Source organism: Collinsella aerofaciens (assembly GCF_015546965.1).
GTDB classification, from domain to species: Bacteria; Actinomycetota; Coriobacteriia; order Coriobacteriales; family Coriobacteriaceae; genus Collinsella; species Collinsella aerofaciens_X.
In genome coordinates this window covers 17,328-73,161 of record NZ_JADMUF010000010.1, presented here as the reverse complement: position 1 = coordinate 73,161, position 55,834 = coordinate 17,328, and the positions used below count along the sequence as shown (strand labels likewise).

The 55,834-nt window shown below is 64.8% G+C and carries 57 protein-coding genes, 1 tRNA gene and 1 pseudogene (1 of these 59 running past the window's edge); 19 read left to right on the top strand and 40 right to left on the bottom strand.

Translation table 11 applies throughout. The annotated features are described in order from the left end of the window. From I1M21_RS07970 to I1M21_RS07815, 32 genes are all read right to left on the bottom strand, one after another. On the bottom strand, positions 1-188 hold the 5' end (the start) of the coding sequence (locus I1M21_RS07970; protein WP_195193157.1) for a fibronectin type III domain-containing protein. It extends 2,227 nt beyond the left edge of the window; only the first 188 of its 2,415 coding nucleotides appear in the window; its start codon is at positions 186-188; its stop codon lies off the left edge, out of view. A 3-nt stretch (positions 189-191) separates the two neighbouring features. Continuing rightward, the gene (locus I1M21_RS07965) at positions 192-2,606 is read right to left on the bottom strand and encodes a phage tail tape measure protein (protein WP_195193156.1); all 2,415 of its coding nucleotides are present in this window, start codon (positions 2,604-2,606) and stop codon (positions 192-194) included. After that, on the bottom strand, positions 2,599-3,276 hold the full coding sequence (locus I1M21_RS07960) for a Gp15 family bacteriophage protein (RefSeq protein WP_229025694.1): 678 nt from the start codon (positions 3,274-3,276) through the stop codon (positions 2,599-2,601). Before I1M21_RS07960 ends, I1M21_RS07965 begins: the two co-directional genes overlap by 8 nt. After that, positions 3,239-3,700 carry a hypothetical protein gene (locus I1M21_RS07955; protein ID WP_195193154.1) on the bottom strand — a complete coding sequence of 154 codons (462 nt, stop codon included), beginning with the start codon at positions 3,698-3,700 and terminating at the stop codon, positions 3,239-3,241. The genes I1M21_RS07960 and I1M21_RS07955 overlap by 38 nt, the downstream gene beginning before the upstream one ends. Before the next feature lie 110 nt (positions 3,701-3,810). Next, a complete protein-coding gene (locus I1M21_RS07950; protein WP_195193153.1) occupies positions 3,811-4,521 on the bottom strand; it encodes a phage tail tube protein in 711 nt (236 codons plus the stop codon). Continuing rightward, a complete protein-coding gene (locus tag I1M21_RS07945) occupies positions 4,522-4,926 on the bottom strand; it encodes a phage tail terminator protein (RefSeq protein WP_195193152.1) in 405 nt (134 codons plus the stop codon). It abuts the gene before it with no gap. Positions 4,927-4,937: 11 nt separating this feature from the next. After that, entirely contained in the window at positions 4,938-5,273 is a 336-nt protein-coding gene (locus I1M21_RS07940; protein ID WP_195193151.1) for a minor capsid protein, read from the bottom strand. Then, the gene (locus I1M21_RS07935; RefSeq protein ID WP_229025693.1) at positions 5,270-5,599 is read right to left on the bottom strand and encodes a putative minor capsid protein; all 330 of its coding nucleotides are present in this window, start codon (positions 5,597-5,599) and stop codon (positions 5,270-5,272) included. The genes I1M21_RS07940 and I1M21_RS07935 overlap by 4 nt, the downstream gene beginning before the upstream one ends. A 5-nt stretch (positions 5,600-5,604) precedes the next feature. Next, a complete protein-coding gene (locus tag I1M21_RS07930; protein ID WP_195193149.1) occupies positions 5,605-5,943 on the bottom strand; it encodes a hypothetical protein in 339 nt (112 codons plus the stop codon). A gap of 2 nt (positions 5,944-5,945) precedes the next feature. Next, positions 5,946-6,107: a hypothetical protein gene (locus tag I1M21_RS07925; RefSeq protein WP_195193148.1), complete on the bottom strand. Its 162-nt coding sequence runs from the start codon at positions 6,105-6,107 to the stop codon at positions 5,946-5,948. After that, the gene (locus tag I1M21_RS07920) at positions 6,107-7,012 is read right to left on the bottom strand and encodes a hypothetical protein (RefSeq protein WP_195193147.1); all 906 of its coding nucleotides are present in this window, start codon (positions 7,010-7,012) and stop codon (positions 6,107-6,109) included. The genes I1M21_RS07925 and I1M21_RS07920 overlap by 1 nt, the downstream gene beginning before the upstream one ends. Positions 7,013-7,025: 13 nt before the next feature. Next, positions 7,026-7,556: a hypothetical protein gene (locus tag I1M21_RS07915; protein ID WP_195193146.1), complete on the bottom strand. Its 531-nt coding sequence runs from the start codon at positions 7,554-7,556 to the stop codon at positions 7,026-7,028. Positions 7,557-7,764: 208 nt separating this feature from the next. Continuing rightward, entirely contained in the window at positions 7,765-8,046 is a 282-nt protein-coding gene (locus I1M21_RS07910; RefSeq protein ID WP_195193145.1) for a hypothetical protein, read from the bottom strand. Next, positions 8,043-9,677 carry a phage minor capsid protein gene (locus I1M21_RS07905; RefSeq protein ID WP_195193144.1) on the bottom strand — a complete coding sequence of 545 codons (1,635 nt, stop codon included), beginning with the start codon at positions 9,675-9,677 and terminating at the stop codon, positions 8,043-8,045. The genes I1M21_RS07910 and I1M21_RS07905 overlap by 4 nt, the downstream gene beginning before the upstream one ends. Then, the gene (locus I1M21_RS07900; protein ID WP_195193143.1) at positions 9,677-11,083 is read right to left on the bottom strand and encodes a phage portal protein; all 1,407 of its coding nucleotides are present in this window, start codon (positions 11,081-11,083) and stop codon (positions 9,677-9,679) included. Before I1M21_RS07900 ends, I1M21_RS07905 begins: the two co-directional genes overlap by 1 nt. 3 nt (positions 11,084-11,086) lie before the next feature. Continuing rightward, the gene (locus I1M21_RS07895) at positions 11,087-12,634 is read right to left on the bottom strand and encodes a PBSX family phage terminase large subunit (protein WP_195193142.1); all 1,548 of its coding nucleotides are present in this window, start codon (positions 12,632-12,634) and stop codon (positions 11,087-11,089) included. A gap of 532 nt (positions 12,635-13,166) precedes the next feature. Continuing rightward, complete coding sequence (locus I1M21_RS07890) at positions 13,167-13,352, bottom strand: hypothetical protein (protein WP_195193141.1); 186 nt, start codon at positions 13,350-13,352, stop codon at positions 13,167-13,169. A gap of 44 nt (positions 13,353-13,396) precedes the next feature. After that, on the bottom strand, positions 13,397-13,819 hold the full coding sequence (locus I1M21_RS07885) for a hypothetical protein (protein WP_195193140.1): 423 nt from the start codon (positions 13,817-13,819) through the stop codon (positions 13,397-13,399). After that, positions 13,816-14,016 (bottom strand): hypothetical protein, encoded by a 201-nt coding sequence (locus I1M21_RS07880; RefSeq protein WP_195193139.1) that lies wholly within the window; start codon positions 14,014-14,016, stop codon positions 13,816-13,818. The genes I1M21_RS07885 and I1M21_RS07880 overlap by 4 nt, the downstream gene beginning before the upstream one ends. A 181-nt stretch (positions 14,017-14,197) precedes the next feature. Continuing rightward, positions 14,198-16,627, bottom strand: coding sequence for an AAA family ATPase (locus tag I1M21_RS07875; RefSeq protein ID WP_195193138.1), 2,430 nt, complete (start codon positions 16,625-16,627; stop codon positions 14,198-14,200). Positions 16,628-16,630: 3 nt separating this feature from the next. Beyond that, a complete protein-coding gene (locus I1M21_RS07870) occupies positions 16,631-18,235 on the bottom strand; it encodes a DEAD/DEAH box helicase (RefSeq protein ID WP_195193137.1) in 1,605 nt (534 codons plus the stop codon). 13 nt (positions 18,236-18,248) lie between these two features. Continuing rightward, the gene (locus tag I1M21_RS07865) at positions 18,249-18,956 is read right to left on the bottom strand and encodes a hypothetical protein (RefSeq protein ID WP_195193136.1); all 708 of its coding nucleotides are present in this window, start codon (positions 18,954-18,956) and stop codon (positions 18,249-18,251) included. A gap of 41 nt (positions 18,957-18,997) precedes the next feature. After that, positions 18,998-19,516 carry a hypothetical protein gene (locus I1M21_RS07860; RefSeq protein WP_195193135.1) on the bottom strand — a complete coding sequence of 173 codons (519 nt, stop codon included), beginning with the start codon at positions 19,514-19,516 and terminating at the stop codon, positions 18,998-19,000. A 42-nt stretch (positions 19,517-19,558) separates the two neighbouring features. Next, positions 19,559-20,113, bottom strand: a complete 555-nt coding sequence (locus I1M21_RS07855; RefSeq protein WP_195193134.1) for an ATP-binding protein — start codon at positions 20,111-20,113, stop codon at positions 19,559-19,561. Continuing rightward, on the bottom strand, positions 20,064-20,327 hold the full coding sequence (locus I1M21_RS09855) for a hypothetical protein (RefSeq protein ID WP_229025692.1): 264 nt from the start codon (positions 20,325-20,327) through the stop codon (positions 20,064-20,066). Before I1M21_RS09855 ends, I1M21_RS07855 begins: the two co-directional genes overlap by 50 nt. Before the next feature lie 257 nt (positions 20,328-20,584). Then, complete coding sequence (locus I1M21_RS07845; protein WP_195193132.1) at positions 20,585-21,913, bottom strand: AAA family ATPase; 1,329 nt, start codon at positions 21,911-21,913, stop codon at positions 20,585-20,587. A gap of 2 nt (positions 21,914-21,915) precedes the next feature. Then, positions 21,916-23,226 carry a ParB/RepB/Spo0J family partition protein gene (locus I1M21_RS07840; protein WP_195193131.1) on the bottom strand — a complete coding sequence of 437 codons (1,311 nt, stop codon included), beginning with the start codon at positions 23,224-23,226 and terminating at the stop codon, positions 21,916-21,918. A 37-nt stretch (positions 23,227-23,263) separates the two neighbouring features. Then, a complete protein-coding gene (locus I1M21_RS07835) occupies positions 23,264-23,800 on the bottom strand; it encodes a hypothetical protein (RefSeq protein ID WP_195193130.1) in 537 nt (178 codons plus the stop codon). After that, on the bottom strand, positions 23,787-24,317 hold the full coding sequence (locus I1M21_RS07830; protein ID WP_195193129.1) for a hypothetical protein: 531 nt from the start codon (positions 24,315-24,317) through the stop codon (positions 23,787-23,789). The genes I1M21_RS07835 and I1M21_RS07830 overlap by 14 nt, the downstream gene beginning before the upstream one ends. After that, the gene (locus I1M21_RS07825; protein ID WP_229025691.1) at positions 24,302-24,478 is read right to left on the bottom strand and encodes a hypothetical protein; all 177 of its coding nucleotides are present in this window, start codon (positions 24,476-24,478) and stop codon (positions 24,302-24,304) included. The genes I1M21_RS07830 and I1M21_RS07825 overlap by 16 nt, the downstream gene beginning before the upstream one ends. A gap of 242 nt (positions 24,479-24,720) precedes the next feature. After that, positions 24,721-24,927 carry a helix-turn-helix domain-containing protein gene (locus tag I1M21_RS07820; protein WP_195193127.1) on the bottom strand — a complete coding sequence of 69 codons (207 nt, stop codon included), beginning with the start codon at positions 24,925-24,927 and terminating at the stop codon, positions 24,721-24,723. After that, positions 24,928-25,239: a hypothetical protein gene (locus I1M21_RS07815; protein WP_195193126.1), complete on the bottom strand. Its 312-nt coding sequence runs from the start codon at positions 25,237-25,239 to the stop codon at positions 24,928-24,930. Positions 25,240-25,390: 151 nt separating this feature from the next. Between I1M21_RS07815 and I1M21_RS07810 the strand changes: the two genes are divergently transcribed. Together I1M21_RS07810 and I1M21_RS10020 are read left to right on the top strand one after the other, a co-directional pair. Beyond that, entirely contained in the window at positions 25,391-25,777 is a 387-nt protein-coding gene (locus I1M21_RS07810; RefSeq protein WP_195193125.1) for a helix-turn-helix transcriptional regulator, read from the top strand. 40 nt (positions 25,778-25,817) lie between these two features. Beyond that, a pseudogene (locus I1M21_RS10020) lies at positions 25,818-26,564 on the top strand (recombinase family protein); the annotation flags it as partial. Between the two features lie 667 nt (positions 26,565-27,231). Here the strand turns inward: I1M21_RS10020 and I1M21_RS07795 are convergent. The 4 genes from I1M21_RS07795 to I1M21_RS07780 all read right to left on the bottom strand — a co-directional run bounded on the left by I1M21_RS07795 (position 27,232) and on the right by I1M21_RS07780 (position 31,975). Further along, positions 27,232-27,303, bottom strand: a tRNA-Gln gene (locus I1M21_RS07795). A gap of 38 nt (positions 27,304-27,341) precedes the next feature. Further along, positions 27,342-28,247: a peptidoglycan-binding domain-containing protein gene (locus I1M21_RS07790; protein WP_172678006.1), complete on the bottom strand. Its 906-nt coding sequence runs from the start codon at positions 28,245-28,247 to the stop codon at positions 27,342-27,344. Between the two features lie 138 nt (positions 28,248-28,385). Then, on the bottom strand, positions 28,386-29,399 hold the full coding sequence (locus tag I1M21_RS07785) for a polyprenyl synthetase family protein (protein WP_271763221.1): 1,014 nt from the start codon (positions 29,397-29,399) through the stop codon (positions 28,386-28,388). 125 nt (positions 29,400-29,524) lie between these two features. Then, positions 29,525-31,975: a PTS transporter subunit EIIC gene (locus tag I1M21_RS07780; protein WP_195193122.1), complete on the bottom strand. Its 2,451-nt coding sequence runs from the start codon at positions 31,973-31,975 to the stop codon at positions 29,525-29,527. Positions 31,976-32,159: 184 nt separating this feature from the next. Between I1M21_RS07780 and I1M21_RS07775 the strand changes: the two genes are divergently transcribed. The 5 genes from I1M21_RS07775 (at position 32,160) to I1M21_RS07755 (ending at position 37,596) form a co-directional block, all read left to right on the top strand. Beyond that, a complete protein-coding gene (locus I1M21_RS07775; protein ID WP_324248733.1) occupies positions 32,160-32,924 on the top strand; it encodes a GntR family transcriptional regulator in 765 nt (254 codons plus the stop codon). A 306-nt stretch (positions 32,925-33,230) separates the two neighbouring features. Continuing rightward, on the top strand, positions 33,231-34,547 hold the full coding sequence (locus tag I1M21_RS07770; RefSeq protein ID WP_195193120.1) for an ABC transporter substrate-binding protein: 1,317 nt from the start codon (positions 33,231-33,233) through the stop codon (positions 34,545-34,547). A gap of 87 nt (positions 34,548-34,634) precedes the next feature. Beyond that, positions 34,635-35,489, top strand: a complete 855-nt coding sequence (locus I1M21_RS07765) for a carbohydrate ABC transporter permease (protein WP_195193119.1) — start codon at positions 34,635-34,637, stop codon at positions 35,487-35,489. Then, positions 35,489-36,328, top strand: coding sequence for a carbohydrate ABC transporter permease (locus I1M21_RS07760; protein ID WP_195193118.1), 840 nt, complete (start codon positions 35,489-35,491; stop codon positions 36,326-36,328). The genes I1M21_RS07765 and I1M21_RS07760 overlap by 1 nt, the downstream gene beginning before the upstream one ends. A gap of 68 nt (positions 36,329-36,396) precedes the next feature. Further along, positions 36,397-37,596: an ABC transporter ATP-binding protein gene (locus I1M21_RS07755; protein ID WP_195193117.1), complete on the top strand. Its 1,200-nt coding sequence runs from the start codon at positions 36,397-36,399 to the stop codon at positions 37,594-37,596. A gap of 456 nt (positions 37,597-38,052) precedes the next feature. On the opposite strand, the gene glgP is transcribed toward I1M21_RS07755, so the two are convergent. The 3 genes from glgP to galE form a co-directional block, all read right to left on the bottom strand. Next, positions 38,053-40,320, bottom strand: a complete 2,268-nt coding sequence (gene glgP, locus I1M21_RS07750; protein ID WP_229025690.1) for a glycogen/starch/alpha-glucan family phosphorylase — start codon at positions 40,318-40,320, stop codon at positions 38,053-38,055. Between the two features lie 128 nt (positions 40,321-40,448). Further along, positions 40,449-41,966, bottom strand: a complete 1,518-nt coding sequence (gene malQ / locus I1M21_RS07745; protein ID WP_271763215.1) for a 4-alpha-glucanotransferase — start codon at positions 41,964-41,966, stop codon at positions 40,449-40,451. A 210-nt stretch (positions 41,967-42,176) separates the two neighbouring features. Then, positions 42,177-43,238, bottom strand: coding sequence for a UDP-glucose 4-epimerase GalE (gene galE, locus I1M21_RS07740; RefSeq protein WP_006235870.1), 1,062 nt, complete (start codon positions 43,236-43,238; stop codon positions 42,177-42,179). Between the two features lie 267 nt (positions 43,239-43,505). Here galE and I1M21_RS07735 point away from each other — a divergent pair, with 267 nt between their 5' ends. Next, positions 43,506-44,711 (top strand): coiled-coil domain-containing protein, encoded by a 1,206-nt coding sequence (locus tag I1M21_RS07735; RefSeq protein ID WP_195193114.1) that lies wholly within the window; start codon positions 43,506-43,508, stop codon positions 44,709-44,711. A 218-nt stretch (positions 44,712-44,929) separates the two neighbouring features. On the opposite strand, the gene murB is transcribed toward I1M21_RS07735, so the two are convergent. Further along, positions 44,930-45,892, bottom strand: coding sequence for a UDP-N-acetylmuramate dehydrogenase (gene murB / locus I1M21_RS07730; protein WP_195193113.1), 963 nt, complete (start codon positions 45,890-45,892; stop codon positions 44,930-44,932). A 183-nt stretch (positions 45,893-46,075) separates the two neighbouring features. Between murB and I1M21_RS07725 the strand changes: the two genes are divergently transcribed. The 11 genes from I1M21_RS07725 to I1M21_RS07675 all read left to right on the top strand — a co-directional run bounded on the left by I1M21_RS07725 (position 46,076) and on the right by I1M21_RS07675 (position 55,833). After that, entirely contained in the window at positions 46,076-47,104 is a 1,029-nt protein-coding gene (locus I1M21_RS07725) for a LacI family DNA-binding transcriptional regulator (RefSeq protein ID WP_006235873.1), read from the top strand. Between the two features lie 248 nt (positions 47,105-47,352). After that, complete coding sequence (locus tag I1M21_RS07720; protein ID WP_195193112.1) at positions 47,353-47,844, top strand: hypothetical protein; 492 nt, start codon at positions 47,353-47,355, stop codon at positions 47,842-47,844. 35 nt (positions 47,845-47,879) lie between these two features. Further along, positions 47,880-48,647, top strand: coding sequence for a GntR family transcriptional regulator (locus I1M21_RS07715; RefSeq protein WP_148332853.1), 768 nt, complete (start codon positions 47,880-47,882; stop codon positions 48,645-48,647). After that, positions 48,632-49,345, top strand: coding sequence for a GntR family transcriptional regulator (locus I1M21_RS07710; protein WP_195193111.1), 714 nt, complete (start codon positions 48,632-48,634; stop codon positions 49,343-49,345). Before I1M21_RS07715 ends, I1M21_RS07710 begins: the two co-directional genes overlap by 16 nt. Before the next feature lie 276 nt (positions 49,346-49,621). Continuing rightward, positions 49,622-50,683, top strand: a complete 1,062-nt coding sequence (locus tag I1M21_RS07705; RefSeq protein WP_195193108.1) for an SIS domain-containing protein — start codon at positions 49,622-49,624, stop codon at positions 50,681-50,683. Positions 50,684-50,704: 21 nt separating this feature from the next. Next, positions 50,705-51,124, top strand: coding sequence for a PTS sugar transporter subunit IIA (locus tag I1M21_RS07700; RefSeq protein WP_006235880.1), 420 nt, complete (start codon positions 50,705-50,707; stop codon positions 51,122-51,124). A 57-nt stretch (positions 51,125-51,181) separates the two neighbouring features. After that, positions 51,182-51,664 carry a PTS sugar transporter subunit IIB gene (locus tag I1M21_RS07695; RefSeq protein ID WP_055252644.1) on the top strand — a complete coding sequence of 161 codons (483 nt, stop codon included), beginning with the start codon at positions 51,182-51,184 and terminating at the stop codon, positions 51,662-51,664. Positions 51,665-51,958: 294 nt separating this feature from the next. After that, positions 51,959-52,732 carry a PTS mannose/fructose/sorbose/N-acetylgalactosamine transporter subunit IIC gene (locus I1M21_RS07690; RefSeq protein ID WP_148332919.1) on the top strand — a complete coding sequence of 258 codons (774 nt, stop codon included), beginning with the start codon at positions 51,959-51,961 and terminating at the stop codon, positions 52,730-52,732. Beyond that, positions 52,713-53,546 (top strand): PTS system mannose/fructose/sorbose family transporter subunit IID, encoded by an 834-nt coding sequence (locus I1M21_RS07685; protein WP_195193110.1) that lies wholly within the window; start codon positions 52,713-52,715, stop codon positions 53,544-53,546. The genes I1M21_RS07690 and I1M21_RS07685 overlap by 20 nt, the downstream gene beginning before the upstream one ends. A gap of 112 nt (positions 53,547-53,658) precedes the next feature. After that, the gene (locus tag I1M21_RS07680) at positions 53,659-54,504 is read left to right on the top strand and encodes a sugar phosphate isomerase/epimerase family protein (RefSeq protein ID WP_195193109.1); all 846 of its coding nucleotides are present in this window, start codon (positions 53,659-53,661) and stop codon (positions 54,502-54,504) included. Positions 54,505-54,771: 267 nt separating this feature from the next. Continuing rightward, positions 54,772-55,833 carry an SIS domain-containing protein gene (locus tag I1M21_RS07675; protein WP_195193108.1) on the top strand — a complete coding sequence of 354 codons (1,062 nt, stop codon included), beginning with the start codon at positions 54,772-54,774 and terminating at the stop codon, positions 55,831-55,833. The last annotated feature ends 1 nt before the right edge of the window (position 55,834 follow it).

The window sequence follows — 55,834 nt, the reverse complement described above, 5'->3', positions numbered from 1 at the left end:
TACAGCTGCACCTGGCCGCCCCAGTTGCGGTCGACGATGGTGCCGCCGAAGTTGCCGTCGTCCACGCGGATGCTGCGCTTGTACTGGACGTAGGCGCACCCCTCCTTCTGCGCCGTGGTCCTGCACTCCACGTACGCCCGCATGTGCGCGCCGGGGCCGGCCTTCTCTCCGAAGTATCCCTTCGCCATGCTCTATCCTCTCGCTCTCGTCGGGTTCGCGCGCTTGGCGTCCAGCACGAGGTCCACGAAGTCCTCCAGCGTCGCCAGGTCGCGCAGTTGGTCCATGTTCAGCGTGACGTCGCCTATGTTGTAGACGGTCGTGCCGCCGGCCCCGGCATCCGCCCCGCGTGCCGCCAGGCGGCGGGCCACGGCGTCCGCGTACGGGTCCATCTCACGGCCGGACAGCGGCACGACGGCCTCGGGGCCGGCCTCGCCGATGCCGACGACGCTGGCGCCCATGGCGATGGCGCCGGTGCGGTACCAGCTCACCGAGATGGACGGCACGCTGGGCGGCACGAGGCTGAAGTCTCCGCTGATGCTGAAGTGCGGCAGGTTGATGTGCGGGAACTGCAGGTGGAGTCCTGCGAAGAAGCCGCTGATGGCGCTGAGCGCGCCGGACACGGTGCTCTTGGCGCCGTTCATCGTGCTGTCGATCACGGACTTGATGCCGTTGAACGCGCCGGAGACGGCGCCGGTGACGGCGTTGCACACGCCGGTCACCACGGCCCTGATGGCGTTCCACTGGCCGGAGAAAACGCTGGCGATGCCCTGCAGGATGCCGCTCACGATGCCGGCCAGGCCGTTGAGGATGTTCGACACGCCCTGCTGCAGCATCGTGAAGTCGCCGGTGGTCACGGCGAGAATCACGCCCAGCACGGTCTGGAAGATGCCCTGGATAAGCGTCCAGGCGCCCTGTATGACGGTGCTCACGGCGGCCATCACGTTGGTCACGGTGGCCAGTATCACGGCCAGCACCTGCGCCACGGTGTCCATGATGGAGGTCAGGATGGGCACGACGGTCGAGACGATGACGGTCAGCACGGCGCCGATGATCGGCCCCAGCGTGTCCATGGCCACCTGCACGGTCGAGACGATCTGGTCGAGGAACGCCTGCACGTACGGCGCGAGGAACGCGCATATCTCCTGCACCTTGGAGCTGATGGCGTCTACGCCGGCCATCACGGCGGCGCGGAACGTCTCGGACGTGGTCCACGCGGCGTAGATGGCCGCGGCTACGGCGGCTATGGCGGCCACCACGGCGGCGGCCGGCGCCAGCGGGATGGCCAGCGCGCCGCCCAGCACGGCGAAGCCCTCGGAGATGGCCGGCAGCGCCGCCACGACGGAGCCGACCACCATCAGCAGCGGGCCCAGCGCGGCCACGAGCGCGAGCACCACGGCGATGGCGGTCTGCACGCCGGCGGGCAGCGATGCGAACGCCTCGGCGACGTTGCCTATCACGCCGGCCACGGCGGTGATGGCCGGCGCCAGCGCGGTGCCGAACGCGATGGACGCGGACTCGACGGCGCCGCCCATGTTCTCCAGCGCCCAGGACAGCTCGCCCTTCTGGGCGTTGGCCATGGTCTCGGCGGCGGTGGCGTCGTTGGTGGCGGCGATGTACTTGGCCAGCCCCTCGCTGCCGGACTGCATCAGGATGGCGGCGGCGCGCGAGGCGTCGGAGCCGAAGATGGTCTGCAGCGCGGCATCGCGCTCGGCGTCGCTCAGGCCGCCCAGCTTGCCGGTCAGCTCGTCGGCGATGCCGGAAATGTCCTTCATCTTGCCGTTGGAGTCTCGGATGTTCAGGCCGTAGGCGGCGATGGCCTCGGCGGCCTGGTCGGTGGGCGCGGCGAGGCGCTGCAGCATCGTCTTCAGGCTGGTGCCGGCGTCGGAGCCCTTCACGCCGTGGTCGGCGAACAGCGCCAGCGCGGCGGCCGTGTCCTCCAGGCTCCAGCCGGCCAGCGACGCCTGGGCGCTGCACTGGCTCATGGCCTGCGTGAGGTCCGAGACGTCGGCGGAGGAGGCGTTGGCGGCGCCGGCGAGCGCGTTGGCGATGCGGGTGGCGTCGCCGGCGCCCAGGCCGAAGCTGCCCATCATCTGCACCGTGGTGGCCGCGGCGGCGGCGAGGTTGAGCTGGCCGGCGGCGGCGAGGTCCATGGACGCCGCGAGCGCGCCGCCCTTGATCTGGGCCTCGGTCAGGCCGCCCTTGGCCAGCTCCACCATTGCCTGCGCGGACTCGGTGGCGCTGAACACGGTGTCGGCGCCGAGCTGCAGCGCGAGGGCGCGCAGACCGTCCATGTCGACGGATGCGCCGCCGAGCGCGCCCTGCACCTGGCTCATGGCGTCGTCGAAGCTGGCCGCCACGGAGGTGGCCGCGCCGCCCGCCGCCACGATGGGCACGGTGAGCCCCAGCGTCATGGAGCGCCCCAGGTCGGTGATGCCCTCGCCGAGCGCCTTGGTTGCGGAGCCGCCCTTCTTCAGGCCCTCCCAGTTGAGCTTGCCGTCCTTGCCCTTGATCTCCTCCATGGAGACCTTGATCTTCTTCAGGCCGGAGACCACGCCCTGGTCGTCCAGGCGCGCGAGGACGGAGACGGCGTTGGATGCGCTACCCATCGGCCCTCACCGCCCGCTCCGCTGCGGCGAACTCGGCGGCGAAGGCGGACGCCATGGCGCCGTTGGCCGCGTCCATGCGGTCGGCCTCGGTGCGGTCGGCGTGCAGCGCGAAGTGCGCCGCGCGGGCGCGGAACGCCTCCACGTATTCCCTGTTGTTCTTGGTCTCCCTCGGGCACTTGGCCGTGCGGTAGTAGATCGCCTGCTGCAGCGGAGTCTCGCCGGACTCCATCAGGCCGGCCACGAGGTCGAGGAACGCGCCGTAGCTCATGCTGCCGGCCACGGCGTCCCAGTCGAGGCCGTACGCCTGCAGCAGCGAGGCGCGGATGCGCCCGGCGTCCTCGTCCCAGTCGAACACGGGCTCCTCGCACCCGGCGGCGCCCCTCGTGCCGTACAGGTCCACGCCCATGGCGTCCCACAGCACGGCGTCCACCATGTCCCAGAAGCCGTCGCGCCCTGCCGTCTCGATGGCGGCGGGCAGGTCGGCGAACAGCATGGCGCTGAGCAGCTGCTGCTTGTCCTCCTCGCTCAGCTCGGTGTCGGCGAACAGCTCGTTCACCAGCATGGCGTTGAGGGCGGAGTCGCACACGTCGTACTCCGCCCCCTCGTATTCGTAAGTTGTGCAGAACCGTCCGTTAACGGTCCCGCTTCTCGTCGTCAGGCTTCTGCGCATCTGCCACCACGTCCTGTAGGTAGTGCGCTGCCTTGCTCTGCTTCACGTCGTTCAGGCGGTCGAAGATCGCCTGGCACACGGTGGCGAATACCTGGACCATGACGAGGTTGCACTGCGCCGGCTTCAGCTTCACGCCGTCGCCGCACGCCGTGAGGATGGCGTCGTAGGACTCCTCGCCGATGCCCTCGACGATGATGGGGCCGATGATGGCGGCCATGTCCTCGGACAGCTTGTTCAGCTTCTTGCGGTCGAACGTCTTCTCCTTCAGCGTGTCGAGCGCGAGCGCCTGCTGGCGCGCCTTGATGCACTTGGCCGCCAAAGCGTTGACGGTGCCGTCGGTGCAGTCGATGGTGCACTCCACCGTCTCGTCGCCGACCTCGACCTCGAAGCGCTCGAACGACTTCTTTACCTTCAGTGTCTTCATGGTTGCGCTGCCTTCCCATCGTGCGCTGCGTTCAAAGAGAAAGGAGGCCGGGGCTGCAGCGCGTAGCCCCGGCCTCCTCGGCAGATGTTCCCCCGGCTGTCGCCCCGCGCCTAGGACGGGGAGACGGTCACGTCCACGACGGCGGAGACGGACGGCTTGGCCGCGCACTTGACGGCCAGGCGGGTCTTGCCGGCCTTGATGCCGGTCACGGTGCCGTCGGCGGCCACGCGGGCGATGCCGGTGTCCTCGATGGCGAACAGGCAGCGCGTGGACGCGCCCTCGGGCAGCACGGACGGCTTGACGGCGGCCGCGGTCTTGTTGACGGCCACGGTCACCTCCTGCGCCACGCTGACGGACTCGGGCAGCAGGGTGCCGGCGGCGGGGGTCACGACGGTGGCCACGCCGGAGCGGGACAGCGAGCACTTGAAGCTCGTCTTCTCGTTGGCGGCGCCGTTGGGGCCGTTGGCGGCGATGTCGAGGACGGTGCAGGGCGCCTCGATGCACTTGCCGGTCGGGTCGGTGACGCGGTAGGTCGTCTCTCGCTCGGCGCCGATGCCGTCCTCGATGGAGGCCACGTAGTCCTGGAACGGGTCGCCGATCAGGCGGTGGCCCTCGACGCTGTACTTGGCGCTCACGCCGGTGACGTCGGTCTTGGTGTTGCCGCCGCCGTTGTAGTAGGCGTCCTCGCTCGTGCTCTCGCTGTTGTCCTTGCCGATGTTGGAGATGCCGGGGCCGACCCATGCCCAGTGGCGCTTGTCGCCGTCCGGGGTGGTGTCGACCTCGACCACGTGCTGGTAGTTCAGCGCGAAACCGATATCCATCTAAAACTCCTTGATCTCGATGTGCGCGGTGGCCTCGACCACCCACACGTTGCGGCCGCTCTCGTCCCACTGGACCGGGCGCGGCTTCACTGTCTCGATGCGTATCATGCGGTAGCTGCCGTTGGCGCTGTCGAGCGGCACGGTGCGCAGCGTGCGCTCCGCCAGCAGCGCGTCGGCCATGGCGTCCAGCTCGACGCGGCGCGCGAAGAACAGGCTCAGGCGCACGGCCGTGTCGAAGGCGAGGTCGAAGTACCCGTCCTCGCCGCCGGGCACGCCGGTGCGGATGGCGCAGAACTCGGCGTGGCGCCGGGTGTCGGGCAGGTAGGTGAACACGTCGCGGACGCCGGCCGCCTCCAGGCGGTCCCTTACCACGTCCACGAGGTCCAGCGTGCCGTTCTCTTCCATGTGCGTGCCTCCTAGTAGTCCATGTACAGCCGGCGCGCGAACTCGCGCAGGTCGTCGCCGTCCTCCCGCTGGCACTTCTCGTCCCAGTGGTCGGTCGTCGCCGGGTCGGTGTGGTTCATCGGCTCGTAGTACTGCCGCGCCGCGTAGGGCGTGTTCCACGTGAGCACGCCCGCGCCGTAGTCGGAGTTGACCGGCTCGCTGGAGCGCAGGATGGTCTCCAGCACCGGCACGTACTTGCGCATGGTGAACGCGCAGCGGCGCGCGTACAGCACCTGGCGCCTCTTGCACTCGGCCGGCGCGGTCGCCAGGTCGATGCCGGCGGTGACGACGTCCACGGCGATGCTCACTTCAGCTCGACCTCCCAGTGGTGCACGTGGCCGCGTTCGTCGACGTAGCGTGTGCACGACGCGACGCAGCACTCGGTGGCGCCGTCGACGGAGACGAGGCTGCCGGCCGGCAGCTCCATGGCCCCCGCCGTGTTCACGGCGTCGATGAACAGCAGGCCGGTCGTGGCGTCCTGCAGCTGGTAGCCCGTGGCGCGCACGGACGCCCTCTGCTCGTAGCGCACGCCCAGCAGGAGCCTCTTGTCGGAGAAGCCCTGGCGGCCGCCCTTCTCCTCTGGCACGCGCACCTCGGCGCGGCTGGGCAGCAGGCGCTTGGGTATGGGCACCATGCCGATCACCCCAGCCCCTGGTACAGGAGGCCGGAGCCGGACAGCGCTCGGCGCACCGCCCGGTCCATCGCGGCGTCGTAGCCGCCGCCCTGCCCCTGCTCGATGGTGAGCGAGCCCAGGCGGACGGAGCCGGACGCCTCGATGCCGCCGGAGAAGCCGTACGCCGCGTCGACGTCCAGCGCCGCGCAGACGGCCGCCTTGTACGCGGCTACCTGCTCCTCGCCCTCGGGGACGTTGAAGCCGATCACCTCGCGCACGGCGGCCACGGCGGCGCCCAGGTGCGGGCGCACGTCGTCCCACGTGTTCGCGCCGTGGTAGTCGGCGCTCTCGACCTCCGGCAGCATGGCTACTCCGCCTCCGCTGCCTTGGCCGCGGCCCTCTTGCGCGGCTTGCGGGCCGGCTTCTCTGCCGGCTCCTCGGGCTCCGGCTCGGGAGCTTGCTCCTGGCTGGCCTCCGCCGGCTTCTCGGCCGGCTCTTCGGGGAAGGTCAGCCCCACGATGGTGCCCATTAGGCGGTCACCGCGACGTGGGCGTAGATGAGGCCCTTCTTCTTCAGGTACACGATCAGGTCGTGGTACAGGCGGTACTGCCACTTGTGGGCGTCGTCGTCCTGGTTCACGTCCGGGGAGAAGTAGCGCAGCTTCTCGTGCTTGGAGATGGCCGCGGCGGCCTCGGGGGCCATGACGATGAAGTTCAGCGCCTTGCCGTCCTCGGCCTTCTCGTAGCCGCCCTTCTCCTCGCCGGAGGTGGTGCCGTCCAGCAGCTTGATGGCGGAGTAGAAGCGGTCGCCGGCCACGCCGATCATCTTCATCTCGTCGTAGGTGCCAAAGTTGCTGTTCGGGGACTCGCCGGCGGACAGCTGGTACTTGTTGGACAGGCGCAGCAGCTTCTTGGTGGCGGCGGAGTGGTAGAACAGGCACTGGGACAGCTTCACGCCGTGGTCCTCCATGCACTGCTCGGCCTCCAGCACGGCGGCCACGGTCTCGTCGGCGCCGGACAGGTCCTTCTTGACGGTGGTGCCGGCGTTCTGGGTGAGCTTGGCGAAGCGGATGGCGTCCACCTCGGGCACCACCTTGGTGCGGGTGAACTCGCCCATGGCGTTGGCGGAGACGAGCTTGGCGCGCTCGTCGTCGTCGAGCACGTCGATGTTGAACTCGCGGTCGCGCTCGTACTGCAGCTGGTAGGGCTGCCAGGTGACGGAGATGCCGCCCTTGGTGAAGCCCTGGCCGCGCTTGTGGGTGGCCAGGCCGTCCATGTCGATGCTGGCGATCTCGATCTTGCCGTTGCCGCTCATCTCGCCCAGCAGGTCCTGGTTCATGTTCAGGTCGCCGGTGACGGTCTCCTGCGCGATGACCTTGTCCAGTCGGTTGGTGAACTTGTCGATGCAGTTGGACAGGTTGTTGGTTGCAGCCATGTGCTGCTCCTCTCTACTTCTTCAGGCCGAAGGCGCGGTCGAGCGCCGCGTCGTCGTCCTTGGCCGCGCCCACGGGCTTCAGCCCCGTGGAGCCGGTCTTCTTGACTTCCTCGAACAGGTACGGGCAGGCTTCCTTCAGCTTGTCCACGTCGCCCTCGTAGTCGTCCAGCAGCGCCTTGGCCGCCTTGACGTTCTTGCATCCGGCGATCTCCAGGCGGTAGGCCGCCTTCTCGCTCGCCATGGACGCCTTCATCTCGTCGAGCTTCTTCTGCAGCTCCTCGCGCCCCTCCTTGGTCTTGGCCGCCTCGTCGAGCTGCGCGCGCAGCTTCTCGATCTCGTCGTCCTTGGCCTTCAGGTCGCGCTCGTACTTGTGGCGGTTGACGGTCGCGCCGCCATCGCCGCCCTGCGGCTCCGTGGTGCCGCCTGCCGGCTCGTTAGCCGGCTTCTGGGGCTGCTGTGCCTGGGTGCCGCCGTCGGCGCCACCCGTGGGCTCCTGGCCCTCCTGCGGGTCGGTCTGCTGCCCCTGCGTCTGCTGTGCTCCCATGTCCGTACCAGTCCTTTCCGGTGTTTGGTTGCCGCGCTTCTCTGCGCGCTTCGGTACTTGCAGCTGTTGCCGCCGCTGCCGCGCCGCACCCCGTTGCCGCCGGGTGCCCGCGCAGCTTGGATGGTCGGGCACGTGTCGCCCGCCAAAAGGAAGGGCCGCCCCTGCGGACGGCCCTCGCCTCGTTCTGTTCGGTTGTCTGTGTTGTCCGCTAGTGGCTCAGCGCGTAGTTCACGAACTCGGGCTCTAGCTCCAGGTCGTACTTCTCGACGTGGTAGGCGTCACGGTCGCTCCACTGCCAGCCGCCGCGCCTGTACCAGCCCCACGCGCTGTCGTATACCGTCTTGCCCGTGACTGCGTCCTGGAAGCGCCCGGCAGTCGCGCAGAACGGCGCCTGCTTTCGCATGAACGCCAGCACCTTGTCCTTCTCCGCCAGCGCCTTGGTCGGGAAGTCCGTGCCCTTGGCGTAATCGGTCGTCGCTATGCCTCTCACTTCTTCCCCTCCCTCGGCTGGAACGTTATGAACTCGCCTGTATTATCCCCCGGACTGTCCCCGACCTCAAGCCTGCCGTCGCTGTAAACCTGCAGCGTACCGTCGGGTGCGGTGACGGGCGCGCCCAGCTCGTCCGCCAGGCGCTGCGCGAAGCACGGGCTGCCGTTTTTTGGCGCCTTGCCGGTCGAGCACGCCATGAGCTGCACGGGCGTACCGTCCTCGTAGTCGTCGCGCGCCCTGATCACGTCTGCTAGCACCTTGTGGTCGGAGCGCTGGCCCAGGAGGTCGACGAACGAAGGGGCGCCATGGCACACGACGATATAGCCCTTCTCCTTGCCCATCTTGCCGTACGCCGTTCTCGCCACGTGCCCCAGCGCGCCGTTGTCGTAGATGGGGCGGCGCTTCTTCGCGCACGCCTCCATCAGCTTGAAGGTCTCACGCGCCCGCTGCTTGGTCCTCGCGCTCACGGACAGCGTTACCCTCGGCATGTCCCCGGCCCACTCGCGCGCGGGGTGGCGGTGGAGCACCGGGTGCCCGGTCAGGCTCTTGGCGTTTGACTCCTTCACCAGCCTGCGCATGGCCTCCTGCCGGCGGGTCAGCAGGTCCTGCGCCCTCACCACCTCCACGAGCGACTCGTTGGTGGGGGAGGCGTCGTAGCACTTGCGGGCGCCGGCCAGCTCGCGCTTGGCCTCCCGGATGGCGCGCTCCCCGGCGCGCTGCCTCTGCTCCAGCCTGTAGACCTCCTCGCCCGGCAGGCCGCTGGCGTGCTTGGGGTCGCGCTCGTAGGCGCGCGGCGCGCCCGGCAGGTACGGCCCGAACGAGTGGCGGCAGTTGGCGCCCAGCAGGCCGTCCACCGATCCGTAGCCCGTGGCGGCCTCCAGCCCCTCGTACGAGCGGCCGTCGATGCTCACGGCGCCGCGCCAGCCGTACACCTGCCCCTGCCACGCGGCGTGGCTCGGGCGCGCGTTGGGGTGGCTGGAGACCTCGACCAGCTGCACGCCGTACTCGTCCATGGCCCTCGCGGTCATGCGGGCGCCGTCCTGGGCGATCTGGGTGCGCACGTGGCGGCGCACGGCCACGTCCACGCGGTTGCGCACGGTGAGGTTGCCGGCGGCGTCGCGGTACTGCACCACGCTCACGCCGTCGCGCTCCAGCCTGCGCACGGCCCGGTGCAGCGCCTGCTCGGCCGTGGAGGCGCCGGAGTTCACCCGGGCGATGGCCTCGGTGGACGCGGACAGGAACGCGTCGAGGGCGCCCTGCTCCATGTGCAGGTTGTCGCGCTGGAGGATGGCGGCGAGCCCGCGCACGGTGGCGTCCATCTGGCGCGGCCACTCCTTCTCCGTGCCGGGCCTGCCCAGGCGCTCCATGTCGTCGGCGTCGGACGCCCTCATGAACTTCTCGACGGTGACGCGCAGCTCGGCGTCCACCTCGCCGGCGTGGCCCTCGATGATGCGGCGCAGCTCGTCGGCGTGGGTCTGGCCCAGCAGCGCCGCGGCCGTCACGCTCCTGGAGGTCACGCCGCCGCCGGCCAGCATGAGGTCCACCAGGTAGTCCAGCATGTCGGCCTCTATGCCGCGGTACACGCGCGCCAGCGCCTCGCCGGCCTCCTCCAGCGCCTCGGGGGACAGCATCAGAAGCCCTCGTCGAGCAGCTGGGCGGAGGGCACGGCCGCGGCCGCCTCCTCCTTGCTGAAGCCGTGCCAGTCGATCAGGTAGCGCTGCTTCAGCTCCGGGACGCCCAGCGCGGCTATCTCGGCCAGCGCCATGTTCTTCTCGGTCTGGGTGTCGGCGATCACGCTGTCGTCGAACTGGACCTTGACGGCACCGAAGTCCTCCTCGATGGCCGCGCCGCAGTGGATGCGGGCGCAGTTGAGCAGGCTCGTCACGACGCGCTGGACGGCGCCGCGCAGCACGTTCTCGTGCTTGCGCACGTTGCGCATGAGCGCGGAGTTGTCGGCCGCCACCTCGGTGGCCGTCTTCAGGCCGCCGGACCTGTCCAGCGCGAAGTACTGCTGGCCGAAGCCGCACAGGTCGCCCAGCTCCGCGAGCGCCATGTCGAAGGCGGAGCGCAGCGGCTCCACGCGTATCTCGGGGCTGTAGATGCTGATCAGGTTCTTGGTCGGGTCCTGGCCGGCGAGGCGGCGGAACAGGCGGCCCTCGATGCGCGGCGAGGGTATGACCTTGCCGTTCTCGCTGCGCACGTCGACCATGCTCTCGTCCACGAACACCTTGGCGGCGGTCAGCTCGACCTCCTGGAACATGGAGTCGTAGGCGAGGTCCACGGCCTTGATGGCGTCGAGCGCGTCGGCGAACACGGACTGGCCGAACGGTGACAGGTCCACCACGGTGTTCTCCAGCGCGGGGCGGATGATGCCGAACGTGGGGCAGTCCTGCAGGGTGTCGAAGTCGGCGATCACGCCTGCGGCCTCCGCGTCCTGCTCCTCGCCCTCGCTGAACAGGTAGGTGCTGATGTGGTAGGTGCCGGTCTCCAGGTCCGGCGCGTGCACCTGCAGCTGGTCGACGCGCTTGCCGGCGACGGCGGCGCGGGTGACGAACGCGCACGCGCTCACGCCCTCCTCGTCCCATGACAGCGGGCGCACCATGCGGGCGTCGTAGCGGCGCACCTTCAGCTCGGCGCCCTCGTCGCGCACGTCCAGCCACAGCGCCCACGCGGCGGTGCCCAGCGCGAACGCCTTCTCCACGACCATCTGGCCGGTGGGCCAGAAGTTGGCGCGGTCCAGCCAGTCCTGCAGCCACTTGTTCGCGGCGTCGGCCTCCACGCTCACCTGCGTGTCGTCGGTGATCAGCAGGCTGGCCCACTCGGACGCCACGCGCTTGGCGGGGCGGATGCTCATGCGGTTGCGGGTGCGGCGGCGCCCCTGCAGGTCGGTGTAGCTGTCCCGGTACCAGTCGTCCCCGCCGCTGTACCAGTCGAACCACGACTGGATGTATGTGTCCATCGAGGTGTCGACGGCGTACCCCAGCTCCTTCAGCTTCTTGGTCACGTGCGCCGGCACGCTGAACTCGTCCACTGCCATGCCCTATGCCACCTTCCTGTATCCGCGCGCCCTGCGCGCCTCGTCCATCGTTGCGTAGCGGGTAGCGTCCACCCAGTGGTCGTTCCCGTCGGGTATCTCGTTGAGCACCTCGCCGTCCGGCGTCTGCGCGTACTCCAGCGCGCGCACCTCCGCGGCCAGCCTCGGGCAGCGCTCCGGGTCGATGACCCATTCGGACAGCGACTGCAGGAAGCGGTACGAGGCCATGCGGCCCGGCTTGCCCTTGCCCGCCGCCCTGGCGTTGACGCCGTGGTCGCGCTGCACGGCGATGGCCGTTGGGTCGGCGTCGTCGGACAGCACCGGCAGGTGGTGGTAGGCCGGACGCCCGTCGCCGCCGTCCCACGTGAGCAGCTCCCTGACGCGCTCGGCCTGCCCGTCGGGCGGCAGCTTGTTGGCGCCGTCCTCGCAGAAGGTGAGCAGCGCGCGGCCGCCGGGGCGCCACTCGCTGCCGGTGACGGCCCACGGGTCCGGGTACCAGCCGAAGTCCTGGCCGAAGCGCAGGCGCTCGAACTGCGCCACCTCGTCGTCCGTGATGGCCCTGAACACCACGTTGTCGAACACCTCGGTGCCGATGCCCACCGGCTCGCCCAGGTACTCGTGGCGGTACGCGCGCTCGTCGGCAGCCTTCAGGCTCTCGGCGTCCTCGATGAACTGCCCGCCCAGCCACTCCGGCGGCACGTCCAGGTAGGTCGAGCGGAACACGGGCAGGCCCGCGGCCTCGCGGCGCTCCATCTCGGCGTTGACCCAGCAGCGCGCCGAGCGCGGCGGGTTGAACGAGTACAGGCGCACGCAGCCCTCGCCGCCTCGCGTGAGGGACTGCGTGACCTTGCGTATCTCGGCCATGCCGGCGAACTGGTCTGCCTCCTCGAACCACGCGCAGCCCACGTAGCCGAACGGCACCTTTATCGACTTGATCTTGTTGGCGTTGTCGCAGCCGCGGAAGATGATCTTCTGCCCCGTGGCCTTCCTGGTGATGCGCAGCGTGGACTCGGGCATGTCGTACCCGTCCTCCAGCCCCAGCGCGCGGATGGCCCACACCACCTGGGCGTAGGCCGCGTCGCGCAGGTCCGCCTTGCGCTTCATGAGCACGACGGCGTGCTGGTCGGGGTGCGTCTCGATGTACCTCACGACCTCCAGCGAGCAGAACGAGGACTTGGTGGAGCCTCGGCCGCCGGCCAGCCATATATCGCCGCGGTGGCCGCCGGCGATCATGCGGTGCGGCTCCAGGAACGGCGGGGCCAGCAGCAGCGCGAAGTCCCGCACGAACGCCGCGCCCTCCCCGGGCGCCTCGTCGGGCAGCCACTCCATGAGGCGGTCGGAGGCGTCGGCCAGCGCCTTGACGGCGGGCGCCATCTCCTTGTCCGCCAGCGAGTGCCGCTCCACGGCCTCGCGGCCCTTGCGCAGCAGCAGCCCCTGGGCGTCGATGATCTCGGCGCGCGTGACGGTGGCGGCGCGGGCGGCGGCCTCCTGCAGGGCCCTCAGCCTTGCCGATACCTTGCCGGTGGCCTCCAGGCGGCACGCCGCGCTGTCCACGGCGCTGTCCTTCCACTTCGCGGAGCCGGGGTATGCGGCGCGGTAGGCCGCGCGCTGCGTGGCCCCCTTCGCCCTCTCGCGGGCGTACGCCTCCTGCGCGGGCGTGAGTATGTCGGTCCTGTTGCTTCCCATGGGCGGCAGTGTCGGGCACGTGTCGCCAAAAGCGAAGGGGCCGCCCCGAAGGACGGCCCCGTGGAGGAGACCCGCCGGGCCCAGCCCGCCCGGCGTGCCCACAGTATCCGGTTGTTGTCGCCCGCTACCCCGCCAGCGCCGCGGCGAGCGCCATGCACCCGCGCAGCACCATGAGGTCGACGGCGAGCGCCGCCAGCAGCACCAGCAGGCAGCCCCTATTCGGTCCCCCGTCCACCGCGCACCCCCCTGGTCTCGTGCCATTTGAAGTCGCCGAACGCGTGCCCGCACCAGCGGCACTCGTCGCCGGCCCTGGGCAGCCTGTGCCACACCGTGCGCGTCCCGCACTTGGGGCAGCGCACCTCGATGCTGGGCCTGCGCTTGGGCCTCTCCGTACCGTTCGTCATGATTCGTCCTCTCCTTCCAGCTCGTCTATCCACAGCGCGCACTCCTCGGCGGCCCTCACCGCCAGCGTCCGCGCCAGCGAGTCCGGCAGACCGCGCAGCAGCTCCAGCAGGTTCTCCGCGGCCAGCGCGCAGCCGGCGGCCCCGCCGCCCAGCAGCTCGACCTCGCCGCCGTCCGGCTCCATGGCCGTGCGCCTCCCGCAGCGCCCGCACTCGTACTCGATCGTCCTCACTGCCCGCTCGCCTCCTCTCCGGCAGCCTCCTGCGCGGCGTCCGGCGCGAGGGCGTCGAGCCACCACTTCAGGTCCTTGACCACGGCGCCGCACGTGTTCGCCACGGCGGCCGCGAAGGCGGCGTCCCCGTCGGTGCGCCATCCCTCCAGCAGGCACACGCCGTCGATGCACGGGCTGCAGTCGGACCACTCGGCGGCCAGGTCGTGCACCATCTGCCGGCGCCTGTGGCCGTCGTCCATGGTCGGGTGCCACGGGAGCCAGCCGAACCGGATGGGGTCGGCGTCCCCCGCCGAGGCGTACGCCGTCTCCTGCAGCAGCCCGCACGTCTCGCTGAACATTTCGAGGTCGGTCCAGGTCGGCCCCACTATCGCCACGCGGCGGATATCCACGGCGCCGCGCCCGGGTACGTCCACCCTCATCGCCCGGTCACCTCTTCCTTCCTCTCGTCCCTTGTCCTTTTCCCCGCGGCCCACCAGCGACCGAAGCCCTCGGCGCACTCCGGGCACAGGTGCCCGCGGCGCCCTATCCTCCAGATACCGCGGTACGGCATGCGCAGGAGCTCCAGCGCGCGCTGCTCCACGTACGCCCCGCAGCGGTCGCACTTGTATACCTTCATCTCTCGTTCCTCTCGTTCGTTCTTATCTCTTGCATGATTCCTAGGTTGCGGGGGCGGGAGCCGTCGCGCACGAGTGCGGGCGCGGCCTTGGCCCGCACGCACGTCCCCCGTAACCCTAGGTCTTGCCGTTAGGTTGGTTAGGTCACTCTTATACCTTTAGGTATAGTCCGACCTAACCTAACTACCAGCCGGTCATGGCCGCCTCCATCTCGGGGTCGCGCAGCACGCCGGGCTTGCCCCTGCCGCCCTCGGAGATGATCGGGCACCAGTCGTTCTTGTCGGCCTTCACCCAGTTCTTCACCTGCCCCTCGGTGGGCGCCCTGCCGCCGACCTCGGGCATGCGCTCGACCACGTTGGCCACGGTGGCGTCCACGCCGTCCTCGGCGCAGGCGGCCATGCCCTCGCGCAGCGCCTCCAGCTTCTCGGACTGCTTGCGGGCGTCGTTTCTCGCCTTGCGCTCGCGGCCCTGGGCGCGGTAGTCCATGCGGCCCAGCTCCTCGCCCTCGGGGCTGGCGTCGGCGAGCGCGCCGGTGGCGTCGATGCGGTGCATGGGGTAGTCGAACAGCAGGTTCACCGGCTCGAAGCGCGGGAACTCGCGCAGGGTCCCCTCGACGCGCCACGCCGTCATGGCGCGGGCCGACCGGCGCGCGGCCACCACGCCGTCCAGGAACGCGCCGGCCCACTCCGGCCGCACGGCCTCGACGCGCGAGCGGCACGCCGAGACCATCGCGTCGCCGCCGGCCGCGCGGGCGTCGTCGGGCACGGAGGCGCGCCAGTCGCCGAGCGCGGCGGCGTTGGCGTCCATCCACGCCTCGCACCAGCCGCCGACGCGCCGCGCCTCCAGCTGGGCGCGCAGCTCGTCGGAGACGTGCAGCTCCAGCATGTCGAGCAGCGCGTCGGGGTCGCGGGCGAACACGCCCGAGCCGGACGCGCGGTCCATGGAGCGCTTGCCGCCCTGCGCGCCCTTGGAGTGGTGGTGGCAGTAGATGACGGCGCACCCCAGGCTGTCGGCCACGCGGTCGAACTGGTTGCAGAAGGCGGCCATCTGGTCGGCGCTGTTCTCGTCGCCGGTGATCACCTTGTAGATGGGGTCGATGATGACGGCGATGGGGCGCTCCTTGGCCGCGCGTCGTATGAGCGCCGGCGCCAGCTGGTCCATGGGCTTGGAGCGGCCGCGCAGGTTCCAGATGCACACGTTCTCCAGGTTGCGCGGCTCGGCGCCCATGGCGGCGTATACGTCGCGGAAGCGGTGCAGGCAGCTGGCGCGGTCCAGCTCCAGGTTCACGTACATGACGCGGCCCTGGGCGCACCTCCACCCGAACCACGGCAGGCCCTCGGCCAGCGACACGGTGAGGCCGATCAGGGCGAAGCTCTTGCCGGCCTTGGAGGGACCTGCCAGCAGCATCTTGTGCCCCTGGCGCAGCACGCCCTCGATCAGCGGCGGCGCGAGCTCGGGCGGGTCGTCCCACGTGGCGGCCAGCGTCTCGGGGTCGGGCAGGTCGTCGTTCTGCTCCTCCAGCCACTCGCGCCACTCCTTCCAGCTCGCCCTGCCCATGGAGCCCGCCACCATCCACTGCCTGCGGCCGGCGCGCATGGCGCCGGGCATGCGGGACAGGCGGGACGGGTTCTTGTTCTGGGTGTCGAGCTTCAGGCCGTTGTCCGCGCACGTGCGGTACAGGAAGTCGACGCGGCGGCGGTACTCGTCGTAGTCCTTGGCGTCGACGCGCACGATGGCGTGCACGGACTTGTTGCCGCTGTGGACCACGGCGGCGATGGGCAGCTCCAGGGCGCGCATGACGGCCATCTGGCGGCCCGGCGCCATCTCGTCGGACTCCACGAGCGCGTAGCGGAACTCCGCCACGTTGTCGTTGCGCACGCCGCCGCCGTCCAGCGGGTTGAAGCGAATCCACGCGCCGCTCTCGGGGTTGGGCGTGCCGATGGAGCTGGCTAGGTCGTCGCCGTACTTGGCCACGCTCTCGATCAGCTCGCCGGCGGTGCGGGTGTAGATGCCCTTGCCCGCCGGCGTCCACCGGCCGTCGCGCTCGAACGCCTCGGTGACGTAGCCCACCACGTCCTCGGGGTCGAACAGCGCGGACAGGTAGCGCGTGAGCTGCTCGCCGGGGTGCCAGTCCGCCGCGTCGGGCTCGCGCAGCTCGTCGGACTCCAGCCACGTGGGGTCCACGACGACGTTGGCCGGCTTGGCCGCGGGCGCCGCCTGCGGGCGGGTCGTGCGCCAGTCGCGCGCTCCGCCCGGCACGGGGCCGTCCCACGGGTCGGCCTCGCACACGTCCCAGTCCAGCGCCACGTCCTCGGAGGCGGGAGGCTCGTAGCCGGCCTCCATGGCCATGTGCACGAGCGTGCCGCCGTTCACGCGGCCGTCGCCGCCGGCGCGGAAGGTGCGGTACTTGCGCTCGCACTCGCCGGCGTGGTAGCGGGCGGCGTCGCGGGCGCTCCACGCGTCCCAGACCTCCCACGGCACGCCCTCGGCCGCCAGCGCCATGCCGACGTCCACCCAGCCGCGGTAGTCCAGCCCCGCGGGGTCCACGGCGTCCAGCAGCCCCTGCAGGTCGTCCTCCAGCAGGCTGCCGCCGCCGTATCCGTAGTCGTCCATCTCTTACACCCCGTTCCTCGGGTCGTAGGTCGCCGGGTCGACGCCGCGCGGGACGCCGCGCCAGCCCTGCGCCGCTATGCGGCCGATCATGTTGCTGGCCGCCTCGAACGGCCACGTGCCCACGGCGCGGAAGCCGTAGGACTCCAGCCGCCGTATCTGCTTGGGCGTGGCCAGCCCCTCGCGGCGGCGCTGCGCCAGGCGGTCCAGCAGCAGGCTGGCCTTGCCGCGGCACTCCACGGCGTCCGGGAAGATGCCGTAGCGCTCCAGCGCCGCCAGCTGCTTGTCCGTCGGCGGCTCCAGCTCGGCGGGGAACGCGGGCTCCCAGCCGGCCAGGTCCTCCGAGCGGATGCTCATGGCGAACTGCACCGGGTCCACCAGCGCGCGCTTGCGCTTGCGCATGGACGCCAGCTGCTCGGCCAGCGCCTCCTCGCGCCGCCGCACGACGTCCTCGGACGCCTGCCGCTCCACGGCGCCCAGGTCGACCGGCCCGCCGGCGGCCCCGGCGATCTGGGTCATGCGCTCGGCCACCTCGGGCGACCTGGCCACGATGTGCGCCGGGCGGCACAGGTCGTGGCGCTCGGTCATCCACAGGAAGTCGAGCACCAGCAGGTCGGCCTTGCCGGTGGCCGGGCTCAGGCGGGTGCCGCGGCCCACCATCTGCACGTACAGGCTGCGCACCTTGGTGGCGCGCAGGACCACCACGCAGTCCACGCTGGGGCAGTCCCAGCCCTCGGTGAGCAGCATCGAGTTGCACAGCACCGCGCCGGGGCCGGCGGCGTCGAAGCGCGCCAGCGTCTCGGCGCGGTCGGGGCTGTCGCCGTTCACCTCCATGGCGTCGAAGCCGCGCTCCGCGAGCGCCGCCGCGAACTTCTTGGACGTGGCCACGAGCGGCAGGAAGGCCACGGTCTTGCGGCCCATGCACCCGGCCGCGGCCATCTCGTCGGCGATGCGCCCCAGGTACGGGTCCAGCGCCGTGCCCAGGTCGCCGGCCGCGAAGTCGCCGGAGGAGACCCTGACGCCGGCCAGGTCGATGGCCACCGGCACGGTCTCGGCGCGGACGGGGCACAGGTACCCCTCGCGGATGGCGGTCGGCAGCGTGTACTCGTAGGCCACGCTCTCGAAGTACTGGCCCAGGTCGCGCTTGTCCCCGCGGTCGGCGGTGGCGGTCACGCCCAGGACCTTGGCGCCGGGGAAGTGCCCCAGCACCTGCTGGTAGGAGTCGGACAGCGCGTGGTGCGCCTCGTCGACCACGATGGCGTCGAAGTGGTCGGGGGCGAAGCGCGCCAGGCGCTTGGGCCTCATGAGGGTCTGCACGCTGCCGACGGTCACGCGGTACCAGCTGCCCGCGCTCGTCTCCTCGGCGCGCTCGACCGAGCAGCCCAGCCCGGTGGCGGCGCGCAGCTTGTCGGCGGCCTGCTGCAGCAGCTCGCGGCGGTGGGCGAGTATCAGGACGCGGCCGCCCGCGTCCACGACGTCCTTGGCCACGGTGCAGAAGACCACGGTCTTGCCGCACCCCGTGGGGAGGACCAGGAGCGTGCGCGCCCGGCCCCCATCCCACTCGCGCTCGATGGCCTCGCGCGCGGCCTGCTGGTAGGGTCTCAGCTCCACGGGTGCCGCCTCCCTACTGGATGCCCCAGGCGCCGGGGGCCGCCTGCTGCTGGACGCCCTGTGAGGCCGTCTGCGGGGCCGGTGCGCCCGGTGCGGGCGAGTACTGCGGCGCGGGCGCGAACGCGCCGTTCTGGGCCGCCTGGGACGCCTGCGGGGCGTATCCGGCGGGCTGCTGTCCCGGCGCGGGGGCGTATCCGGCGGCCTGCTGCTGCGCCGCCGGGGCCGCCTGCGCGGCCGCGGCCCTGCAGGCGGCGTCGTAGGACTCCCACGCCTCCTGATACTCCTCGGGCTTGACGAACCACTCGACGTCGTTGGTCTGGCGCTCCTGGCCGTCGCGGCCGGTGTAGGAGCGCACCTTCAGCTTGACGAAGCCGCCCGTGCCCTCGATGCCGCCCCAGTCGATGATCACCTTGCCGGCCCCGTTGCGGCCGCGGCCCACGGCCTCCATGAAGCGCGAGACCTTCCACAGCTGGTTGCGCGTGATGTACAGGCGCTGCTGCACCGTCGTGTCGCGGCCGTCGGCGCCGGTCACGGACAGCGTGAGCTTGGCCATGGGGCACTGCGGCATCTTCTGCGAGCCCTGGTAGCGCTCGCGCTCCATCTTCTCGACGCGGAAGGGGTAGAAGCCCTCGGGCAGCAGCGTCCATCCGCCGTACTGCCCGTCGTCCGGGTCCGCCTCGCACACGTCCCAGTCGAGCGCCACGTCCTGCATCTCTGCCATCTCTCAATCCTTTCTCTCTCGCCGCCCTCGGCGGCTCTCTGCTAGTTGAAGGGCACGTCCTCGGCGGCGCGGTACTCGGCCACCTTGGCCTTGACCGCGTCCCACTGCGGGACGATCAGGCCGGCGACGTAGTCGGCCGGGTAGTTGGCCAGCGGCGTGTCGGGCGTGAAGTGGCCCTGCAGCACCGCGAAGCCGCGCACCTCGTCGGGCGTGACGCCGTCGCGCTCCATGAGCTGGACGGCCGGAGCCCAGAACGCGGGCAGCCCCTCCGTGCCGGGGATGCTCGCCGGGGCGTCGCCCGCGGGTGCCGGCTGGGGTGCCGGTGCCGGTGCCGGGGCGGGTGTCGGGGCCGCGGCGGGCGCCGTGGCGGGTGCCGCGGCAGCGGCCGGCTGCGGGGCCGTGGGGGAGGGCACGTGCGGCGCGATGGCCTCGTAGCCCAGCGGCACCTCGTCGGGCAGCCCCCAGCGGTTCTTGGCGTCCCAGGCGGCGTGGTGCGTCGTGAAGATGGTGCGCTTGGCGCCGCGCGCCTTGCCCTTGGCGCTGAAGCCCTCGCCGACCATCTCGACGACGGTCTTGTAGTTGACGAACAGCAGCGCGTCCGCTCACTCCTTCAGCAGGCCGGCGTCCTTCTTGTACATCTTCATGGTCCAGCGGTCGTAGCTCGCCGCCTCGTCGGGCTGGTCGAACTTGCTCACGGTCGCGTGCGCGGTCACCACCACGTTCATGCCGGCGTCGCGCACGTCGGTGAGCAGGTCGAGCAGGCGGCCGAATTCCTCCAGCGCGTACTGCCAGCACTTGCCGTAGTTCAGCGCCTCCATGGACGCCCACTTGTTCTTGGCGCACAGCTCGGCGCACAGCAGGCGCTCGGCCCAATCGGCCGTGTCCAGCACCAGCGTGCCGCACGGGCGCTCCGCGGCCACGGCGCGCACGAGGTCCTTCAGCGCCGTCCAGCTCTGCGGTGCCTGGGTGCGGGCCACGTCGTAGCCCTCGGTGCCGCCCTCGGTGTCGATGAACAGCGGGTCGGGGAACTGCGCGGCCAGCGTGGTCTTGCCGACGCCTTCGGGACCGTAAATCGTCACCTTCTGCGGGTGGATGGTCGCCCCGCGGCTAATGTTCAGCATTGTTGTTCCTCCTGTTGTTGGCCTGTGTTTTTGCATCTGCCCACCTGCAGTTGTCCGGACAGTAGTCGCCGTTCACGTCGATACGGTCCAAAGTGCAGGCCATATAAGGCGCGTCGGGGTTATAGCCGGCTGATTCCGCCCAGTTGCGAAATGCGCCGAAATCGTGCAGCCACTCGTCGCATACGCGGATGCCGCGCCCGCCGTAGTTGGCGTAGTCCTTGCGCGCCTTGTCGTAGCAGCGCTGCTTCATTGAGTGCCATATGCCATACAGCCGCGATCTGCCGCCACCGTGCGTTGCGCGCGCCCTGTTCCTGGCCGTCACCTGTTCCGAGTGGATGCATCCGCAGCTGCGTGTGTTGCCGCTCGTTAGCGAGGATGACGGTACGGTGGCTTTCCCGCCGCAGTCGCACCTGCAAAGCCAAGCGGCTTTTCCACGGACGGTGCCGACGCGCTTAATGGCAGTGAGCCGTCCGAACCTGCGCCCCGTCAGGTCGATGAAGGCCCCCATTACCTGATCTCCCATCCGGCCGGCGCGACGGGCGCCTCGGCCTTCTCAGCGCCGCCGGGCTCGCCGCCGAGCTGCCCGCGGCCGTCCTCAATCACCAGGCTGCACTCGCCGCCGGTGGACACGCGCGTGCCGATGACCTGCAGGCCCTCGGACTCCGCCCACGCGCCGAACTCGGCCAGCGTCTGCAGGTCCATCTGCTCCAGCTTGTCGACCAGCACGAAGCCGCACTCCGGCTTCAGGCGGCGCACGATGGCCGTGGCCACCTTCAGCTGCTCGCTGCCGCTCATGCAGTCCCACGGCTGGCCGCCGTAGGTCAGGCGCGCCTCCTCGTCGACGGACAGGCCCGGCAGCGGCAGGTCCGCGCCGCGCAGCAGGTCCGTGCGCTCGGCGCGGATGCGGTCCATCTCGGCGTCCAGGTCGTCGTACTGGGACTTCAGCTCGTCGGCCTCGGCCATGGCGCGGGCGCGGCGGGCGTTGGTGCGCACCTTCTCGTTCACGGCGTCGGCCGCGGCCAGCTGCGCCTGCAGCTCGTCGGTGGACTCGTCGTGCAGCTGCGCGGCGTCCTTGCTCGCCGTCGCGGCGTCGCCGGCCAGCGCGTCGACCTCGGCCGTCTTGGCGTCCACGGCCTGCCTGATCTGGGCCTCCTGCTGCTCCAGCGCGGCCAGCTGCGAGCGCGCGACGGCGAGGCGCGCCTGGATGGCGGACGCCTCGTTGCGCTTGCGCTGGTTCTCGCCGTTGCGGGCGAGGATGGCGGACTGCGCGGCGATCAGCTCGGCGGCGTCGACCTCCTCGGCCGGGGCGTCCGGCCAGAACTGCATCTCCTCGGCGCTCGCGCGCTTCTGGCGCTCCATCACGCCGACGTCGTGGCGCTGGTTGTAGACGCTGCTCGCCTTGGCGTCCAGCTCGGCGAGGCGGTCGCCCACGCCCAGGATGGACAGCAGCGTCTCGGCCTTGTCCTTGTCGCTCGACTCCATGAAGCGCGGCAGGTCGAGCGCCAGGCGGTCCACCAGCGAGCTCAGCAGCGCCTGGCCGGACTTGCGGCCGGAAGGGTCGGTCACCTTCAGCGAGCCGTTCTTGCCGCGGCGCTCCACCACGATGCCGTTGTCCAGCACCACGCGCAGCGCCGGGGCGCTCGCCGCGCCCTCGCGGGCCGCGTTGGACGGGCGCAGCTTGTCGCCGCCCAGCGCCCAGCCGATGGCGTCGAGCAGGCTGGTCTTGCCCTGCCCGTTGCGGCCGCCGATCACGGTCAGCCCCTCGGCGCGCGGCTCCAGGTAGACCGCCTTCACCCTCTTGACGTTCTCGGCCTCGACCGATGCGATCTTGACCATCTCTACTTCTCCTCCTCGTTCTCGTTTTTGTTCTCGCTCTCGCGCACGGCCTCCAGCCACGCCTTGGCCTCGGCCACCAGCTGCATCTGGCCCGCGCCCATGCGCCAGCCGTCCTCGACGGCCGCGGCCACGGCCTCCAGCCACGCCGCGACGGCGACGGGCGCCTGCACGGTGCCGCCGGGCTGGCCGCCGGCCACGCACATCCATACGCCGCCGCCCGGGACCGCGTCGCCGAGCCAGTCGTGGAGCGCGTAGGCCCCGCACATGCCGGTGATCCGGCCGTCCGGGCGCGTGCCGTCGTAGCCCGCCGCGTCCAGGGCCTCGGACGCCTCCGTGTAGGCCGACCACCTGTTGTCGGGGTCGCCCAGGAACGACGCGGCGGCCTTGGCCATGGCGTGCTCCGGGTAGTCGCCCTCCAGCAGGCGCTCGGCGAGGTGCGCGAACATGGAGCCGGCCGCCTCGCGGCACGTCGTCTCCATGCGGTCGGCGTCCTCGCGCAGCCTCGCCGCGGCCGCCTTCTCCTCGGTGTCGGCGGGCACGTAGCGGTAGGCGTACGGCACGGCCACCGTCGGCAGCACCAGCACCCACGCGGCCCCCTCCGGGTCGTCGGCGGCCTTGTCCTCGAACGCCTCGGGGTTGTCGGCGCGGCAGTCGTAGGCGTAGCCGGCCGTGTCGAAGGACTTCTGGCCGTGCAGCTCGACGCCCAGGCGCTCGGCGGCCTCGTCGAAGGCGGCCACTATGCGCTCGCTCTCGACCTCGCGGCGGCACTCCCTGGCCACGCGCGCCCATTCGCCCTCGCTCGCGTTCGCCACGCGGACCGAGCGCTGGCCGGTGAACTCGGCCACGGCCAGCAGGTGGTCCAGGCTCATGGTCTCGGCCTCGGCGCCGATCTCGGACGCCACGCGGCGCACGCGGGCCATGCCCTTCTTGCGCACGGCGCGCTCGACCTTCTCGGGCTCCACGCCCAGCAGCAGGCAGCGCTGCGCGCCGCGGCTGCGCTCGGCGTCGTCCAGCGGCTTCTTGTCGTCGGTGGCCAGCATCGCCAGCGCGGCGTCGGCGTCGCCCCAGTCCTCGCACACCACGGCGTCGAACTCGGCCGTGCCGGCCTTGCGCATGGCGCGCCAGCGGCGCTCGCCGTCGACGATGCGGTACACGCCGCCGTCCTGCACGAGCAGCGGCGGGGTCATGGGCTCGCCGGGGTGCGCGGGGTTCAGCGCGAAGCTGGCGGCCAGCGCGTCGAGGTCGCCGAAGTCGCGGCGGGGGTTGCCCTCGCTCGGGTAGACGTCCTCGGTCTTTACTCTCTTCAGTTGCATGTTTTCTACTCCTCCTAGCTGGGAAAATGCGTTTGTGTCATTGATTTGAGATTTTTTTAATCATGCGTTCGAGGCGTCGGCGCCTCGCCTTCAGCAGCCTGGTGAGCGTCCTCACCTCCCACCGCTCCAGCGCCTCGTCGTAGGCGTCGCGCGCCCTCGCGGCGCGGTAGGGCGTCATGCCCTCGGTTCGGGGAGGCGCGGGCCTCGGGTCCGGTGCGCTCTGCAGCCTCGTCTCGGTGGACGCGTACACGGCGCGGTCGGCCGGCCCCAGGCGCTCCATGGCCTCGGCCGTCTCGGACTCCGCGCGGGCAACCAGCGCCCTCAGCTCGCACGGGCGGCAGGTTCCGCTCGCCCTCAGCTCGGTGCGGGCCATCCCGCACGCCGGGCACGTCTCGGAGCACCTCGGCTCCCAGTGGCGCAGGCTCACGCCCATGCGGGACGCCTTCTGGCGCACGGCCTCGTTGGACCTCCGCAGCGCCCTGGCCACCTCGCGCCTCGGCATGGTGCCGGCGATCTCGGCCAGCCTGCGCTCCTCGGAGGCGGTCCAGGGGCGGCACTGCTCACCCCTCCTCATTTGGCGCGCCCTCGCCGGTGTGCAGGTAGTACCAGCCGTGGGCGAAGGCGCTGCGCTCGTGCTCGTTGGTCACGAGCCCCTGCCCCTGGTAGAACTGCTGCCTGTTGCGCAGCCAGTCGACGGTCCACGCGGCGTTGCCGCGCGTCTTGGGGTTGAGCACCTGCCTGCTGGTCTGCAGGACGACCTCCTCGCCGGCCTCGCGCAGGTGGCCCAGCAGCTGGCCGCACAGCCACGGCGTCTGGTGCGAGCCCTTGGTGCCGCTGCAGCGCCCGGGGTAGGGGACGAAGCCCTCCATCACGACCGGCCCGTGCTCGTGGGTCTCCAGGAACCTCCGGAGCAGCGTCCAGATCTCCTCGCAGCGCGCGTCCAGCAGGTCGTTGTCCGCGCCGCAGCCCTCCTTGAAGGCGAACGTGCGCGAGTCGAGCACGCGGCGCCGCGTCATGTGGACCACGCCCGTGTGGAGCGACCCGGGGTCGATGGCCACGATGGCCTCGACGGCCTCTACTCCTTCGCCCATTCCGCCACACCCCCCTGGTAGTCGGAGACGGCGGCGGAGTATCCGCGCTCGTACGCCCGCTCCATGCCGTCCACGCGGCCCTCGCCGTAGCCGGCCGCCGTGCCCTGCGTGTAGCCGAGCTGCCACGCCTGCCCCACGGCGAGCGCGACGAGCAGGGCCACGGCCAGCGCCGTGCGGACCGTGCGCCAGAACTCGGCGCGCCTGTGCGATACTTGCGGGTACCCGCTCACGCGGGTCTCTTCAGGGGACTGGGCGCGCTGTGCTTGGCGGCTTCCGCGCGCTCGGCCCTCCACCTCTCGTACTCCCGCCGGACCTCCGGCAGGGCGAACGCGGACCTTGCGGCAGTCAGCGCCGCCCGACGCTCCGCGGCTGTGGCGCCCATATACGATCACCTCCGCCATCGCTACTCGTCCTCCCCGTCTTCCAGCAGCTGCTCCATGGTCACGCCCAGGACCTCCGCCAGCTTCCTCAGCTTGGGCACGCTGGCCACGGTGCACCCGCGCTCCCAGCTGCTGACCATGGCCACGCTCGACGCGCCCACGGCCACCGCCAGCTGCATCTGGGTCATGCCCAGCGCGCGGCGGCGCTCCTTCATCAGCTTCCCGTTCATCTACTCCTCCTTCTCCTTGTCGTCGTCCCACTCGGGCGCGCGCACGATGGTCTCGAAGTCCGTGGCCCAGCCGACGCCGCGAACGGTGAAGCGGATGCTTGCGCAGGCGTAGTACGTCTTGCCGCCCATCTCGAAGGGCTGGCACATGTCGGACTCCATGAGTTTCATGGCGAACATGTCGAAGCCCCACTTCGCGTTGATGCGCGAGGTGATGGAGTTGTGCGTCTCCTCCATGCACCCGTTCTCCGCCAGTGCGAAGGTGATCATCTCCGGCGTCATGGCCTCGCAGCTCGGGCTGTACTTCTCGTCCATTGCTTCTCCTCTCGGTAGGTTGTGTTCGTGTAGTAGTACACGAACTTGTTGCATCTGTAAGATACAAAGAATCCGTGTACTAGTCAACTAATAATTTGCAATTTATAATCGAGGTCATGTAGTAGGTACACAGATAGGCGGTGAAAATCGCATGCTTTACGAGCTAAAAGCGATCAGGAAGCGCTCCAACCTCTCGCAAAAAGAAGCCGCCGAGCAGCTGGGCGTGAATCCCGGGACGTATAGAAACTGGGAACAGTGCAAGAACCAGCCGCAGAAAAGCTCCGAAGTAAAGCGTTTGGCCGACTTCTTCGGCGTAACCGTTTCGGAGCTATACGGGTATGACCTCGCCGCACCAGGCGTCATTGCCGCCGCCATGGGGATACCGGACGAACCGGAGCCAAAACCTGTGCGCGTGATAGACAAGCGCCTGGAGGCCATCGAGGACGCCTACGAGGCGATGAACGAGAACGGCCGGCACGTGCTGCACAGCGTGGCCACGTCGCTGGCGCGCGACCCGGCCAACGCCGGCGGGGAGTAGTCCGGCGGTATTCGATTGAAGTGAGGGGAGGCGCCCGGCCATGGCCACGGCGGCGATCTACGCCCGCTACAGCAGCGCGGGCCAGCGCGAGGAGTCCATCGAGGACCAGGTGAGGGTGTGCCGCGCGGCCATCGAGGCGGCCGGCGACGCCGTGGGGCACGTCTACGAGGACCGCGCCACGACCGGCACGACCACGGACCGCCGCGCCGGGTTCATGCGCATGGTGGCCGACGCCCAGAGGGGCCTGTTCTCGGCCGTGTACGTGTACAAGCTCGACCGCTTCGCGCGCAACCGCTACGACGCGGCCGTGTACCGCCGCCGCCTGAAGCAGGCCGGCGTGCGGCTCGTGAGCGCCACGGAACGCACCGGGGACGGCCCGGACGGCATCCTGCTGGAGTCGATGCTGGAGGGGCTGGCGGAGTACTACAGCGCGAACCTCTCCGAGAACGTGCGGCGCGGGCTGGCGGGCAACGCCATGAAGTGCCGCCACAACGGCATCCGGGTGTTCGGCTACGACCACGGGCCGGACGGCCGCTACGTCGTCAACGAGGGCGAGGCGGCCGCGGTGCGCCGGGTGTTCGCCATGTACCAGCAGGGCGAGCCGTTCAGCGCCATCATCGGGGCGCTGCCGGCCGTGCGCTCGAAGGGCGGCGGCCCGCTCACCGTGCAGGCGGTGGGCAAGATGCTGCGCAACGACAAGTACGCCGGCGTGTACCGCTACGGGGACACGGTGGTGGAGGGCGGCATGCCCGCGATCATCCCGCGCGACGAGTTCGACGCCGTGCAGCGGCGCCTGGCGCTGCGCACCAGGAGGAGGAGGTCCACGGTGGACTACCTGCTGTCGGGGAAGCTGTTCGACTCGGAGGGCCACCGCTGCCAGTCCAGCAGCGGCCACGGGAAGTCGGGCAGGAAGTACACGTACTACCGCTGCCCGGCGACCGGCCACCAGGTGCGCCGCGACGCGCTGGAGGCCGAGGTGGCCCGCATGGTGGCCGACGCCCTGGCCGCCGACGACGGCGCCGTGGAGGGCATCGTGGCCGACGTCATGGCCGAGCAGGAGGCGGCGCTGGCCGACGACCTCGCCGCCGTGCGCGCCATGGAGAAGAGACTGGGGCAGAACGCCCGCGAGCAGTCGCACATGGTGGACCTCGCCGCGAAGACCGGCGCGGTGGACGCCGTGGCCGAGAAGCTGAACGCGCTGTCCGACGAGCGGGCGGCGCTGGAGGCCGAGGTGGCCGACGCGCGGGCCGGCATGGGGGCGCTGGACGCCGACCAGGTGGAGTTCTGGGTGCGCCGCGTCATGGGGCGCTCCGACCCGCTGGAGGCCGTGCGGCTGTTCGTGCGCCGCGTGGTGGTGGACCGCGCCGCCGGCACGCTCACCGCGGAGTTCACGTTCGACAAAAAGGAACCCCCGCCGGACGGTCCCGGCAGGGGTTCGCGTAAGTATCTCGGGGCTGGGACGGAGGGATTCGAACCCCCAACAGCCGGCACCAAAAACCGGAGTTCTACCGTTGAACTACGTCCCAATGTGTGGTGTTGCCCAAAAGCAACTCGTTTAGTTTACCTAATCTGCGAGGGCATCGCAAACGCCATCGAGCAGGCGTACGGCGAGTGTCTGCGCGTCGCTGGCCGTGAAGGTGCCGTTGTAGCGCGTCATGCCCGTGAGCTCAATGCGAATGCGTGCTGGCTTCTGCTGCGCGGCGACATTGGCAGTGCGGATGCGCTGGGCCAGGTTATGGCACTCGGCGAGGGCGATCGTGGCGCGCGGCGCTGCATCTGCGGGCAGCTCATCGCTTGCAATTTCGAGTACCAGGTCCACGTCGGTCGGAACCTCGGAATCGCAAAGCATCATGCCGCTACTATCGGTCGTCGCCGTGGCGATGTTCCACATGCGCGATGCAACGCTGCGCGCGATGGGGTCCTCACCGATGACGGCAATCTGGAAGCGCTCGAGCACGTTGGCGGCGCGAGCAAAACCGATGCGGGACTCGGCTTCGGTGACCGAGGGCTTGCCCTCCCACACATGGTGCAGGCGGTTGATGTAGGCGTAGGTGTCCTGGAAGGCCATGCCGTCGGCAAACAGGCCGACATTTTCCTGGAACTGCTGCAGGGCGGCCTCGGTATGCGGACCAAAGTAGCCGTCGTCTTCGCCACAGGCAAAGCCCAAAACGTTGAGAGCGCGCTGCAGGGCCTGCACATCGGCGCCATGGAAATTGGGCATGCGCAGATAGAGAGTGCGGTCGCCCAGCTTATACGAAGCGTCTACAAGGGCGCTCCAGCAGGGGATATCGACGGCGTGACCGGCAGCAAGGCCGCTGTCGAGCCTGAAGGTGCTGACGGCCTGCTCAGTGGTGGCTCCAAAGTACTTGTCGGTGACTTCGGCGGCATCAATCGTGTAGCCGAGCTGCAGGAGACGAGACTGCACGTCCTCGACGGCTGCTCCTTGCATGCCCGTTGTAATAGGTTCCATGAACGAACCCCTTTCGGCGTACCATTCGTACTATTTGAGCGTCTGTCGGATAGACAACGCAAAGGGATGCATAAACATGCACTCAACAGTGTAGCAAGTTGTGCCTAAATACGCTGCTGACAGGTTTTATAACCCCCGTTAGTTAAGGCGCTCCACAAAGAAATCTGCCATGGAGAGGAACAGCTCGCGTGCGTGCGGATCAAGCTCAACGTTCTCGATGGCCGCTTTGGCCTTAGCGGTCAGGTCGAGCGCGTAAGTGTGGGCGTAATCGATGGAGCCGGTCTCCTGGAAGATCTCCACGGCGCGTGCGAGCTGCGCGGGATCATCGGTGCCCGAGGAAAGAATCGCCTCGACCTCGTCGTGGTAGCGCTCATCAGAGAGGGCATGAACGGCGACAAGCGTGCGCTTGCCCTCGGTGATGTCGGTGCGGAAGTCCTTGTTGGCGGCTTCCTTAGTGCCGACAAGGTTGAGCAGGTCGTCCTGAATCTGAAAGGCAAGGCCCGTATGCAGGCCAAAGGCGCGCAGCGCTTCGATTTGCTCATCGCTGCCGCCGCCGATAATGGCTCCGGCGGCAAGCGGCGTGGCTCCGCTGTAAAACGCGGTCTTGTGCGTCGCCATGTCCAGGTAGTCATCAACCGAGATATCAAAGCGCCCGTCACGGACCCAACCCAGGTCGAGCGCTTGACCCTCGATGGTGCGGACGATCATCTCGGTAAGCTCGTGGAGCACACGCAGCTTCACGTCGGACTCCAGCGTGGGGTCGTCGAGAACCGTCTTGGTGACCATGGTGAGCGCCAGGTCGCCACAATTGATGGCAAGGCCCGTGCCCTCGGTAAGGTGCATACAGGGCTTGCCTCGACGAAGCTGTCCGTTGTCGGCGATGTCGTCGTGGATCAGCGCGCCCGACTGGAAGTGCTCGATGGCTGCCGCGGCGCTGCGGGCGCCCTCAAAGCTGCCGCCCACTGCGGTTGCGGCGAGCATACAGATAAGCGGGCGGTGGCGCTTGCCGGCGTTGGCCGTAAAAGCCGAGAGCGGCGCGTACAGGTAGCGCTCGATATCGGCAGAGGTCGCCTGTCCGTCAAAGAACGTGGCCAGATAGTCGTTAATCTGGTCAAAGTGCTGGGCTAAAAAGCTGGTAAACGGACTGGACACGGGTTCTCGCATTCTTTCTTGGGTTACATCGTTGCGGTGTGCAGATACCATATTGCCACATTGGAGTTGCCGGCGCGTCTGTTTTGGCGATTTGGAGAAACGGGACGCGTGCGCGTGCCGGCTGCTTATATAAGCCTAAAGTGCTCGAGCGCCTTGACGACGCCATCTTTGTCGACCGAGTCGGTGATGTAGTCGGCGCGCTTTTTGAGATAGTCTGGCGCATTGCCCATGGCGATACCGACATCGACGGCGTTCATCAGCGAGACGTCATTGCTGGCGTCGCCGATGCCGTATACGGTTCCATGGTGGGGATCGAGGGCGTCGAGTACAGACTGGATGCCCCCGCGCTTCGTGCATTCGCGGGGCGAGATTTCGGTTACCTCGAGTTCGAGCTCGTTAAAGCACAACAGCGGCTCAAGTGCCTTATCTTGAGCGATGTGGTTGGCGAGCGATGTAGACATCAAGATCTTGTAGGCACTGTAATGTTGCAGCTGCGTGACTGCGTCGCCCAGGGTGCGCGCGTATCCGGGAGCATCGGGGGCATCAGCACTCATGCGCACGACGCCGTTGAGGCCCTCAAAGCGGATGACTTCGCCCGACTGCTCAAGATAGGGGGCAAGACGCTGCAGCATACTGGGCGTCATCGACAGATCGCGAATTGCGTGTCCGTTGATCTCGGCGTAACCGCCCGCAAGACAGACGATGCCGGTCCAGGGCAGCTCAAGAAGTTTGGGGTGGATGCAACTGAGGGTGCGCCCTGTGCAGATAAAGGCCATGTTGCCGTTTGCAACGAAATCGCGGATTGCCTGCGAAACCGCCTCGTTGGGATAGGGGGAGAGGTCCCGCTCGTCTTCGGGAAGGTCTTGGGCGAGCCTGGGGTCTTGCCAGGCGAGCGTTCCGTCGATATCGAAGAAGCAGATGTCGCCGCGCTTATGGGCTGCGCTGGCGGCAGGGGAGGCCGAGGTGGTGGGCACAAATCCCGGCTCGAGGCCCATGATCTGGTCAAAATGCTCTTTAACGCGGGGAACGGAGATGCCGATAATCACCTGGGCGGTCTTGCCCGTAATGATGAGGCCCTTGGCGCCCACCGCGACAAACGACGCGTTATCTGCAACGATGGAAGGGTCTGCGACCTCGACGCGCAGGCGCGTGGCGCAGTTGGTTGCGCCCACGATATTGCCAACGCCACCTAAAAGCTGAATTACCCGCTCAGCGAGGACGTGATCTTGATCGGATCGACTATTGACCTCGTCATTGGGGGATTGCTCTTTGGCAAAGTCGTTTCCCGTTAAACAATCGATTGCCGCGCGATTGGCGACATGATCCTCGCGGCCCGGTGTCTTAAGGTCATAGACCAAGATGAGTGCTCGAAAACTAACAAAAAAGATGAGGCTAAAGGCAAGGCCGATACCGAGCGCCAAAAGATAGGCACCGGCATGCGTGCGCATGAGCGGAATAAAGTTGAAGGCTGCCATCTCCATGAGGCCGCCCGAGAAGATGCCGACGATGCCAAAGAGATTCATGGTTGTGGCAAGGCAAGACGATAAGACGGCGTAGAGCAAAAAGAGCCCGGGGTGGGTGAACATAAAGAGAAACTCGAGTGGCTCGGTAACGCCGCAAACCACCGAGGCGATGATGGCGGGAACAAGGATGACCCTGAGGCCGGCGCGGCGCTCGGGTTTTGCGGTGGAGTAGAACGCAGCCGCGATGGCAGGAAGGCCAAAGAGCTTGACCCAGCCGGTGGCGGTAAAACCGGCCCACGGCGCAAGCTCATTAAGGGGGCGCGTACTATGGGAGAGGATGGGGAGCAAGCTGCTCCACGTGGCGTAGATGCCGTCGTTAATGACCAGGTTGTCGTAGTAGATCGGCATGTAGAGCAGGTGGTGCAGGCCAAAGGGCTCGAGTGCTCGTTCTAAAAAGACAAAGATGCCCACGCCAAAGGGACCGACGCCTGCAAGCGTGTGACGCAGCGCATCGGTTACATCGTATACGTAGGGCACGATGGCGGCCGAGATAGCGGCAAGGGCAAACACGGCAAAAAAGCTGATGAGGTAGACCAGCGAGGAGCCCGAGAAGGTGCCGAGCCAATCGGGAACCTTGGCATCGTAGAAGCGGTCATGTATGGCGACGACGGTTGCCGATACCGCCAGCGGGCCGATAATGCCGGTGTCGAGCGTCTTGATGCCGTCGATGACGGTGATACCGCTGGCGGAGGTCAAAGATGACGGGTACTCAAGTCCAAGGTTGTCTCCGCTCAGCTTAATGATCTCGCTCAAAAAGAAGCAGTAGGCAAAATAGGCGACGAGAGCCTCGAGGCAGCAACGAGCCGGTTGTTTTTGGGCAAGACCGATGGGCAGCGCTACGGCAAAAAGGAGCGGGAGGCGTTTAAAGACAGTCCACGAGCCGCGCTGGATGATGGTCCAAAAAACGTACCAAGGGGTTCCGTATACGGCGAGATCGCCGACGATGTCCGCAGTCGTTGCGAGAGCGGAGACGCCGACCATGAGGCCTGATATAGAAAACAGCATGGCGGGAGCGAACATTGCCCCGCCAAAGCGTTGGATTTTTTGCAGCATGTTCTGCCTTCCGAATATCGAGGCGCGTTGCGCGTGGGGAAACGTTTAAACAATGGATTCATTGTAGAGGACCAGACGATTGTCGTACCGGCAGTTTTGAGCGAAACCGATTTGGGCATGACAGAAACCGTCAACGGTTAAATCCTGCCGCTTTACCGATATTCGGTTTAAACAACTTTAAGAAATGCTATCGTGCCTAGCCGGAAATGAACAATATAGAGGTGAAACAATGCCAAAAGCGATATACGAAGGAATCTATCGAGAAATACGCTCGCGCATCATTAATGGGACCTATGCGTTTCAGGAGATGCTGCCAACCGAAGCCGAGCTGACCGCGGAGTTCGGATGCACTCGCAATACCGTCCGTCGCGCCTTGGGTATGCTGTCCGACGGGATGTTTGTGCAGCCCATACACGGCAAGGGCGTGCGCGTTATTTGGCTTAAGGGCGAAACCGACATGTTGGGCGCACTCGAAGAGGTTGAGTCGTTTGGCGAGTTTGCAAAGCGCAACAATGCCGTCGCATCGACCGAGGTCAAGTCTTTTGAGCATTTGATTTGCACTGAGCAACTCTCTCGTCGCCTGGGCTTTAAGGTGGGCGAGGAGTTGATTCGCGTGGTGCGTGTCCGAAGCCTTAACGGCAATGCGCGCCAAGTAGACCATGGTTACTTTTTGGAGTCGATCGCCAAGGGTCTGACGCCCGAGATCGCCGCAAAGTCAATTTACGACTATCTGGAGCACAAACGCGGCGTCAAGGTGATGGCGAGTCGCCGTACAGTGAGCGTCGAGCTTGCCAACGATGAGGACTGCAGCTATCTTGACCTTGGCAAATACAACTGTGTCGCCGTCATGGAGAGCCAGTCGTACACCTCGGACGGCATCTTGTTCGAGGTCACGCATGCCCGCATGCATCCTGAGATCTTCCACTACCGCGTCAACTCCAAGCGATAGCCGGCTAGCTCGCAGCCCGACGAGACTCATGCCCTCAAAGAGAAAACGCCCGGTCAAACCGACGATGCATCGGCTTGACCGGGCGTTTTCTCTGCATTCGATAACAAATAATTGTTTATACAAAACTTGTCAAGTATCAAGTTGAAATTACCGTTCACCAATGTTTTTCTACCGCTCTAGTAATACTTGTTCAAACAACTAGCCAAATAGCGTATTGTACAAATCAGCAAAAGGGGCAAAGTCCCCGAGCCAATCTCCGAAGGCGGCGGCAAAGGGTGCCGCCACGGTGTGAAAGGGTGGATTGTAATGAAGAACGAAATGAGCAGAAGGCAGTTCCTGGGCTTTGCTGGTTCCGCGGCTGCGGTTCTTGGTCTGGGTCTCGTGGGCTGCGGTGGTTCTGCCGGCTCCGGCTCCTCTGCTTCTGGTGACGCTGCCGAGGTCTACTTCCTCCAATTCAAGCCTGAGGTCGACAAGGAGTGGAAGGAGATCGCCAAGGCCTATAAGAAGGAGAAGGGCGTCGAGGTCAAGATCGTGACCGCTGCTTCCAACACCTACGAGGAGAAGCTCAAGTCCGAGATGTCCAAGAGCTCCGCTCCGACCCTGTTCCAGGTCAACGGCCCCACCGGTCTTAAGAACTGGAAGGATTACTGCGCCGACCTGTCCGATACCAAGCTCCGCGGTGAGCTCATTGACGACTCCCTGGCTCTGCAGTCCGATGGCAAGGATCTGGGTATCGACTGGGTCCAGGAGAGCTACGGCATCATCTACAACAAGCAGCTGCTCGAGAAGGCTGGCTACAAGGCCGAGGACATCAACTCCTTCGACAAGCTGAAGGCTTGCGCCGATGACATCCAGGCCCGCAAGGACGAGCTCGGCGTTGACGGTGCCTTCACTTCCGCCGGCATGGATGACTCCTCCAGCTGGCGCTACACCACCCACCTCGCCAACCTCCCGCTCTACTACGAGTTCGAGAAGGAGCACAACCAGGAGGACGACGAGATCAAGGGCGAGTATCTCGACAACTTTAAGCAGATCTTCGACCTGTACATCACCGACTCCACCTGCGATCCTTCGCAGCTCGCCTCCAAGACCGGTGACGACGCCACCAACGAGTTCGCAACCGGCAAGGCCGTCTTCTACCAGAACGGCTCTTGGGCCTACGCCGACCTCACCAAGGCCGGTATGACCGACGACCAGCTCGGCATGCTGCCGATCTACATCGGCGTCGACGGCGAGGAGAACCAGGGCCTGTGCTCCGGCGGCGAGAACTACTGGTGCGTCAGCTCCCAGGCTTCCGAGGATGCTCAGAAGGCCACCGAGGACTTCATGTATTGGTGCGTCACTTCTGACACCGCCACCAGCATCATCGCTGACAAGATGGGTCTGACTGCCCCGTTCAAGAGCGCCAAGGAAACCACCAACGTCTTCTCGCAGCAGGCCGTCGCCATGGCCAAGGACGGCAAGAAGACCGTCGCTTGGGACTTCGTCTACATCCCCTCTGAGGAGTGGAAGAAGAACCTCAAGCAGGCTCTGATCGCCTATGCTGCCGACAACAGCAAGTGGGACGGCGTCAAGAATGCCTTCGTCGATGGCTGGAAGACCGAGAAGGCTGCTTCCGAGTAAGCAGTTGCTGCCCAAGCTATCTGATTAGCGACAGGGGGCGGGCAGACGTTGGTTTGCCCGCCCCCTGCATATTGAAAGGACCCTTCTATGGGCAAAGCACTCAAGCGCTGGTGGCCGCTCTTTATGCTGCCCACGTGCCTGGCGTTTATGATCGGGTTCGTGATCCCCTTTATCCAGGGCTTCTATCTCTCGTTCTGCCAGTTTATTACCATCAACAATACGCACTTTGTCGGTATCGAGAACTACGTGCGCGCACTGTCCGATCCGCAGTTTGCCACGTCGTTCTTCTTTACCGTGGCGTTTGCCTTCCTGTCGACGGTGCTCATCAACGTGATCGCCCTCGCCATTGCGCAGGCGCTCACCCGCAAAGCGCTCAAGGGCACCAATATCTTCCGTACGATCTTCTTTATGCCTAACCTGATCGGCGGCATCGTGCTGGGCTACATTTGGCAGATTCTGATCAACTGCCTGCTCTCCAACGTGGGCGCCCAGCTCATCGCCCTTAACTCTGCTGCTGGCTTCTGGGGCCTTATCATCCTGACCCTGTGGCAGCAGGTCGGCTACATGATGATCATCTACATCGCTGGTCTGCAGTCCATTCCGTCCGACTACATCGAGGCTGCCAAGGTCGACGGTGCCACGGCATGGCAGACGTTTTGGAAGGTTAAGATCCCTAACCTGATGCCGACCATCACCATCTGCCTGTTCCTGTCTATCACCAACGGCTTTAAGCTGTTCGACCAGAACCTCGCCCTTACCGGCGGCGCCCCCGCGCACTCCACCGAGATGCTCGCCCTGAACATCTACAACACGTTCTACTCGCGTGCCGGTATCGCATGGCAGGGCATCGGTCAGGCCAAGGCGGTTGTCTTCTGCATCCTGGTCGTAGCCATCTCCATGATTCAGCTTAAGGCCACGAGGTCCAAGGAGGTGCAGCAGTAATGAAACGCGATAAGGTTATCAACCGCGCGCTCTCGATTTTCTTTACGATTCTGTCGCTCGCGTGGATCTACCCCGTGTTCATGATTGCGCTCAATTCCTTTAAAAAGGCAACTGCAATCAGCACCACCACGGCATTCGATCTGCTCACGCCCGAGACGTTCAACGGCCTCGCAAACTACATGCACGCCCTTAACGAGCAGGGCTTTGCCTCGGCATTTATGTACTCGCTCATCATCACGGTCACGTCGGTCGTGCTGATTCTGTTGTGCTGCTCCATGTGTGCTTGGTACGTAGTGCGCGTCAACAGCAAGATCTCGAACTTCTTCTATTACCTGTTCGTCTTCTCGATGGTCGTGCCCTTCCAGATGCTCATGTTCACGCTGTCCAATTTGGCGGACCGCATCGGCTTCAACACGCCGTTCAACATCTGCTTTATCTACCTCGGCTTTGGCGCGGGCCTGGCGGTCTTTATGTTCGCCGGCTTTGTAAAGAACATTCCGCTCGAGATCGAAGAGGCGGCCATGATCGACGGCTGCAACCCGGTCCAGGTGTTCTTTAAGATCGTCCTTCCCATCATGAAGCCCACCTATCTTTCGGTCGGCATCCTCGAGACCATGTGGGTCTGGAACGACTATCTGCTGCCCTACCTTACGCTCGACTCCACCAAGTACAAGACCATTCCTATCTTGATCCAGTACTTCCGCGGCGGCTACGGCCACGTCGAGCTCGGCCCCATGATGGCCTGCATCATGATGGTCGTTATCCCCATCGTCATCATGTACATCCTCTGCCAGAAGTACATCATCGACGGCGTGGTGGCAGGTGCCGTCAAGGGCTGATGCCGTAACTGTTTTGCAAGTTTCTGCGGCGCCCCTCAGCGTGGCGCCGCATATCGAAAGGTAAAGACATGGCCGAGATCGTTCTCAAACATGTTCAGAAGGTGTATCCCAACAACGAGTCCAAAAAGAAGGGCTTCTTTGGCAAAAAGAAGAAGACCGAGGAGAAGAAGCACAACCTCAAGGTTACCGAGGACGGTGTGCTCGCGGTAGAGGACTTCAACCTCACCGTTCACGACCAGGAGTTCATCGTCCTCGTTGGCCCCTCTGGCTGCGGTAAGTCCACGACGATGCGCATGGTCGCCGGCCTGGAGGACATTACCTCGGGCGACGTGCTCATCGACGGCAAGCGCGTCAACGACGTGGCGCCCAAGGACCGCGACATTGCCATGGTGTTCCAGAGCTATGCTCTGTACCCCAATATGACGGTGTACGAGAACATGGCGTTTACGCTTGAGCTCAAGAAGGTCCCCAAGGACGAGATCGACCGCAAGGTTCGCTCTGCTGCCGAGATCCTGGGTATTACCGAGTATCTCGACCGTAAGCCCAAGGCGCTTTCGGGCGGTCAGCGTCAGCGTGTCGCCATCGGCCGCGCCATCGTGCGAGACCCCAAGGTCTTCCTGATGGACGAGCCGCTGTCCAACCTGGACGCCAAGCTGCGTAACCAGATGCGAGCCGAGCTCATTAAGCTACGTCACGAAATCAAGGGCACCTTCATCTACGTTACTCACGACCAGACCGAGGCCATGACCCTTGGCGACCGCATCGTGGTCATGAAGGACGGCGTTGTCCAGCAGATCGCCACGCCGCAGGAGGTCTTCAACCATCCCGCGAACATCTTCGTCGCCGGCTTCATCGGCGTGCCGCAGATGAACTTCTTCGATGCCCAGCTGGTGCGCTCGGGCAACGGCTTTACCGTCAAGACCGAGGATATGAACGTGGCGCTCGCCCCCGAGACTTGCGCTCAGCTTGCCCTCAACTGGGACGGCGGCGACGTGAAGGAGATTACGGCCGGCGTGCGTCCCGAGCAGATCCTGCTTGCCGACAAGGGCGAGGAGGGCGCGCTCCAGGGTACCGTCGAGGTGACCGAGCTCATGGGCTCGACCGAGCATGTCCACGTGACCGCTCCCGACGGCCAGTTTGTCCTGATTATCCCCGTCGTCGACCTCGAGGCCAAGGGCGCGCTCAAGGCTGGCGACACCATCTGGTTCAAGTTCGAGAAGAACGCGACCCATCTCTTCGATAAGGTGTCTGGCAAGAACCTTATCTAGGCCCGGTGCATCCGGACCCTCCCTTTGGGCGACTGCGGTATTGCCATCCTTTTGCCGCGGTCACATATAAGGCTCCCCTCCCGTCCGCTGGGCGAGAGGGGAGCCTTTCTTTGTGTTGGGGTTGTCTGGCCGGTCGTTTGTCTCGATCTGTAACGGGTAGGGCCGATTTCGGACGTTAGATGTTACAGATCGAGACGGTTCCCTGAGCTAGCCATTTCATCTAAATCTGTAACACCAAAGGTGAATTTCAGCTGCTAGATGTTACAGATTGAGATAAACCCAAGGGGAGGGGCCGGTATGTCTCAATCTGTAACAGCTGGGGCCGTTTTTACCGAGTAGCTGTTACAGATCGAGATTCTTCGGTCGAGTCGGGTTGCAGGGTAACGTGCGGGCACAAAAAACGGAGCCGTGTCGCCACGACTCCGTTTCTCAAGAGGATGGGTAAGGGAAGTGAAATTAGTTCAGGTGCCAGATCTCGTCGTTGTACTGGGAGATGGTGCGGTCGGACGAGAAGGTGCCGGCGTTGGCGATATTGATGAGCGCCTTGCGCATCCAGGCGTCCTGGTCCTCGTAGTCGGCCAACACGCGCTCCTTGGTCTGGATGTACTCCTCAATGTCGAGCAGGGCCATAAACCAGTCCTTGCCCTTAATGTCATCGTGCAGGCGCTGCAGGCGCTCGGCGTTGCCGGTCGCCATAAAGGCCGGGTTGGTGATGAAGTCCACCAGCAGTTTAATGCCGGGCTTGCGGTAGAGCGCACCGGCGTTGTAGGTGCCGTCGGCGTAGAGCTGCTCAACCTGTTTGGACGAGGCGCCAAAGGTATAGATGTTCTCGTCGCCCACGAGCTCGGCAATCTCCACGTTGGCACCGTCGAGCGTGCACAGGGTTAGGGCGCCGTTGAGCATGAACTTCATGTTGGAGGTGCCGCTCGCCTCCTTGGAGGCCAGGCTGATCTGCTCGGAGATGTCAGCGGCGGGGATCACGCGCTCGGCGGCGGTGACGTTGTAGTTCTCGATCATGACAACCTGCAGGTAGGGAGCCACGTCGGGGTCGTTTGCAATCCACCGCGACAGCGTCAAGATCAGATGGATGATGTCCTGCGCGATAGTGTAGGCAGGCGCCGCCTTGCCGCCAAAGATGATGGTGACGGGGTGCTTAGGTCTGTTGCCGTTCTTGATATCGAGGTACTTCCAGATGATATAGAGCGCGAGCATCTGCTGGCGCTTGTACTCGTGGATGCGCTTGACCTGGACGTCGATGATGGCGTTGGAGGGAATGGTCACGCCCTGCTCGAGCGCCATGAACTGGCGCATGATGGCCTTGGCCTCGACCTTGGTGGCGGCCAGGCGCTCAAGAACGTCCTTGTCGTCGGCGAACTTGGCGAGTTTGCTCAGATCGCCGGTGCTGCGCCAGTCGGTGCCGATCACATCGTCGAGCAGGCTGGCGAGCGCGGGGTTGGCCCCATGGATCCAGCGGCGGAAGGTGATGCCGTTGGTCTTGTTGGAGAACTTCTCGGGATAGATTTCGTAGAACGGATGAAGCTCGGTGTCCTCCAGGATCTTGGTGTGGAGGGCGGCTACGCCGTTGATGGAGAAGCCAAAGTGGATGTCCATGTGGTCCATGTGGACGGTATCGTGTTCGTCGATGATGGCGACGCGCGGGTCATCGTGCTCGGCCTTCGCGATCTCATCGAGCTTGACGATAATGTCGGCGATGGCAGGGGAGACCTTCTGCAGGCTGGCGAGCGGCCACTTCTCGAGCGCCTCGGCAAGAATCGTGTGGTTAGTGTAGGCGACCATGGAGCGTACGATGGTCACGGCCTCGTCAAACTCGATGTCGTGCTCGGTGGTGAGCAAGCGAATGAGCTCGGGGATGACCATGGTGGGGTGCGTGTCGTTAATTTGGACCACGGCGTAGTCGGCCAGATCGTGCAGGTTGCTGCCGCGCTCGATAGCCTCGTCGATCAGGAGCTGGGCGGCGTTGCTCACCATGAAGTATTCCTGGTAGATGCGAAGCAGGCGGCCCTGCTCGTCGGAATCGTCGGGGTAGAGGAACAAGGTGAGGTTCTTGGCGATCTCGGTCTTGTCGAAGTCGATGGAACTGCCGGGGACCAGGCCGTCGTCGACGCTCGCCAGGTCGAACAGGCGCAGGCGGTTCTTGGTGGGCCGGCCGTAACCGGGCACATCGATGTTGACGAGCTTGGAGGTAACGGCAAAATCGCCGAACTCGACGGTGTAGGAGCGGTCATCGTCGACTAGGATGTCCTGCTCACCGAGCCACTCGTCGGGGACGGCCTTCTGCTGGTTGTCGACAAAGCGCTGACGGAACAGGCCGTAGTGATAGTTGAGGCCCACGCCATCGCCGGTCAAGCCCAGCGTGGCGATGGAATCCAGGAAGCACGCGGCCAGGCGACCCAGGCCGCCGTTGCCGAGCGACGGCTCGACCTCGAATTCCTCGATCTTGTTGAGGTCGTGGCCTGCGGCGGTGAGCTGGTCCTTAACCTCGTCGTAGATGCCGAGGTCGATCATGTTGTTGATGAGCAGCTTGCCGATCAAAAATTCGGCGGAAATGTAATAGAGCTTTTTCTTGCCGTTGTTGAGCGGGCAGGTGGCGGAGCGCTCCTGCACGAGTTTGACCAGCAGCTTGTAAATGAGACGGTCGTCGAGCTGCTCGAGCGAGGTGCCAAAAGACTGCTCGGCGAGTTCCATGAGGTTAATTCGGGGCATGTTTTCTCCTGTGATGGGTTGTTTCATGTCTGCAATTCATAAGAAGCCCGCGCGAGGGGATTGGGGTGGCCTCGCGCGGGAAAAGCAAGCGCGTCCGCACGGTGGGGAGGGGTCGGGCGCGGTAGCTCCTATTGAGGAAGCTCGATTTCGGCTTCCGATGGGATGCGGAAGTAGGTCTCGGTCCAGTCGGTGAGTTTGTGCTCGAGCTCGCGGGTGATGGCGCCGTCGAGCATGCGCCAGGTCCAGTTGCCGCCCAGCGTGGCAGGGGTGTTGATGCGCGCCTCGTTGCCCAAGTTGAGCAAATCCTGCATGGTGTAGATGCACGTGTCGCTCACGCTGGCGGCGATGGTGCGATTGAGTGCATCTGCCATGGGTTCGCCGGCCTGCTGATGGGTGTACAGGGCTGCCTGCTCGCGCTGACGCGGGGTGGCCGTTCCCTCAAACCAACCGCGCGCCGTCTCGTTGTCGTGGGTGCCCACATAGGCGACGGTGTTGGCGATGTAGTTATGCGGCAGGTAGTACGAGTTGGTGCCCTCAAAGGCAAACTGCAGGATCTTCATGCCGGGGAAGCCCGAGTTGTCGCGCATGTCGATGACGCCGGGGGTGAGGAAGCCCAAGTCCTCGGCGATGATGGGCAGCGTGCCGAGCTTTTCCTCGAGCGTCTTGAAGAATTTGAGGCCGGGACCCTGCGTCCACGAACCGTAGGACGAATCGGGCGAGGAGAACGGCACCTCCCAATAGGCCTCGAAGCCGCGGAAGTGATCCAGGCGGATGACGTCGTACATGTCGAGGGCGGCGCGAATGCGGCTCTCCCACCAGGAGAAGCCGTCGGATTCCATGGCGTCCCAGTCGTAGATGGGGTTGCCCCAGTACTGGCCGGTGGCCGAGAACTGGTCGGGCGGCGTGCCGGCGACGCTCACGGGATTGCCGGCGGCGTCGATCTTAAAGAGCTCGGGCGTCGCCCACATCTCGACGGAGTCACGCGAGACATAGATGGGCAGGTCGCCGATGATGAGAATGTCGCGCTCGTTGGCATAGGCCTTGAGGCGGCTCCACTGGCGATCGAAGAAGTACTGCGTCATCTGGTGGTAGAGCATACGCGCCGGATGGTCGGCGCAGACCTTGGCGGAAGCCTCGCCGCGGGTGCGGAGCTCCGCGGGCCACTCCCAAAACGCCTTGAGACCGCACTCCTCTTTGACGGTCATGAACTCACAGTAGGGGATGAGCCAGTCCTCGTTGGCCTGGATAAAGTCATCGAAATCGGCCGGCTTGTCGGCGGCAAAGCGCTCAGCGGCTCGGTCGAGAATCTGACGGCGGCCGCCAAAGATAGCACCGTAGTCGACGTTACTGGGGTCAGAACCCAGGTACACGCCATCGATATCGCGCTGTTCAAGATACCCTGCCTCGATAAGCTCGGCAAAGTCGATAAAGTTGGGGTTGCCTGCGCGGGCCGAGAACGACTGATAGGGCGAATCGCCATAGCTGGTCGTCGTAAGGGGCAGAATCTGCCAGTAATGTTGTTTGCACGAGGCGAGAAAATCGACGAAGTCGTAGGCATTCCAGCCAAAGCCGCCGATTCCGTATGGTCCGGGCAGAGATGAGACGGGCATGAGGACGCCGCTTGCACGCTCCATGAATGCGCTCACCAACCTTCTTGTTGTGGGGTCGGCCTGCCGATGGGTGTGCAGTCCGTCTCCGATGTTCTGATTCGATACGCCTATTGTAAAACATGTTGTTTAAACATGTACAGGCAAGATAAAAAAGTTGGTCGATTTTCGGCGAATGGTTACATGCCATGAAAAAAGCCCCGACCTCACAACGTGAGATCGGGGCAAGAGCGGTATGTAGGTTTTTTGCTACTCGGCGTCGGCGAAGCCGTTGGGGTTGTGGCTCTGCCAGTTCCAGCTATCGCGGCACATGTCCGCGATGTCGTACTGGGCCTTCCAGCCCATCATGCGCTCGGCCTTGGAGGCGTCGCACCAGTTGGCAGCGATGTCGCCGGCGCGGCGCTCGCGGATCACGTAGGGCAGCTCCTTGCCACAAGCCTTGGAGAAGGCGGCGACGACCTCGAGTACCGAGGTGCCGGTACCGGTGCCCAAGTTAAAGATCTCGACGCCGGTCTTGCCGTTCATCCAGTTAAGGGCGGCAACGTGACCAGAGGCCAGATCGCACACGTGGATGTAGTCGCGCACGCCGGTGCCGTCGGGGGTGGGGTAGTCGTTGCCAAAGACCTGAACGGCCTCGAGCTTGCCCACGGCGACCTGGGCGACATAGGGCACCAGGTTGTTGGGGATGCCCTTGGGGTCCTCGCCGATCAGGCCCGACGGATGAGCGCCGATGGGGTTGAAGTAACGGAGCAGCACGACGTCCCACTCGGGGTCGGCGGTGTGGACGTCCATAAGGATCTGCTCGATCATCCACTTGGTCCAACCATAGGGGTTGGTCGCGGGCTTCTTAGGATCCTCCTCGGTGACGGGCGGGTTGTCCGGGTCGCCGTAGACGGTCGAGGAGCTCGAGAAGATGATGGACTTGCAGCCATGGTTGCGCATGACGTCGATGAGCACCAGGGTGTTCTCGATGTTGTTGTGGTAGTACTCGACGGGCTTGCTCACCGACTCGCCGACGGCCTTAAAGCCGGCAAAGTGGATGACGCGGTCGATCTGATGGGTATCGAAGATCTTGTTCATCGCATCGCGGTCGAGCACGTTGGCCTCGTAGAAGGTGAGGTTCTTGGCGGCCTCGTCGCCCACGATGGTCTTGACGCGGTCGACGGCGACGGCGCTGGAGTTGGAGAGATCATCGACGATGACGACCTGGTAGCCACCCTCGAGCAGCTGAACGACGGTGTGCGAGCCGATAAAACCGGCGCCACCGGTAACGAGGACGCAGGTGTCTTTGGGGTCGAGTGCTTTGGACATGTAGTCTCCTATCGAATCAGGAACACTTCTTCACGGGAGTATAGCGCAGGCAGGGACGCCCAAATCGTGCGCTGTAGGAAAAGCAGAGGATTGTGCTAACGTACTCATCAGAAGAGCTTGCGTACGCATAACCTGATCTTTGGCATTTGCTTACGAGCCGCTGACCTTGTAGTTTCCTGCCGTTCGTGGAAATCATTGGGACGCGCCATATGTACGCTAATATGTATGAGTTGAGCGACATATAAATAAACATGTAACGGAGTACATATGTCACCAAACAGCGATTCCATCCTTTCCCAGGAGCTCTCGCGCCGCACTGCCCTCAAGGCCCTGTTCGGCGCCGCTTCTGCGGCAATTCTTTTTGGCCTGCCCGCTCGCGCCCATGCGGCGGAGGCTTCCAAAGAAACCACCGATAAACTGAATGCCGCCCAGGCCCAGCTCGACGAGGTTCAGGCCCAGCTCGACAGCATCGCAAATGAGTATGCGGCGCTGGCCAACAAGAATGCCCAGACCCTCAACGACATCGAGAATGTCCAGGGCAAGATTGACGACACGCAGGCCCAGATCGATGAAAAGAAGGCCGAGCTCAAGAAGAAGCGCAACGACCTTTCCGATCGCGTGGCCGCCAGCTACAAGTCCGGCGGCACGAACATCCTGTCTTTGCTGCTGGCCTCTGGCTCGTTTGAGGAACTCGTCGCCAACGCGCATTACGTTGAGAAGATCAACAAGAGTGACCGCGATGCCATCGAGGATATCCAGACGATTCAGTCTGAGCTCGACGCACAGAAGACCGAGCTCGAAGCACAAAAGGCCGACCTGGAGAAACTCAAGGACCAGCAGACGGCTCAGATGCAGGATATGCAGGCCAAGCAGCAAGAAGTCCAGACCGTGCTGAACGGTCTTTCCGACGACGTCAAGGAGCTCATGGCTCAGCGCGATTCCGAGATCCTCGCTGCCGCCCAGGCCGAGGAGGCCGCTAGGAAGGCTGCCGCTGCCGCGGCTGCCGCGAACAAGAACAATTCCTACTCGGGTGGTTCAAGCTCGGGTGGTGGATCGTATGCGCCCGGAACCCCGCAACAGAATGCCGGCTCGGGCAAACAGCAGGCCGTCGTCAACGCGTGCTACTCCACGCCTTCGCCGGGTCAGAACTGGTGCGCGGCGTGGGTTACCAATGTCTTCCGTAACGCCGGCGTTGGCTACTTTGGCGGTAACGCGTGCGATATGTTTAACGCATGGTGCTATAGCTCCGACCGCTCGGCGCTGCAGGTGGGCATGATCGTGGCCGATTCCTCGCACAGCGGCACGGGTGCTCCGGGCCTTATCTACGGTCATGTGGGTATCTACGTTGGCGGCGGCATCGTTATGAGCAACGAGGGCGCCATTACGTCTAAGTCGCTCGATTCGTTTATTAGCTTCTATGGCACTGGCTCTGGCGTGCGTTGGGGCTGGCTTGGCGGTATTGCGCTGTCGTAGCTGCGGCTTGGTCCGGGACAGCCCGAGAGGCATAAGGTTGCCTGCTCGGGCAGTCCTGCTCGCACGGAGAGCACATTAAGTGCTCTCCGGCTCGTGCGGAACTCGCGATCAACCTTATGCCTCTCGGACTGTCCCGGCCCTCTCGGGTCCTGAGCGCGACACACCGGACTGGGTTATCTGAATAAATATGGTGAAGGCCCCTTTCGGGGCCTTCTTTGTTAAAGGAATTCGCCTACTCGGTGGACTTCGGGTTCTAGGTCTACGCCGAATTGGTCTTTGACGGTTGTTTGGATGTAGCGGATGAGTTCGTTGACGTCGGCGGCGGTGGCGTGGTCGGCGTTGACGATAAAGCCGCAGTGCTTCTCGCTCACCTGCGCGCCGCCAACGGCGTGTCCTCGCAGGCCGGCATCCATGATGAGCCTGCCGGCAAAGTAACCCTCGGGGCGCTTGAAGGTGGAGCCGGCACTCGGCATGTCGAGCGGCTGCTTGTCCTCGCGGCGCTGGCGGTAGTCGTCCATGTCGGCCTTGATCATCGCGGCGTTGCCCGGTGCGAGGTTGAAGGTGGCAGAAAGAACGATAAAGCCGTCGTCGGCGATGCGACTCTTGCGATAGCCCAGGTTGAGCTCATCGACATCGAACTCGATGATGTTGCCGCTGCCGCGGGTGCCGTCGTCGAGCATGCGGGCGGGCTTGTAGACGCGCACAGACTCCAGCACGTCTGCCATGCAGGCACCGTAGGCGCCGGCGTTCATGTAGCAGGCGCCGCCGACCGATCCGGGGATGCCCGAGATGGGCTCCATGCCGGTGAGACCGGCCTCGGCTGCCGCCGCGGCGACATCGGAAAGCAAGGCGCCGGCCGCCGCCGTGACGTGCGTACCGTCGACCGTAATGTCGGAGAGGCCTTCGCCCAACGCCACGACGACGCCGCGGATACCCTTGTCGCCGACGAGCAGGTCGGAGCCGTTGCCCACGATGGTGAGCGGCAGGTCGCAGCGATAACAGGTGTCGAGCGTGGCGACGAGGCCCTGCTCGGTATCGGGCGTGACAAAGACGTCGGCCGGGCCGCCGATCTTAAACGTGGTGTGCTCGCGCATGGGCTCGCTCATCAGCACGTTGTCCTCGCCGGCAACGCCAGCAAGCGCGCACAGCAGGTCCTCGTTAAAAAAGTCGTTCTCGTGCATACGAATATCCGCCTTTTGGTGGTCGTTGTCATCAATCGATTGCAATATACCCCACCCGGACGGATTTGGTGCGCTGGCGGCGATAAAACAGCCGTCTACCGGATTGGTAAAGTGTTTATCACCGAGGTAGAGGGGCGGTCGCTATACTTTCAAGAGATTGCGCGTAAACCTGGAAGGAGCGAGATGGCCAACAAAGTCACCCTCAAGCAGATCGCCCAGGAGGTGGGGCTTTCCCCCTCGTCGGTCTCGCTTGTTCTCAATAATCGGCCCTGTCGCATCTCGGAAGAAAACCGCAAGCTCATCAAGGAGGTCGCGGCGCGCAACCACTATGTCCCCAACCAGATTGCGCGTAGTCTGGTCATGCGCGAGTCGCGCACGCTGGGCCTTATCGTCCCTAACATCGAGAGCCGCTTTTTTGCTTCGCTCGCCGGTAGCCTGGAAAAGCGCTGCCGCGAGGATGGCTATGCGCTCTTCATTACCAGCTCGGGTGGAAGTGCCGACGACGATCTGGAGCTGCTGCGCCAGCTGGTAACGCGCGGCGTTGATGGTGTCTTCCTGGTTGTGGGCGACGAGTTCTCCGACGACCGCGCCCTGCGCGAAGAAGTCAGCCATCTGCCTATCCCTGCCGTGATGGTCGACCGTGCCATTGAGGGGCTCGAGTGCGACAAGGTGATGTTCGACCACGAGATGGGTGGCTACATGGCCACTCGCTATCTGATCGAGCAGGGCCACCGTCGCATTGCCTGCTTGGTTAACGCGCGCCGTTCCAATACGGGGCGTAAGCGACTTGCCGGCTATGAGCGCGCGCTGCGCGAGGTTGGCCTGCCTATCGACGCACGTTTGGAGTTTGAGAGCGAGTACTACATTCCGAGTGCCTACGAGGCCTCGGAGGCGGTGCTCGCAACTGATGCCACCGCTGTGTTCGCAAGTTCGGATAACATCGCCCTCGGTCTGCTCAAGCGCTTGCACGAGATGGGGAAGAGCATCCCGGGCGATATCTCGGTGGTGAGCTATGACAACTCGGCGGCCGACGTTCTCTTTGAGCCGGCGCTGACCGCGATTGAGCAGGATCCTGGTGTCCTTGCGGAGCATGCTTTTGGCTGCATGTCCAAGCGTCTTGCCGGTAGGGGCGGTAGGCGTGCCGAAGAGGTCGTCCTGGAACCGGCACTTATCGTTAAGGGCAGCGTGCTCGAACTTACCGAATGTAGCTAAGCGTACTTGTTTGTTTGCATAGATTGCATGCGGAGTGTCCGCTATTTGCCGGCGGGGCCGGGGTGCCTGCCTTGTTTTGAGAAGTTCGCGGAGCCCACTTCTCAAAACAAGGCAGGCACCCCGGCCCTCGTCCGTTAACTCTTCCGCTGGGCGAGCCATAGACGCCGCGCACCGATAGGGTAAGGCAGCGGCTTGAAATTGGTGCTATATTCAGCTTGAGTTGTTTAATGCTAGTACGGGAGGCTGATATGGGGCTGTTCAAGAAGAAAAACCCGCAGGATGCCTTTGATCCCGATGTGTTTACCATCACGGATACGATTTTGGACCCGCCGCGGTTTACATTTTTGCCGGCTATCTACCAGGACGCCACGCGCCGCAAGTGGGCCGTGCATCAGCGCGGTGCGACCCCGAGGATTTTTGACTACGCGGATGTGCTGCAGTGCGAGATTGTCGAGACCGGAAATCCCGAGGATGTGCCGGAGCTTAGCAATCGCGAACTAGCTCAGCAGATTTTGATTAATCCAGCTCAGGCTACCAAAAACAATGCTGCCAAGCGTAATATGTGCCTTGGTATGGGTGTCATCGTTGCCGTGCAAACCGGCGAGGATGAGATTTCGAAGCTTGAGATTCCGGTGACCGCGGGCGAAGTCAAGCGAGACTCCGGCCTATATCGGTCGTATCGGAACGTTGCGGAGCAGATCAAAGAAGCCTTCGACGCCATGGGGCGTCCGGAGCAATGATGCCTGCAGCATCAAGCGGTTGAGGAGCCGTGCCCATGCCGAGTGAACCATATGCGATTCCGCCCAAAGATTGCGCCTTTGAGGGCATTCTTTGGTATATCAATCATTATGACCTGCAGGGTGGCGACCGGCTGCCCGCCGAGCGTGTGCTCTGTGAAGAGCTGGGCGTGTCGCGCACGGCGTTGCGTGCTGCGATCGCGCGCCTTATTTCGTGCGGAACTTTGGAAAGCCGCCGCGGTTCGGGCACCTATGTGTGTCCTCCCAAACCGCTGAACATCTTTCAGGAAACATGGAACTATACGCAGGCGGTGGAGAGGGTTGGCTCAAAGTCGACCGCACGCCTGGTTTGGTCCAAGGTCGTGTACGCCGATATCGATCTGGCCCAAAAGGCCCAGATCGACCTGGGCATGCCGCTTTTCTGCATTCGACGTGTGCGCGTGGTTAATGGTTCCCCGGCGTCGATTGAGACGGCCCACGTCAATCTGTCTTTGTGCCCCTCGCTTCCCGATCACGATTTTGAGCAGGAAAGCCTCTACGACGTTTTGCTCAAAGAAGGGAATGTCCATGTGACGCACGGCAAGGAGCATATTTCCATCAGCCGTCTGAACGCCGACGAGGCCAAGTTGCTGGGTGCTCAGGAGGGCACGCCGGTGTTTTACAAGGCTTCGCACGAGCGTGACGAGAACGATGGCTTTGTCGAGTATTGCAAGTCCGTGATTCTGCCGACCAAGTATCGTTTTGCCGATAACGGCGAGGCAGACGGCGTTGCGACGAAGGTAGGTGTCGAATGGCTGATGCAGTAGAAGACTTGCCGGTTTACAAACAAATTCGCCGCTGCATTGCGGAGCGAATCGAGCGCGGCGACTACCCGACGGGCTCGATGATTCCGTCCGAAAACGAGCTGGCCGAGGAGTTTGGCACGACGCGCCTGACAATCCGAAGTGCCATGGACGAGCTGGTCAAAAGTGGCCAGATTCGTCGCGTGCAGGGCAAGGGCGCCTTTGTGGGACACAAGTGGTTTGACGAGCACGAACGCAAGGGCGGCTTCCGTCAGTCGGTTCTGGCGTCGGGCGCGACGCCGTCGGTGCGCATTCTGGCGCGCTCCAAACGCTACGCCGGCCCGTATTACGCCGACCTGTTTGGCATCGCCGAGGACGATCTGCTTTACTCGGTGCGCCGTCTCAACTGCATTGATGGGGAGCCCGTGTCGATTGAGATGACGCTGATTCCGTGTCTGCTGTTTCCGGGCATCGAAGACGTGGACATTTCGGTCTTCAGCCTGTTCGAGACCTACGACATGTTGGGGCGCAAACCGGACAAGTCGATTGAGAAACTCGATATTGAAGCGCTGGGCGCACGCGATGCGAGTTTGCTCAATCTTGAGCCGGGCGACCTGGCGCTCGTACTGGAATGCATGACCTATGACTCGAGTGGGCAGGCGATCGAGCATGCCAAGTCTTTTAACCGCGGTGATGCCGGCGGATATACCTACAACTATTAGCGTCTAGAGCATCCTCGTGCACGGCGGGGTGCTCATTTTTTTACGGACATGTGTCGCATGACCGATGAACGGCAAAAACTGACCGTCTACCGAGAGGGGAGGATGAAATCAAAAAATCGGTATTAAAAACGGCTAACCTGTAATCGTTCACTGGTATTAAGAACCTTTGAATTGTTGAGCTTGGGGCCAAGATGTCCACAAGGTTAAGCGGCGAGACGGGGCGGCAAGCCTGTCCATTCCGTGCGACAATTCAAACTGCTCGTGAAAGGAGCGGGAATGAAGGAGACCGAGAAGATCGAGATCATGCACTTCGACCAGGAGGGCTACCTCGAGGACGGCAGGAACGTCTACGAGGCCGGCAAGCGGATGACCGCCCTGGCCGACCGCGTGCACGAGGAGGGCTACGACGCCGTCTTCCTGATGGGCGTCGGCGGCACCTGGGACGAGTTCATGCAGCTCGAGTACCTCATGAACAAGTTCGGCGACCGCGACCTCGAGGTCTACCTGATCCACGCCGCCGAGTGGAACGTCATGGGCCACAAGCGCATGACCGACAGGTCCGTCGTGCTGACCGCCTCCGAGTCCGGCACCACCCCCGAGGTGCTCGAGGCCGTCGGCAAGATGAGGGAGATGGGCGTGCGCGTCTTCGCCATGACCAACCCCGAGGGCAAGATCGGGCAGGCCGTGGGCGCCGAGAACTGCGTCATGATGGCCTCCGACCACGGCGCCGGCGGCTGCGAGAAGGGCTACTACCTCGCCGACTGCTTCGGCCTGCGCCTGCTCAACCGCCGCGGCTGCTTCCCCAAGTTCGACCTGTTCATCGAGCAGACGAAGGACGTCTGGAAGGACATGCTCGACATCCGCAAGCGCTTCGAGCCGCGCGCCGAGGAGCTCGCCAGGAAGTACGCGCTGGCCGACTACACCATGTTCATCGGCTCGGGCGCGCTGTGGGGCGAGACCATCCTGTACTCCATGTGCCTGCTCGAGGAGATGCAGTGGAAGCGCATCCGCCACATCACCTCGCACGACTTCTTCCACGGCACGCTCGAGCTGCTCGAGCCCGGCGTCCCGGTGTTCTTGTTCATGGGAGAGGACGAGTGCCGCGCCCTCGACGAGCGCGTCCGCGCCTTCCTCACCAGCGGCGTGACCGGCGACGAGGACTACGTCATCATCGACACCGCCGAGTACGCGATCCCGGGCCTGGACGACGACTTCCGCGTCATCGTGTCCCCCTGGATCCTGTCCGTGCTGACCACCGACCGCCTCGCGCGCAACTACGAGCTGGTCACCAAGCACAACCTCAAGTACCGCCGCTACTACCACCAGTTCGACTACTAATTCCATTTGGGGGAAACCGCAATGAGGCAATACATCTTTGCCAGCCACGCGCATTTTGCGACCGGCATCAAAGAGAGCACCGAGCTGCTCTCGGGCGCGCGCGATAACGTCCACGACCTGTCGATGTTTGTCGACGGCCGCACCGACGTCGCCGAGGAGGCCGCCAAGCTCCTGGCGACCTTCGACCCCGCCGACGACGTAATCGTGTGCACCGACCTGTTTGGCGGCAGCGTCAACAACGAGTTCACCAAGATCGTCCAGACGCGCCCCAACACCTACCTGGTTGCCAACATGAATCTGCCGCTGCTGATCCAGCTGCTCTTTTCGGACCAGGAGGCTCCCGCCGATCAGGTTATCCGCGAGATCCTCGCGGCTGACGACACGCGCGTCAAGTTTGTCAACGACCTGCTGACCGATGCGGATGACGAGGAAGAGTTCTAGTCACCGCCTGCTATTAATGGGGCCGGGTTTCCGGCATGAGACCTTTGGGGGTCAATCATGATTCAACTGCTTCGCGTCGACCATCGTCTGCTTCATGGCCAGGTGGCCGTCTCTTGGGTCCAGGGCTTGGGCTCCGACTGCATCTTCTGCGTTGGCGACAAGGTTGCCAACGATCCCGTCTGGAAGACTACGCTCAAGATGGGAAAGCCGGCCAACGTCAAGCTCGTCATCAAGGACATGGAGCACGCCATCGAGGCCATCAACTCCGGTGTTACCGATAAGTACAAGATGATCATCTGCGTCGCCAGCATCGCCGAGGCCAAGCAGCTTGTCGACGGCTGCCCGCAGATCACCTCCATCAACCTGGGCAACACCAAGTCCAAGGACGAGCAGCGTCCCGATGCCCGTAAGATCTCCCGCCAGATCTTTGTGACTGCTGCTGAGGAAGAGGACATTCGCGAGCTCGTCGGCCGCGGTGTCGAGGTCGAGATTCGCGCTCTGGCCGACGACCCCAAGGTCGATGCCCTAAGCGCCCTCTAATTGGGAACCACGGGCGGCGCGCACGGCGCCGCCCCTATTCGTGGGCGTACCGGATAAACGCTTTACCCGTTACCCCCATCTACCGTTCACCGGGAGTACACGCCCGTTGAGCGATTGGTATTAAATAGTTTTCGCATGACTATATAATTGGTATCAAATCATTTGCACCGGTTTAGGTGTTAACAGCACACCGGTACAAGCTGGATCTGTCTGGGCGATTGTCGGCATGGAAAAGGGCGCGCTGACAAGTCGGGAATCGCCGCGCGGATCCAAGAGGGATCAAAGGGAGGAACAATGCTTGTTCAAGCGATCCTCATCGGACTTATCGCTGCCTTCGGTAAGCTCGATTATCAGCTCGGTACGCTCTATGCGTTCCGCCCGATCGTTCTGTGCCCGCTCGTCGGCATAGTCCTCGGGGACCTGCAGTCCGGCCTCGCCATCGGTGCGAGCCTCGAGCTGCTCTTCATGGGTTCTATCTCCATCGGCGCTTACGTGCCGCCCGATGAGACGATTGGCGGTGTGCTCGCCTGCGCCTTCGCTATTCAGCTGGGTCAGAGCACCGAGGCCGCTATCGCGCTCGCGATGCCCATCGCCACTCTGTGCCTGGCCATTAAGAACGTCGTCAACGCCGGTATGCCCCTTCTGGTCGACCGTGCCGACGTCTTTGCCAGCAAGGGTAACCTCAAGGGTATCTACGCTATGCACTGGATTATCGGTCTCGTGATTGTCGTCCTGGCCTTTATCCTGTGCTCGGTCTCCTTCTATCTGGGTGCCGACGCTGTTCAGGGCCTGCTCGACTTCATCCCGACGTTCGTCCTCGATGGCTTTGGCGTCGCAGCCAACATCCTGCCTGCCATGGGCTTCGCCATGCTCGGCCGTCTGGTGCTTACCAAGCAGCTCGTGCCGTTCTACTTCCTGGGCTTCCTGCTGTGCTCCTATGCCAACGTGCCCGTCCTCGGCGTCGCCCTGATCGCAATCATCATCGGCATCGACAAGTACGACCTGCTGGGCCTTGGTGGCGCCCAGTCCCAGCTTTCTGTGGAAGGGGATGAGGACGATGACTTCTAATTCCGAGAACCAGATTACTCGCTCCGACCTCATTAAGAGCGCCGTGAACACCGGCGCCCTGGGCATGGAATTCTCCTGGACCTACTACAAGCAGATGAACATTGCCTTCTGCCTGATGGTCGCCAACATGCTCAAGAAGATCTATGCCGGCCGCCCCGATGATTACGCCGAGGCCCTGCATCGTCACAGCGCATTCTTCAACATCACCCCGCAGCTCGCTCCCTTCGTGGGTGGCATCGCGATGGCCATGGAAGAAAAGGTCGCTCGTGGCGAGGTTGAGCCCGAGAGCGTCAACGACATCAAGGCCGCCCTCATGGGTCCGCTTTCCGGCCTGGGTGACTCCTTCTTCGTGTCCACCCTGCGCGTCGTCGCCGCTGCCGTGGGCATCAGCCTGTGCCAGGCCGGCAACGTCTTTGGCCCCATCGCCTTCCTGCTCGTCTACAACATCCCGGCGTTCCTGATTCGTATCTTTGGCGCTATCAAGGGTTATGAGCTAGGCATTGGCTTCCTCGACGAGGCTCAGAAGACCGGCCTGATGCAAAAGATCATGGCCTGCGTCGGCATTGTCGGCGTTATGGTCGTCGGCGCCATGAGCAAGGACATGTTCTGGGCTTCGTTGCCCATCGCCATTGGTCAGGGCGACTCCGCTCAGACTCTCCAGGACATCCTGGACGGCATCATGCCCGGTATGCTCGGTATGGCCGCCTTCTGGCTCTACTACTGGCTGCTCTCCAAGAAGATCAACCCGATGGTCCTGATCCTCTGCACCATGGTCGTGGGCATCATCGGCGCTTACTTTGGCGTGCTTGCCTAATATGTTCGAATCGCGCTTCCATCGCGTCTAACGGTTGCGTCGATCTTTGGGGGGCTTGTCGCATCTGCGGCGGCCCCCTGTTTTTTAAAACTCCGTACGAAAGGGGAGGGCTATGGTCGTACCCGAGCTTTCGCTCATGAACATCAACCATCGTTACTACAGCATCGAGACGTTTTTTAAGGCTGCAGGTGAGGCCGGCTATCGCAATATCGAGCTGTGGACCGGCTCGATGCACCTGTATGTGGATTGCCATGAGCACGATTCGGTGGATAAGATTCGCGATCTTGCCGCCCAATACGGTATCAAGATCGTGTGCGTGTGCCCCGAGCAGAACAACCCCAAGCCGTGGAACGTCGCGGTGCGCGGTGAGGCGGGCCAAAAACGCATCCTCTCGTACTTTAAGAATGTGATCGACGTTGCCGTTGAGTTGGGCGTGCCGCAGATTCTGGTGACGAGTGGTTGGGCCTATCTGGACGAGCCAGCTGAGGACGCCTGGTCCCGCAGCGTCGCCATGCTGCGCTCGGTGTGCGACTACGCTGACACACGCGGTATTCGCGTCGCGCTCGAGGCACTGCAGCCGTCGGAGTCCGTGCTGGTCAATACGGCACAGGATGTCGCGCGCATCCTCGAGGCGGTCGATCGCCCCAACCTGAAGGCATGTATCGACTTTGGCGCCATGGAAGTTGCCGGCGACACAATCGACGGCTACTTTGAGGTTTTGGGCGACAAGATCGTTCACACCCACTTTGTCGATGTGGGCGGTGGCACGACGCATCTTGCCTGGGGCGACGGCGAGCGTGATATGCGTGCCGACCTCGAGGCACTCATGCGCCACGGCTATACGGGCTATGTCTCGGCCGAGACGTGTGACGGCCGCTACTATCAGGATCCGTCCAAGGCGACGACTCAGGTTATCGAGATGTATCGCCGTGTGACAGCGGAGATGGAAGCCGAATAACTAAACTGCGCGGTTGCGCCGGAAACGCTTGGGCGGGTCTGGCGCAACGCTTTTATAGCTGGCGAGTTGTGGGGAGCCCGTTGGCAGTAGCGCTCGAAATAGACAACTATTGGCGTTGTAATACCACTCGGGCGAGGAAACCGACCGTTCGCCGCAAATCTCCGTGAGTTTGGATTGGTATTAAATAACAAGCAATCGTATGGCTATAATTGGTATCAGCAAGAAGCGCGATGTATAGAATTGCGCACATGTGATGGGAGGACACACATGAAGGAGACCGAGAAGATCGAGATCATGCACTTCGACCAGGAGGGCTACCTCGAGGACGGCAGGAACGTCTACGAGGCCGGCAAGCGGATGACCGCCCTGGCCGACCGCGTGCACGAGGAGGGCTACGACGCCGTCTTCCTGATGGGCGTCGGCGGCACCTGGGACGAGTTCATGCAGCTCGAGTACCTCATGAACAAGTTCGGCGACCGCGACCTCGAGGTCTACCTGATCCACGCCGCCGAGTGGAACGTCATGGGCCACAAGCGCATGACCGACAGGTCCGTCGTGCTGACCGCCTCCGAGTCCGGCACCACCCCCGAGGTGCTCGAGGCCGTCGGCAAGATGAGGGAGATGGGCGTGCGCGTCTTCGCCATGACCAACCCCGAGGGCAAGATCGGGCAGGCCGTGGGCGCCGAGAACTGCGTCATGATGGCCTCCGACCACGGCGCCGGCGGCTGCGAGAAGGGCTACTACCTCGCCGACTGCTTCGGCCTGCGCCTGCTCAACCGCCGCGGCTGCTTCCCCAAGTTCGACCTGTTCATCGAGCAGACGAAGGACGTCTGGAAGGACATGCTCGACATCCGCAAGCGCTTCGAGCCGCGCGCCGAGGAGCTCGCCAGGAAGTACGCGCTGGCCGACTACACCATGTTCATCGGCTCGGGCGCGCTGTGGGGCGAGACCATCCTGTACTCCATGTGCCTGCTCGAGGAGATGCAGTGGAAGCGCATCCGCCACATCACCTCGCACGACTTCTTCCACGGCACGCTCGAGCTGCTCGAGCCCGGCGTCCCGGTGTTCTTGTTCATGGGAGAGGACGAGTGCCGCGCCCTCGACGAGCGCGTCCGCGCCTTCCTCACCAGCGGCGTGACCGGCGACGAGGACTACGTCATCATCGACACCGCCGAGTACGCGATCCCGGGCCTGGACGACGACTTCCGCGTCATCGTGTCCCCCTGGATCCTGTCCGTGCTGACCACCGACCGCCTCGCGCGCAACTACGAGCTGGTCACCAAGCACAACCTCAAGTACCGCCGCTACTACCACCAGTTCGACTACTAAG

Coding starts and splice junctions, on each gene's coding strand:
- I1M21_RS07865 (WP_195193136.1), bottom strand. CDS start 18,956: ATGGCAGAGATGCAGGACGTGGCGCTCGACTGGGACGTGTGCGAGGCG.
- glgP (WP_229025690.1), bottom strand. CDS start 40,320: ATGCCCCGAATTAACCTCATGGAACTCGCCGAGCAGTCTTTTGGCACC.
- murB (WP_195193113.1), bottom strand. CDS start 45,892: ATGCACGAGAACGACTTTTTTAACGAGGACCTGCTGTGCGCGCTTGCT.
- I1M21_RS07965 (WP_195193156.1), bottom strand. CDS start 2,606: ATGGGTAGCGCATCCAACGCCGTCTCCGTCCTCGCGCGCCTGGACGAC.
- I1M21_RS07810 (WP_195193125.1), top strand. CDS start 25,391: ATGCTTTACGAGCTAAAAGCGATCAGGAAGCGCTCCAACCTCTCGCAA.
- I1M21_RS07920 (WP_195193147.1), bottom strand. CDS start 7,012: ATGGCTGCAACCAACAACCTGTCCAACTGCATCGACAAGTTCACCAAC.
- I1M21_RS07815 (WP_195193126.1), bottom strand. CDS start 25,239: ATGGACGAGAAGTACAGCCCGAGCTGCGAGGCCATGACGCCGGAGATG.
- I1M21_RS07860 (WP_195193135.1), bottom strand. CDS start 19,516: ATGGTCGGCGAGGGCTTCAGCGCCAAGGGCAAGGCGCGCGGCGCCAAG.
- I1M21_RS07720 (WP_195193112.1), top strand. CDS start 47,353: ATGGGGCTGTTCAAGAAGAAAAACCCGCAGGATGCCTTTGATCCCGAT.
- I1M21_RS07840 (WP_195193131.1), bottom strand. CDS start 23,226: ATGCAACTGAAGAGAGTAAAGACCGAGGACGTCTACCCGAGCGAGGGC.
- I1M21_RS07880 (WP_195193139.1), bottom strand. CDS start 14,016: ATGAAGGTATACAAGTGCGACCGCTGCGGGGCGTACGTGGAGCAGCGC.
- I1M21_RS07735 (WP_195193114.1), top strand. CDS start 43,506: ATGTCACCAAACAGCGATTCCATCCTTTCCCAGGAGCTCTCGCGCCGC.
- I1M21_RS07705 (WP_195193108.1), top strand. CDS start 49,622: ATGAAGGAGACCGAGAAGATCGAGATCATGCACTTCGACCAGGAGGGC.
- I1M21_RS07905 (WP_195193144.1), bottom strand. CDS start 9,677: ATGCTGTCCCCCGAGGCGCTGGAGGAGGCCGGCGAGGCGCTGGCGCGC.
- I1M21_RS09855 (WP_229025692.1), bottom strand. CDS start 20,327: ATGAAGCAGCGCTGCTACGACAAGGCGCGCAAGGACTACGCCAACTAC.
- I1M21_RS07680 (WP_195193109.1), top strand. CDS start 53,659: ATGGTCGTACCCGAGCTTTCGCTCATGAACATCAACCATCGTTACTAC.
- I1M21_RS07960 (WP_229025694.1), bottom strand. CDS start 3,276: ATGCGCAGAAGCCTGACGACGAGAAGCGGGACCGTTAACGGACGGTTC.
- I1M21_RS07945 (WP_195193152.1), bottom strand. CDS start 4,926: ATGGAAGAGAACGGCACGCTGGACCTCGTGGACGTGGTAAGGGACCGC.
- I1M21_RS07855 (WP_195193134.1), bottom strand. CDS start 20,113: ATGCAAAAACACAGGCCAACAACAGGAGGAACAACAATGCTGAACATT.
- I1M21_RS07775 (WP_324248733.1), top strand. CDS start 32,160: ATGCTATCGTGCCTAGCCGGAAATGAACAATATAGAGGTGAAACAATG.
- I1M21_RS07715 (WP_148332853.1), top strand. CDS start 47,880: ATGCCGAGTGAACCATATGCGATTCCGCCCAAAGATTGCGCCTTTGAG.
- I1M21_RS07935 (WP_229025693.1), bottom strand. CDS start 5,599: ATGGTGCCCATACCCAAGCGCCTGCTGCCCAGCCGCGCCGAGGTGCGC.
- I1M21_RS07770 (WP_195193120.1), top strand. CDS start 33,231: ATGAAGAACGAAATGAGCAGAAGGCAGTTCCTGGGCTTTGCTGGTTCC.
- I1M21_RS07835 (WP_195193130.1), bottom strand. CDS start 23,800: ATGAGGAGGGGTGAGCAGTGCCGCCCCTGGACCGCCTCCGAGGAGCGC.
- I1M21_RS07675 (WP_195193108.1), top strand. CDS start 54,772: ATGAAGGAGACCGAGAAGATCGAGATCATGCACTTCGACCAGGAGGGC.
- I1M21_RS07845 (WP_195193132.1), bottom strand. CDS start 21,913: ATGGTCAAGATCGCATCGGTCGAGGCCGAGAACGTCAAGAGGGTGAAG.
- I1M21_RS07885 (WP_195193140.1), bottom strand. CDS start 13,819: ATGAGGGTGGACGTACCCGGGCGCGGCGCCGTGGATATCCGCCGCGTG.
- I1M21_RS07760 (WP_195193118.1), top strand. CDS start 35,489: ATGAAACGCGATAAGGTTATCAACCGCGCGCTCTCGATTTTCTTTACG.
- I1M21_RS07955 (WP_195193154.1), bottom strand. CDS start 3,700: ATGAAGACACTGAAGGTAAAGAAGTCGTTCGAGCGCTTCGAGGTCGAG.
- I1M21_RS07900 (WP_195193143.1), bottom strand. CDS start 11,083: ATGGCAGTGGACGAGTTCAGCGTGCCGGCGCACGTGACCAAGAAGCTG.
- I1M21_RS07710 (WP_195193111.1), top strand. CDS start 48,632: ATGGCTGATGCAGTAGAAGACTTGCCGGTTTACAAACAAATTCGCCGC.
- I1M21_RS07875 (WP_195193138.1), bottom strand. CDS start 16,627: ATGGACGACTACGGATACGGCGGCGGCAGCCTGCTGGAGGACGACCTG.
- I1M21_RS07700 (WP_006235880.1), top strand. CDS start 50,705: ATGAGGCAATACATCTTTGCCAGCCACGCGCATTTTGCGACCGGCATC.
- I1M21_RS07930 (WP_195193149.1), bottom strand. CDS start 5,943: ATGCTGCCGGAGGTCGAGAGCGCCGACTACCACGGCGCGAACACGTGG.
- I1M21_RS07890 (WP_195193141.1), bottom strand. CDS start 13,352: ATGGAGCCGGACGGCGGCGAGGTCGAGCTGCTGGGCGGCGGGGCCGCC.
- I1M21_RS07790 (WP_172678006.1), bottom strand. CDS start 28,247: ATGGAACCTATTACAACGGGCATGCAAGGAGCAGCCGTCGAGGACGTG.
- I1M21_RS07685 (WP_195193110.1), top strand. CDS start 52,713: ATGAGGACGATGACTTCTAATTCCGAGAACCAGATTACTCGCTCCGAC.
- I1M21_RS07950 (WP_195193153.1), bottom strand. CDS start 4,521: ATGGATATCGGTTTCGCGCTGAACTACCAGCACGTGGTCGAGGTCGAC.
- galE (WP_006235870.1), bottom strand. CDS start 43,238: ATGTCCAAAGCACTCGACCCCAAAGACACCTGCGTCCTCGTTACCGGT.
- I1M21_RS07915 (WP_195193146.1), bottom strand. CDS start 7,556: ATGGGAGCACAGCAGACGCAGGGGCAGCAGACCGACCCGCAGGAGGGC.
- I1M21_RS07765 (WP_195193119.1), top strand. CDS start 34,635: ATGGGCAAAGCACTCAAGCGCTGGTGGCCGCTCTTTATGCTGCCCACG.
- I1M21_RS07780 (WP_195193122.1), bottom strand. CDS start 31,975: ATGCTGCAAAAAATCCAACGCTTTGGCGGGGCAATGTTCGCTCCCGCC.
- I1M21_RS07755 (WP_195193117.1), top strand. CDS start 36,397: ATGGCCGAGATCGTTCTCAAACATGTTCAGAAGGTGTATCCCAACAAC.
- I1M21_RS07695 (WP_055252644.1), top strand. CDS start 51,182: ATGATTCAACTGCTTCGCGTCGACCATCGTCTGCTTCATGGCCAGGTG.
- I1M21_RS07820 (WP_195193127.1), bottom strand. CDS start 24,927: ATGAACGGGAAGCTGATGAAGGAGCGCCGCCGCGCGCTGGGCATGACC.
- I1M21_RS07725 (WP_006235873.1), top strand. CDS start 46,076: ATGGCCAACAAAGTCACCCTCAAGCAGATCGCCCAGGAGGTGGGGCTT.
- I1M21_RS07830 (WP_195193129.1), bottom strand. CDS start 24,317: ATGGGCGAAGGAGTAGAGGCCGTCGAGGCCATCGTGGCCATCGACCCC.
- I1M21_RS07690 (WP_148332919.1), top strand. CDS start 51,959: ATGCTTGTTCAAGCGATCCTCATCGGACTTATCGCTGCCTTCGGTAAG.
- I1M21_RS07925 (WP_195193148.1), bottom strand. CDS start 6,107: ATGGGCACCATCGTGGGGCTGACCTTCCCCGAAGAGCCGGCCGAGAAG.